This window comes from Massilia oculi (assembly GCF_017582745.1).
GTDB classification, from domain to species: Bacteria; Pseudomonadota; Gammaproteobacteria; order Burkholderiales; family Burkholderiaceae_D; genus Telluria; species Telluria oculi_A.
In genome coordinates this window covers 1-57,671 of the sequence record NZ_JAFVIM010000015.1, presented here as the reverse complement: position 1 = coordinate 57,671, position 57,671 = coordinate 1, and the positions used below count along the sequence as shown (strand labels likewise).

Sequence of the window (57,671 nt, the reverse complement as noted above, 5' to 3'; positions counted from 1 at the left end):
GCCGTCGACCGTCAACGTGCCGGGCAGCGGCAGCGCCGGCAACCCCTACCTGGAGCCGACCCGCTCGACCAATATCGACGCCACGCTCGAATACTACTTCCAGAAGAACGGCTTCGCCCAGGTCGCGCTGTTCCACCGCGACATCGACGGCTACGAGCAGAGCTTCACCCGCGACGAAGTCATCGACGGCCAGGTCTATCGCGTGACGCGTCCTCAGAACTCGGGCAAGGGCCGGCTGCGCGGGGCCGAGTTCGGGGTCCAGAAGTTCTTCGACTTCCTGCCCGGCCCATGGGCCAACTTCGGCGCCCAGGCCAACTACACCTGGATCGACGGCGAGAACCAGAGCCGCACCGCCTTCGACAGCGATACCTACACCACCACGCCGCTGACCGGCGTGGCCAAGAAGAGCTACAACTTCGCGCTCCTGTACGAGGGCAACGGCATCACCGGCCGCCTGGCAGCGACCCGCCGCGGCGACTACGTCGAGCAGATCGCCGAAGCGCCGTTCAACCAGGACCGCGTGGTCAAGGCGGCGACCTTCGTCGACCTGAGCATCGGCTACGAGATCAACGACAAGGTCTCGCTGCAGTTCGACGCGATCAACCTGACAAAGGCCAAGTTCGAGAGCTCGCTGGGCGAATACATGCCGCGCGACGTGCGCTACAACCCGACGACCTATGGCCTGAGCCTGCGGTTCCGGATGTAAGCGCGATGTAAAGGCCTATTCCGGCAGGGACAGGCCGGGTTCCCCGGCGTCGTCGCGTTCCAGCAGCGCCTGCATCACCTCGCGGCGGCGCTCGTCGCCGTGCAGCGCGGCGGCCAGTTCGCCGGCGTCTGGCCGCACGCCATGGCGCAGCAGCAGCGCGAGGACATCCACCCGCCAGTCGAAGAATTCGGTCTCCACCGAATACAGCTCCCAGGGCGAGCTGTCGAGGGCCGCGAGGAATGCGGGCAGCGCGCTGCCGTCCACGCCCGCACTCGCGGCCAGCGCCAGCTCGACCATCGTCTCGTCCAGCGTCGCCGCGGCCGCCGCCAGGACGGTCTTGTCGCGGGCGTCGGCGCCGTGTTCCAGCAGCCATTCGAAGGCCTCGATGGCGAGATGGCGCGCCGCCGCGGCCAGCGCAGCGCTGCCCGTGTCGGCCATGTCCACCCCTTGCGCCAGCAGGAAGGCCAGGGTGGCCGTGCCGTTCGCCACAGCCGCGGCGGGGAAGGCGATCTCCAGCACCGGCTGCCGTGCGTCGCCGGCGTGTTCGAGCAGGCAGGCCAGCACCGCGTCGACGTTGGCAGCCGCTGCCGAGGCGATGGAAGCGCCGCCATCGGCCAGCGGATCGGCGCCCTGTTCAAGGGCGCGCCGCACCGCCTCGACGTCGCCGTGGCGGCAGGCCATCTCGAGAAAGCGCTGCCAGAATGCGGCTTGCCAGGCGTCGGGACGCACGCCATCGTGGACGAAGGTTTCACGCAGCCCGGCCATGCGCCCTGCAATGAAGGCGCCGAGCCAGGGATCGGCCGTTTCCAGCAGCAGGGCCGCGCCGTTGTCGGACACCGAGGCGGCAACCGCATCGGGCCAGGGCTGGTCTGCCTCGAGGACCGCCTCGATCAGCGCGCCGAGCGCCAGCCGCAGGTCGACGTCGAAGGCCGAGCCCCAGGCGAGCAGGGCGCCCAGCTTGAGTCGTGGCGGCAGGCTGCTCATGCCGGCGAACTGCAGCATGGCGTCGGCGTAGCGCGGCTCGGGCCAGGTGGGGCCGGACCGGTCCGCCTCGAGCAGGTCGTGCCAGAGCGCGCCGATCTGGTCCAGCGTGCGGCAGCTTTCGAGGGGGAGGTACCAGGGGGTGTGCGACATTATTCTTCCTGTGTGGATGGAGCGGCGGCGCCGGGATTGGCCAGCACCTGGCGCAGGCGCCGCGCGTTGGCGGCCACCTGGTGGCAGATGAAATCGAGTTCTTCGTGGTTCAGGTGGCCCAGCGGATGCAGGGCCCGCACCGACAGGCCGGCATCGGCGTCGATGTGGAAATCGACCACGTCGAAGCGGCGGTTGCGTCCCACGGTATGGTCCAGCAGGTGCGCGGGGTGGTGGGCCAGCGCCAGGACCTGCCGCGGCGCCAATACCTGGGCTTGCACGAGCACGTAGCCGCCGTGCAGCTCCCAGAATATGCGTTGCCGGCCTTCTTCGAAGGGAAAGGCGTAGTCGAGCGCGTCGCCTTCGCCATGGATGACCTCGTAGACGCCATGGCGGCCGCACAGGCCGGCCAGGAGTGCCTGCACCCGGCTACGCGCCCCCGGGTCGGTCGTGCCGGCCGGTTTGCCGGGGCCCGCCAGGCGCGCAAGGAGGTCATCGACCTCGCATTCGCCGAGGATGCCGGCGCCGCCGGCATAGATCTCGGCGTTGGCGAGCAGCTCGCCCTTGCTCGTGTCCACGGACTGCAGGCGCAGCGCCGGATCGGCCTGCAGCGTGCGCAGGCGATCCAGCAACTGCGCCGGCGCGAGCGATCCGCCATCGACCGTCAACCGCGCCGCACGGCTGGCGCCAAGAATCAGTTGGCCATTGTCCTGGGCGCCGCGCAGCACGACCGTGGAGCCGCCGTCCAGCTCCCACCGGATTTCTCCCGCCGTTTCGATCGGCGCCAGGTGCATGCCGGCGTGCCTGCCCAGCCTGGCGCCGACCAGCTTGCGGCAATGGCAGCGGCGCGCGTCGAGCAGCTGCAGTCCGGCCTCCAGGTCCGGTCGCGCCGCGCCGGCGAGCAAGGCGGGCGGGATGGTGAATGGACTCTCGAGCGCGGTGGCGATGGCCGGCGGGATGCCGTCGGTGTCCAGCAGGCCTTGCGCCAGGTCGATGCTGGAGTCGCCCGCGGCCTGGCTACCCTCGACCCGCTGCAGCGACTGGTGGAACCCGTTCAGGTTGTGGGCGGCCGCGCGCACCTGCAGGAATTCGAGGCTCTGGCGGATGTGGGGGAAGCTGACCTGGATGAAGTGCTCGCGATAGCCGTCGCCGGCCGCCTGCATCGCGCGATGCGCCAGGGAGCCGATGCGGTCGACCCGGCCGACCTTCTGTTCCAGCGCGATCGGGCTGGCCGAGATGCCGTAGTGGATCACGTTGTCGCAGAAAGTGTGCAGGTCTTCGCCTTCCTGGAACACGTCGGTCGAGACCAGCATGCGCGGGTAGCCCGGCATGCGGAACTTGCGGGCGATCGCCGAGCGGCTGGCGGCGTTGGCGCCGGTCGCGCCGGCCACCGGCGCCAGCGGGTGCAGCTGCTTGGCGATATAGGTCGGCAGCTCGCCCGGCTGCTTGTCGTCGATCTCTTCGAAGTTCTGCTTGAGGATCAGGTCGAGCTGGGCGGTCAGGTCGCGCAGCACCGTGAACGAGCTGAAGCCGGGCTGCGTCGCCTGGCGCGCCAGCAGCGCGCAGAAGGCGGCCGTCATCTGCTCGTCGGCCGTCATGTCCCTGGCGCCGTCGCGACGCGCGCGCAGCGCATACAGGTCGATGAAAGGATGGTCCAGGCGGCACAGCGCCGCGAACAGGCTGGCGTGCACCAGATGGCGGCGCACCAGGCGCGTGGCCGCCTCCCCGGCTGCCTCGCCCTCGGCTGCGATGGCCGCGAAGGCGGCGCCGTCCCAGGCCGGCGCCAGACTCGCCAGCGCGGCCTGGGAGCGCAGCGTCGTCCAGATGCCGCGCCGGCCCAGCTCGTCCGCATGGTCGACCGGACCGGCCGCTGCCTGGGTAGTGGCGTGCCCGAAGACGACGCCGAGCACGCGCCGCGCGACCCGTTGCTGGGCCGGATCGCCGCCGGCGGCCACGCAGGACAGGTAGGCGTGCTGGGCGCGTGCGGCGAGCTGGCGCGGCTCGGGACTGGCCGGCAGGGCCAGCACCGTGTCCAGGCGGCGCCAGTCGAGACTGCGTGGCGCCGGCATGCCGGGCAGGGTGGACCAGTCGATCTCGAACATGGCGCCCACCAGCAGGGTGTGGCGCAGGTTGGGCGGGGTTGGGCTCAGGTTCATGCCCGGGACGTCGCCACGGTAGAACCAGGAAAAGAAGGTGTTCGGGTCGCCGTGCTCCTGGCCGTCGTCCAGCCGGTGGCGGTCGCGCAGCTTGGCTTCTTCGTTGTAGCGCGCCAGCCAGGCGTGGACCGCGGCGTCCGGCGCCAGGTAGCGCGCCAGCCAGGCGTTGTATGACTCTTCCAGCTTGGCCTTCAGCTCGCCGACGCTGGCCACGCGGCGCACGAACAGCAGCGATTTCTTGTTGCGTTCGACCGAGGCCTGGTGCGCCTGGCGCGCCACCTCGTCCATCTTGGGATGGGGCGGGAAGCGCTCGAAGGTCTTGCAGAAATCGGTCACCATGAAGTCGACGATGCCGCGGTCGGCCGCATCGCGTTCGCTGCCGGCGTCGTCGTCGTCGCCATCGAACCGGTCGCGCTCGTGGTACGCGTTGGGCCGGTAGCTCTCGAACGAGGCCAGCATCCCCAGCTCGAACTTGCCGTGGTGGCCATCGTTGACGACCTGGCCGACCTTCTTCTGCAGCACGGCGGAGAACAGCTGCTGCTCGATCCCGAGCCTGACCTCGGCCCGTTCGCCGCTGCGGTGCTCGACGCGGTACAGGTTGCGGGTGTGCCGCTTGCCGCCGAGGGTGAGCGAATTCAGGCGCCGAACGGTGAACGGGGCCAGCACCCGGTGGACGTCATGCCACTGGGGCCGTGCAGGCAGCGCGAGATCGGGCCGCTTGCCGAACAGCGCCATCTGGCGCTGCAGCTCGCCTACCTCGCGTTCGAACGGCGTGGCCGACAGCAGCAACAGGCGGTCCAGCTTGTCTTCCAGGATCATCGACAGCAGCTGGTTGCGGTCCGAGCTTTCCACGCCATGGCGGTAGTTGTGCGCTTCGTCGACCAGCACCAGGTTGAAACGCGGCAGCATGCGGTGCAGGGCCAGCGCCCATTGCTCCTTGAGCCGGCGCTTGAAATCGCGGATCGCGGCCGGTGTGTCGGGCAAGCGGGCCAACTCGGCGCGCATGACCTCCACCTGCGCGCCGTGCTGGGGCAGCCTGTGCGCGAACACGTCGAGCGCCGCGCCCAACTGATCGATGCTGTTGCTGAGCGCCAGGCTGAAGGCCGTGGTGCAGATGAAGTAGTCGCGCGCGCTGTCGGTCGCCACCGCCTGGAACAGGTCGGCCAGCGATTCGCAGTTGCGGTAGGGCGCGGCGGGCGCCTGGCCGAAGCCCTTCACGATGCCGTCGCGGTGGTGGTAATTGGTCTTGATGAAGCTGTGGTAGTCCTTGTGCCATTTGTCGCGCACATTATTCTTGGGCAGCAGGTAGAGCACGCGCAGGTCGGGCTTGAAGCGGCGCATCATGGCCACCACGCCCAGCCCGATATAGGTCTTGCCCATCCCGACTTCGTCGGCCAGGTAGGCCACGCCATGGTGCGCCAGCATATTGTGCAGGGCGACCGCGCCCTTCAGCTGCTGGCAGGCCAGGTCCTTGGAGACGTCGGCGCTGCCGCCGAAGTCGATCAGCTGCCGGGCAATCGACAGGTCAATGGTCTGCATGGGGCTCCTGGCTGGCCGGTACGGGAAGGATGAACATGCGCTTGATCCAGCCCAGGAATTTTTCCCGGTCTTCGATCGCGGCGAAGGCCGGTCCGTCTTCCTCGGCCCGGATGCGCTCGCGCACCGATGCGGCCAGCGCGCCGTCGCCGCGCGCGTGGAGGGCGAGCAGCTCGTCCATGCCGAGCAGGGTCAGGTAGCGCACCACCGGGTTGGACGCGGCATCCGGCGCCGGCTCGTCCAGCGCGCGCAGGATGCCGCGCAACGAGTCGGGCTGGTCGCCGTCGAGGTAATAGGCCAGCTCGCGCGGATGCGTCGCCAGGCGCCGCCCCAGGCGCCAGAAGGCCCCGTTCACCTGCGAGAACTCGGCGAAGAAGCTGTCTTCCACGGCCGCATCGGGCAGCGACGGCAGGAACTCGAGGCTGTCGTCCAGGGAGCCGATGCGGCGCTGCAGCCGGGCCATCAGGCCGGCGTAGGCGGCGGCGCGGCTGGCCGGGTGCATCTCTTGCAGGATGCGCAGCACTTCCTGCAGGCTCAGGGGCGGCAGGATGCTGGGGCGGCAGTACACGTGGCGCTGGGTGACCATGAGGTCGCGCTCCGCGCTGGACTTGCCCTCTGCCTGCCAGTGCGCGCGCACCAGCGAGGTGTGGCGCAGCTGCTCGCGCAAAAAGGGGGAGTCGAGCCAGGCGGTCTCGCCGTGCAGCACCACCTGCAAGGGCTCGCCACCCTCGCGGCGGTGCAGGAACAGGACGCCGCTGCGTGGGCAGCGCGCTTCCAGTCGTCCCGCGAGCCAGTCGTAGGCCAGGAATACGGGCGGGAAGCGCAGCTCACCCTCTTGCGGCGTCGGTGCTTCGAGCGCCATCGATTCGGCATAGCCTTGCGCGCCGGCTTCCTTGCCCAACAGGGCGCTGCGATCGAGGCCGGTGAGCAGGAAGCCCGCTTCGACGTTGGCGAACATCGCCTGGTGGCTGAAATTGACGGAACCGACGAACAGCCAGTCGTTGCCGCCATAGATCTTGGCATGCAGCTTGCGATAGCCGCGTTCCTCGGGGCTGGCGGCGTCCGGCAGCTTGAACGCCTTGCGGACCGCGGGATGCCAGTCGCACCAGCGCAGGTGACGTTGCATTGCGCTGTAAAAGTCTTCGGTGACCGTCGCCACCAGGTTGACGTCGCGCGGCAGCAGCAGCGTCACGCCGCGCGCGAAGCGCTGCAGGAAGGCGAGGATGCGTGCGTTGTCGTGGTCCTGGGCGAAATAGGGACTGACGATTTCCAGCGCGCCGTGCGCCACCGGCGCCAGGAAGTCGGGGAAGGCGCCGGCATGCGGCAGCGAGAAATACAGGCTGCAGCCCGGATGCGGCGCGGAGGGCGACCATTGCGCGAGCAGCGCGCGCAAGGCTTCCAGCACCGGCAGGGCGCCCTGCGCCAGGTACCAGTCGACGGCCGCGCGCAGGGGGCCGAGGATGTTGGAGGGAGCGGCGTCGGCGTTCAGTTCGACCCAGTGCCCCACCTCGATGTTCTCCCACCAGCCGGCCTTGGACAGGTTGAAGGACCCCGCGCAGACGACCAGCGCGGGCCGTCCGCCGTCGTCGACTTCGATCAGGGCCAGCTTGGCATGGTGGCAGGCGCCGTCGACCTGCAGCGGCAGGTAGTCGACTTCCAGGCGCGCGGCCTGGGTCGGCGTGAACACCGGCGCGTCGTAGGCGACCCCGAAGCGTCCGCCGCTGGCGCCCATCAGCGCCTGCAGCTGCTGGTAGCGCAGCGGCTCGGCGCTCGACAGTCCCGGACTGTCCAGCAGCAGCGGCAGCACTTCCAGCTCGAAGAAATCCGGTTCCAGGCAGTACGTGGAAAAGAAGGCGCGCGTCACCGGACGGCCCTTGATCGCCGCCTGGAAGCCTTCGCTGATGGTCATGTGCCTCATTGGCGGCCCTGGCTGGCGATGGTGAGGAAGGAGGCGAGGAAGTAGCTGTGATGCCAGCCGCCGTCGCCGACAGCGAATGCTTGCAGTCCCCGCGGGCTGTCGCTGCGCACGCGGACCACGAGCCGCTGGCCGGTGTCGATCTCGACCCAGGCCGCACCGCCGCGCAGGGCCATGACCCGCTTGTTCTGGGCCAGGACCGCGTGGATCACGTCCTTGGGGCGGCCGGCGACGCAGGCGTCATGGAAGTCCGCAAGAAAGTCGCGGTGCGGGAGCTCGGGCAGCTGGCGCCAACTGTCGCCTGGCGCGATGCCGACCAGGGCAGGGGCCAGCTCGCCGGCCAGCTTCTGCAACGGGGTGTCGGCGTGCGATTGCAGCCAGCTCATGGCCTGGTCGGCGCGCCTCAGTACGGGATCGAGCTCATGGATCTGGGTCATGACCGCAAGCATCTGCGGACTGGCGTCGCTCTCCCCGAGCAGCCAGGCGCGGAACAGGTCCAGGCTGTCCTCGCCGTTGGCGTCCAGGTAGGCGGTGGCCAGCGCATACAGCTCGCCCTGGAGCACGCAATCCTTTTGCCGCGCCAGCAGGGCCTCGACCGCGGCCGCGCGCAGCGCCGGGTCGCGCAGCATGGCGTCGAAGGCCGGCGCCAGCCGTACGATCTCCGCCTTGCCGACCTGCTCGCGCGAGGCCAGCAAGGCCAGCGTGTTCCAGTGGTCGTCGCCGAAGCTGGCGACGATCCGGCCCAGCAGGGCCTTGCCGGCGACCGTCGGCCGGCGCCGGTGACCCTCGATCAGGCCGACGCTTTCAAGCGCCGTCGAGTACAGGCCCCACAGGCCGTAGCCGGCCTGGTCGGCCAGCAACTGGGCGTCTTCACCCTTGCCGAGGCGGACGCTCCCGGTCGCGAAGTTGCTGCGTGCTCGGCTCACGCCCAGCAGGCCGTTGTTGACCTCGCGCTGGGCCAGCCGCAGGTAGGCGCCCATCTGCTCGCAGCGCAGATAGCGCTCCTGCACGTCGGCCTCCCTGGCCGGGAGGTTGGCGAACTCGCAGCACAGCAGGGCGACGATGAAGTTGTCGAGGCTGCTGGTCACGGTCGTCAGGTTGCCGACGAGCTTGCGGCCCATATGGCTCCAGGTGGCCTCGGCGCCCAGTGGGTCGCGCGAACCCTTGGGACGGGCGCGTTCGTCGAAGGCGGAAAAAATGGTGAGCATGAAAAGGATGGCGGCCGGAGGCCAGCGGGCTTGGTCGGGAAGAGGGCGCGGAGCGATACTGGAATTTCCAAATTGAAACTAAACTGTAGCATGTTCCAGTTCTTTTTGGACAGTCCTCGAGGTGGTTCAGCCGCGGCCGATGAGCGAGGCGATGAGGTTGCCGTAGCCCACGTTGCGCAGCCGTTCGTCCCTGGTAATGTTCGAGCGTGGATCGTAATGGGCGACGATGCGCAGGCGTTCGTCGCGGCCGGTCTGGCGGCCGTCGGGAGCGGTGTCGATGTAGCCGATGATGCGGTGGCGCGCATCCTTGAGGATCTGGCGGGACATGGCGGGTTCCTGTGCTGGGAAAGCCCATAGTGTCCATGTGGATGCGACGGATTGCGTCGCGCGGGGGAATTGCTTACACGGCGGCGGCCTGCTGCGGTCCGCCGCCGGTCGTAACGCAGGGCGGGTCAGGACACCTTGCGTGGTGGCGCGGCGTCGGCCACCATCTCCATCACCGAATTACGCTTGTCCAGCAAGTGCAGCGAGAGGATCGCCGCCAGGCGCTTGCCGTCGCGGGCCTCGAGCGCCTCCATCATCTGGCGGTGTTCTTCGATGGCCTGGTCCCATTTTTCGGGGACGATATTGGACTTGAGCCGCAAGGACTGCAGCCGCCGGTTCATGTTCAGGTAAGTGTGGTGGAGGACCGAGTTACGCGCGGCTTCGGAGATCTTGTTGTGGATCGCCTGGTTGCGGCTGTAGTAGCCGGGCAGGTCGCCCTGTTCGCGGCAGGTCAGCATCGCATCGTGCAGCGCCCGGATCTCGGCGACTTCCTCGGGCGTGATCCGTTCGCAGGCATGTTCGCCCGCGAGGGCTTCGAGGCCGCTGACGAATTCGAAGGTCTCCCAGACTTCTTGCTGCGACATCTTGTAGACCGACGCGCCGCGATTCGGCGAAATCTCTATCAGGCCCTCGGCGGCCAGCGCTTTCAACGCTTCGCGCAAGGGCGTGCGCGAAATGCCCATGGTTTCGCACAGTTCGCGCTCGTTGAGTTTCATTCCGGGAGGGAACACAGACTCGACGATCATCCGGCGCAGGTGGGAAACCACCGTGTCGTGCAGGTGCTGCCGGGCCAGCTTCGGGAGAGCGGGCGCTGCTACGCCGCGATCCGAAGCTGGATCACCTTTCGAGTCTTGCATCAGTGTCTCCACTTCCATAGTTTTGGAGGAATTTTATCATTCGGCCGTATTTGCATAGCTGAAAGCAGCCTTAACTTCTCGAAAATAATGATCTGTCATGCATAGGCGGGTGCTGCTGCATGTTTCATTTCTGCAACAAAGCTGGGTGCGCAACGAGGCCTGGCATCTGCCGCCATTCGATTTGACCAAGTGTCAAAGGCGTCGCTCGTGGCGCGCGCCCGCCACGTCGGGGCTCCGACACGCTATCGCATTTTTCTGCCATTCAAGCGAAGGGTGGGTCCGCATTTCCCAGCGACTATAAACATGGGGCCGATGCGAGCGACCCAGTCAAATCAAGGTATCCCGCCGCGCCCGTCTCGCAAATCAGAAGATTCTAAAGGTTCTGAAAGTTCGAAAGGACAATTCTAGCAGCTGGCGCAGCTGCCTGTGTTGTGACTCTTGGTATCTCCGTGATAGTTGCCGTGAGTGGCTTGGCGGACCGATGGCGCCGCCGGGAACGTCGGATGTCTGAAAAATTTCTCTATAGAAATTACCTATCTCGGGTATTGGGGATTGGCATACCCCCTTGGTTATTGGTACTATGTATCTTGCATTTTGCATACAAAATACATTCTTCACATTGAGAGAGAGACTTCATGTCCGACGATCAGCAATCCCCATCGCGGCGGCGCCTCATCAAGAGCCTGGTGTTCGTGCCCATGGGCGCGGGCGCGGCGGCAGCCATCCACCAGGGTCTGCCCAACGCCAATGCCACCGCCACCGCGCCTGCGGAAGGCAAGCCGAATCCCTACACGCCCAAGTTCTTCAACGCGAAGGAATGGAAATTCGTGATCGCCGCGGTCGATCGCCTGATTCCGCATGACGAACACGGCCCAGGCGCCGTCGAGCTCGGCGTGCCCGAGTTCATCGATCGCCACATGCAGTCGCCGTACGCGTCCGGCAGCATCTGGTACATGCAGGGCCCGTTCCTGGAAGCGACCGCCGAGTTCGGCTACCAGGGCAAGCTGGCGCTGAAGGACATCATCCGCGTCGGCATCGCCAACGTCGATGCGCATTGCGCCAAGACCTATTCGGGCAAGGCGTTCGCCGACCTCGACGTGCGCATGCAGGAAGCGGTCCTCAAGGACCTCGAAGGCGGCAAGATCAAGCTCGCCGATATTTCGTCGAAGACCTTCTTCGCCGACTTCCTGGCCGAGACCCGCGCCGGCTACTTCTCCGATCCTAGCCACGGCGGCAACAAGGACATGGGCGCCTGGAAGATGATCGGTTACCCCGGCATGCGGGGCGACTACCTGGAGTGGGTGAAGATTCGCGACAAACCGTATCCGCTGGGACCGGTGGACCTGGCAGGACGGAGGGGATAAGAGAATATGGCAATCGTAAAAGAGAAAAAAGACGTCGTCATCGTCGGCGCCGGCTGGGTCGGCGCCATCATGGCCAAGGAATTGACGGACGCAGGCCTGAACGTGGTCATCCTGGAACGCGGCCCTGATCGCGACACGCAGACCGACTTCGCGTATCCGCGCGTGATCGACGAACTCGAAGGCTCGGTGCACCGCAAATACCTGCAGTCGCTGGCGCAAGAGACCGTGACCATCCGCCACAACCTGAACACCGTGGCGGTGCCGAAGCGCCGCATGGGTTCGTTCAAGCCGGGCACCGGCGTGGGCGGCGCGGGTTCGCACTGGTCGGGCGTGCACTTCCGCGCGCTGCCGGAGGACTTCAACCTGCGCAGCACGATGGAGCAGCGCTACGGCAAGAAGATCATGCCGGAAGGTATGTCGATCCAGGACTTCCCGGTCACCTATGAAGAGCTGGAACCGCATTTCTCGCACTTCGAATACGTGTGCGGCACCTCGGGCAAGGCTGGCGTGTTGAACGGCAAGGTCGTCGAAGGCGGCAACCCGTTCGAAGGCTCGCGTTCGCGCGAATACCCGCTGGGACCGAATCCGGACTACCTGGGCGGCGAGATGTTCTACAAGGCGGCGCGCGAAATGGGTTACCACCCGTTCCCGATCCCGGCCTCGAACACCTCGGCCAGCTACGTCAATCCGTACGGCTGCCAGATGGGCCCATGTAACTTCTGCGGCTTCTGCTCGGACTATGGCTGCCTGAACTACTCGAAGGCCAGCCCGAACATCAACATCTTCCCGGTGCTGCGCGGCCGCAAGAATTTCGAGATGCGCACGCTCGCCCAGGTGCTGAAGGTGAACCTGACGGCGGACGGCAAGATGGCCACCGGCGTGAACTACCTCGACGCCGGCGGCCAGGAATGCGAACAGCCGGCGGACATCGTCATCCTGGGCGCGTTCTCGCTGTATAACGTGCACCTGATGCTGATCTCGAAGATCGGCCCGGCCTACGACCCGGTCACCAAGACCGGCACCGTCGGCAAGAACTACTCGTACCAGAACCTGAACCGCGTCTCGCTGTTCTTCGACAAGAACGTGCACGCCAACCAGTTCATGGGCATCGGCGGCGGCGGCACGACCTTCGACGACCTGAACGGCAACCGCAACGATCCGACCAAGTCGGGCTTCGTCGGCGGCGGCGTCATCTGGGCGCGCCAGCCGGGCGGCGGTCCGGTGCGCGGCATCGCGACCGCGCCGGGCGTGCCGAACTGGGGCAGCGACTGGAAGAAGGGCGCCAAGGACGCGATGCGTCACTCGTTCTACTACGAAGTGCAGGGCTCCTGCATGGCGTACGACGACGCCTACCTCGACCTCGATCCGAACTACAAGGATGCCTTCGGCCGTCCGCTCTTGCGCATGACCTTCGACTGGCACGACAACGAGATCGCGGTGTCGGCCTACCTGGTCGACAAGGCGCAGGAGATGTGCAAGGTCCTGAACCCGCTGGCGACCAAGGGCGATGCCAAGAAGCCGGGCACGCACTACAACATCAACCAGTACCAGAGTACCCACACGGTCGGCGGCGCCATCATGGGCGACAACCCCAAGACCTCTGCGCTGAACAAGTACCTGCAGTCGTGGGACGTGCCGAACGTGTTCGCGCCCGGCGCCAACGCCTTCCCGCAGAACAACGGCTACAACCCTACCGGCATGGTGGGCGCGCTGGCTTACTGGTGCGCGAAAGCGATCCGGGAGCAGTACATCAAGAACCCGGGCCCGCTGGTGCAGGCATAAGAGGACGAACACATGACCAAACAAAAACCTGTCAAGAAAATCGTCCTCGGTCTCGCCATCGCCGGCGCGGTGGTCTTTGCCGGCGCCTACGGCTATGCCGTGGCGCCGACCGAGACCCGCAAGATCGAACCGGGTCCGCAGCTGGCGAACCTGGCGCCCGGCGTCAAGCCGGATGCAGGCCTGATCGAGAAGGGCCGCTATGTCGCCACCGCCTCCGACTGTATCGCCTGCCACACGGCGCCGGGCGGCAAGGAGTTCGCCGGCGGCCGCGTGATCCAGTCGCCGATCGGTAATATGTACGCGACCAACGTCACGCCGGACAAGGAAACCGGCATCGGCAACTACTCGCTGGACGATTTCGATCGCGCGGTCCGCCACGGCATCGTGCCGAGCGGCGGCACCCTGTACCCGGCGATGCCGTTCCCGTCGTATGCCCGCATGAGCGACGACGACATGCGTGCGCTGTACGCCTACTTCATGCACGGCGTCGAGCCGGTCAAGCAGGCCAACCGCGACAACGAGATCAGCTGGCCGCTGTCGACCCGCTGGCCGCTGGGCATCTGGCGCAAGACCTTCGTGCCGGTGCAGGGCCCGATGGACCTGACGAAGTATTCGGACCAGAAGATCGCCCGCGGCGCCTACCTGGTGCAGAGCCTGGGCCACTGCGGCAGCTGCCACACTCCGCGTGCGGCGACGCTCAACGAGCTGGCGCTGGACGAATCCGGTCCGGAATACCTGGCCGGCGGCCCGCTGATCGATGGCTGGCTGGCGGTCAACCTGCGCGGCGACAAAGTCGACGGCATGGGTAACTGGACTGCGCAGGACATCGTCGACACGCTCAAGACCGCCCGTAACAAGCACTCGGGCGTGCTGGGCGAGCCGATGCAGGACGTCGTCAAGCACAGCACCCAGAACATGACCGACGATGACCTGATGGCGATGGCGCTCTACATCAAGAGCCTGCCGGAGAGCGGCAACAAGAAGGCCTCCTTCGCCGCCAGCGACGCCACCGTGCAGAAGATCATGCAGGGCAACGACAGCGAACGCGGCGTCCAGCTCTACCTGGACAACTGCGCGGCCTGCCACCGCGTGGACGGCAAGGCGGCCGGCGACGTGTTCCCTGCGCTGCCGGGCAACCCGACCGTGCTGCAGGAAGACGCCACCTCGCTGATCCGCGTGATCCTGGCCGGCGCCCGCCTGCCGTCGACCCACACGGCGCCGTCTGACCTGGGCATGCCGGGCTTCGCATGGCGGTTGTCGGACGAAGAGACCGCGCAGCTGGTGACTTTTGTCCGTAACAGCTGGGGCAACCAGGCTTCGCCGGTCGGCGCGGCCGAAGTCGCCAAGGTGCGCAAGCTGGTCAAGGAGCACGAGTTGCATACGGCGGACAAGGGCGATACCAAGCACTGATCCGTAGGTGACGGCGGCGCCGTCGGTACCCGTCACATTGACGGGGGCCGGCGGCGCCGTTTTTTTTTAGTGGACGTAGGCCGAGGCCTTGATGGGGGAGTGGATTGCCGTAGCCGGTGCCGCTTGCCCGGCGAACAGCTTCGCTTCCGACAATGGCGCCGGATCGATCCAGTCATCGATATTGAAATCGCGCCGTATATACCCCCAGTCGAGCAGGAATTCCTTCTGCGAGGCCAGTCCCGCCAGCCGGATCGGATCGAGGGCCGGCGTCAGGCTGCGGTGCAGGGCGGGGCCGAGCGCGCCGGTGACGTCGAGCGCGGTGTAGCCCGGGTTCTCGAGGGCCGCCAGCCGGGCCACTTCATCCGGATGCTCGCGCGCCCAGGCGCCCGCGCGTAGCAGCACGCCCAGGTAGCGGCGCACGATGCCGGGATGGCGCGCCAAAAAATCGCGGTCGACCGTGATCGGCCGCGGCGTGCCGTTATTGACCCGCTGCAGCGGGTCTTCCAGCCGGTTCAGGTCGGCGACCACGCGCAAGGACGGGTCGCGGGCCGCGGCATGGCCCTGGGCGCCGCGCAGGAATACCGCATCCACATAGCCCGACTTCAGCGCATCGAGTTCGATGTCGCGGCCCGGATCGCGTTGCGGGAACTCGAAATCGGGCGACTCGATATGCGTCCAGCGTGCGCGGCGCGGATCGAGTCCGGCAGCGCTCAATGCGGTGGCGAAGCCCCGTTGGGCGCTCGCGCGGTGGATGTCGATCAGGGCGCGCCGGCGCAGCGGCAGTCCGAGACGCTTCGTTTTCAGGTCGGCCAGGGTCTGGATGCCGCTGCCCTCCTGTACCAGGATGCCCTGGTATTCGTCGACCCAGGTGATGCCGATCACCACCGCGCCCTGGCCCTCGGAGCGGGCCCACAGCGCCGGCACATTGCCGCCTTCTCGGAACAGGCCGGTCTGGCCATGATGGTAATAGGACAGGCGGATGTCGCGGCTGGCCGCGTCTTCCAGCGAGCGCAGCGAGGTGGCGCCGCCGTCGAATTCGGCGTGCAGCCAGCCCTTGCCGACAGCCAGGCCGGTGGCGGTGGCGCCGCCCCGGTGGCTGTACCAGAGCTGGATCGGGGAGTGCAATGGTGATGTCATGTGTTGTATCCAGGTTGTCGTATCCACAGTCAGAGCAAGCGCCGGGCCAGCGCAAATTGAGTGCCGATTGCTGCTTTTTGCGCAGCTTTTGCTGGCTGGCGCGCAGTTTCGGCGCAGTTTCGAATGCGTCGGGCGTGGATATGCGTAATCCGGATAAGCTTGCGTCGGACAATTCGTTCGCAGCGCGGCCGCGCACGACTATAGTCGGGACATGAACCTGACCGCCCCCTACGTACCACCCGAATTCGCGCGCAACGCCCAGCTCGCGCGCGGCGGCCCGGACGCCGAGCCGCTGGTGGCGTTCACCGACGCGCCCAAGACCAGCCTGCTGGTGCGGGCCACCGCCTTCGTGTTCGCCGACCCGCGCTCGCGCGCGCTGCAAGAGATGATCGAGCGCGTGGCGCCCAGCGAGGCCACCATCCTCGTCACCGGCGAAACCGGCACCGGCAAGGAGCTGATCGCGCGCCACGTGCACGCGCTGAGCCGCCGCAGCGGCGGCAAATTCGTGGCAATCAACTGCGGCGCGTTTTCCGAGACCCTGATCGAGAGCGAATTGTTCGGCTACGAAAAGGGGGCCTACACCGGCGCCGCGCAGGGCAAGGCCGGCTGGTTCGAGACCGCCAACGGCGGCACGCTGTTCCTCGACGAGATCGGCGACCTGCCGCTGCCGATGCAGGTCAAGCTGCTGCGCGTGCTGCAGGAGCGCGAAGTGGTGCGCCTCGGTTCACGCCAGACGGTGCCGATCGACGTGCGCCTGATCGCCGCCACCAACGTCGACTTGGCCGAGGCCGTGCGCGCTGGGCGCTTTCGCGAAGACCTGTATTACCGCCTGCAGGTGATCGCGCTGCCGCTGCTGCCGCTGCGCGAACGGCCCGGCGACGTGATGCCGCTCACGCGCCACTTCGTCCAGGTCTATGCCGAGCGCCTGCACCTGGGCGAGGTGAGCCTGTCGCCAGACGCCGAACTGGCCCTGCGCCAGTATCCGTGGCCCGGCAATATCCGCGAACTGGAAAACGTGGTGCACCGCGCGCTGCTGGTGTGCCGCAATGGGCGGGTTACTCCTGCCGACCTGAGCCTGTCGCCGTTGATGCAGGCGCCTGTGAGTGCGCCGGCTCCACCGGTGTACTTCGCGCCGCCCGCGCCTGTATCTGCTCCAACGCCAGAACCCGAGCCACCTACCGCCGTCGCCTGCGAATCCGAGCGCTTCCAGGCCGCCTGGCAGGCGCTGCTCGACTCGGGCGAGCAGATCACCTTCGAGGCCCTGCAACTGCAGCTGGTGGTGGCTGCCTGGGAGAGCAGCGACCGCAACCAGCTGCGCACGGCGCGCTACCTGAACATCAGCCGCAACGTGCTGCGTACCTATCTGAAGAAGGCCGGCGTCCTGGCCTGACGCCGGCCGGGCTTTCTCAAGCCGCCAACTGCTCCCGGCTGTCCAGCAGCGCGCGCGCCGCCGCCAGCGGCCGGGCGTCGGCCCAGGCGCGCACGTCGACGTCGCGGTCGAGGAAGCCGTGGACCAGCTGGAAGTTCTTCTGCTGTTCGAACAGAGCCAGGCGTTCTTCGGCCAGGTCGGGCGCCAGGGCGGTATGGAAGCCGTCGCGGTAGGCGGCGGCCACGGCGTCGCCGCTGGCCTGGGTCTCGAGCTGCAGGATCGCCAGCACATCGTCCCGGTGCTGGGCCGCCCAGTCGGCGGCGCGCAGCGTCTGCGCCAGGAAGCGGGTCAGCAGGTCGAAATGGCGCTCCAGGAATTCGCGGTGCACGGTGATCGGCCGTGGCGTGCCGTTGTTGACGCGGTGGCGGCGCTGGGGCAGGGCGTCGAGATCGATGCCGACTTCGACGCCGGCCGCGCGCGCCGCCTCCACCGCCGCCGCGCCTTTGACGTAGACCGCATCGACGTCGCCGCGCACCAGGGCCGCGATGCCTTGCCACAGGCTGGCGCCGGGGGCGGCGCCCGGCGGCGTCGCCTCGGGGCTGCCCACTTCTTCCAGGATAACGTCGGCCAGCCCCAGGCCGACGCTGGCCAGTGCCCCATGGTAGCCCGCCAGGCTCATGCCGCGCGCAATGCTCCGTCCGCGCCGGTTCCATGCGAGATCGTCGCGGCGAAACACCGGCAGCGCCAGGCGCTTGCCTTTCAGGTCGCGCGGGCTGCGGATGCCGGAGCCGGGCCGCACCAGGATGGTTTGCCATTCGTCGATCCAGGTCAGGCCGACCAGGCGGGTGTCGGCGCCTTGCGCGCGCGCCGGCAGGGCCAGCAGGTTGCCGCCTTCGCGGATCAGCGTGCTCAAGCCGTGGTCGTAGTGGTGGCGCGCCAGCTCGCCGCCGGTCTCCTGCAAGGTCTTGATGGCGATACCGTCGGCGGCGAATTCCTCGTCCAGCCATCCCAGCTTGTAGGCCAGGCCGGTGGCGGTGGGGACGGGACATCGGGTAAACCAGATCGTATCAATGCTCATGCGCGTCAGCTCCTTCGGTGGGCAGGCCAGACGGCCCGGTGCAGGTCTGGAATGCAGGAAGCGTGCCGGAGCCAGGCCGCGCCGGATTGCTGTTTTCGGCGCAGCGCTGATGTTGCGGCAGCACCGGTTGCTCGATCGGCAGTCGTCAAGCGGTGAAAGAAGGTGGCACGTGTCTTGCGCAGTAGAAGCCGACGTCGTCCCATTCCATCATCGAGGAGAGAAGATGAGTACCCAAGCAAATAGCCTGAACCAGCTCGACACCCTGTGGTACACCCGCTGCCCGGTGCCGACCGCACTCGGCATCGCGGTGCAGCAGGGCTGGCTCGAAGAAACGCTGGCCGCCCGCGGCACCGCGGTCAAGTCGCTGCGCGAGTCGGACCAGCGCGCCGTGCGCGAGTCGCATTTCGACCATACCCTGCAGAACTCCGTGCGCCACGGCGGTAATATTCCGGCGCTGTGGGCGCGCGCCGCGGGCAGCGCGACGCGGCTGATCGGCCTGTCCTGGGCCGACGAGACCCAGCGCATCCTGACCTTGCCGACCAGCGGCATCCGCACCCCGCGCGACCTCAAAGGCCGACGCTTCGGCCTGCCCAAGTGGATCAACGCCCAGATCGACTTCGCCCGCGCGCAAGCGATCCGCGGGCTGGAAAACGCCTTGCGCCTGGATGGGCTCGAGGTCAGCGACGTGGAGCTGGTCGACTTCGTGATCGAACAGGGCCAGAGCGAGGCGCCGGCCGAGCGGGTGGCCGGCACCAATGTCTTCGGTGGCCAGCGCCGTAGTGGCGGCCAGGCGGCCGAGCTGGTGGGCCTGCTGCGTGGCGAGGTCGATGCGATCTTCCTGAAGGGCGCCATCGCGGCCCAGCTGGCGCAGCTGTTCGGCCTGCACACGGTGATCGATACCGGCGTGCATCCGGAGCCGCTGGTGCGCTCGAACAACGGCACGCCGCGTGCGCTGACGGTCGACAGCCACCTGGTCGAGCAGCATTTCGACGTGGCGGTGGACATCGTCGACCAGGTGCTGCGCGCCCAGGAGTGGGCGCGCGCCAACCCGGGCGATACGCGCCGCTTCCTGGCGCGCGAATCGAATACCAGCGAGTACTGGGTGACGGCGGCCTATGGGCAGGATGCGCACCAGCGGCTGGATACTTCGCTGTCGGAAGCGAACATCGCCGGCCTGGAGGACTTCGCCGACTTTCTGCTGCGCTGGGAATTCCTGCCGGCTGCGGTCGACGTGCGCGGCTGGATCGATGCGCGGCCGTTCGGCGCGGCGCTGGCGCGCCGCCTGCGGGCGGCCTAGAGCGCTCTTAGAGTACCGTGACGGCCTGCGCGAAGTCCAGGCGCGGGCCGCGCGGACGCAGCGATTCCGGGTCGCCGTAGCCGAGGTTGACGAGGAAGTTGGCGCGATGGCGTCCGTCCGCGAAGAACTCGCGATTGACGGCATCCGCGTCGAATCCCGACATCGGACCGGTGTCCAGGCCCAGGGCCCGCGCGGCAAGGATCAGGTAGGCGCCCTGCAGCGCGGCATTGCGCTGCGCCGTCGATTCGAGTAGCGCCGGGTTGGCGTCGAACAGCGCCTTGGCGTCGTAGACGGGGAATTGCTCGGGCAAGTGCTCGTGAAAGCGCAGGTCCTGGGCCACGATCACGACCGCCGGCGCCGCCAGGGTCTTGTCGCGGTTGCCCGATGACAGTGCTGGAGCCAGGCGCTCCTTCGCCTGCGGCGACTGCAGGATGACGTAGCGCGCCGGTTGGGCGTTGAAGGCGGTCGGGCCCCATTTCAGCAGGTCGTACAGTGCCGCGATGGTTTCGCGCTCGACCGCGCGCGGCAGGAAGCGGCTGTAGGTGCGGGCGCTGCGAAACAGCTGGTCGAGGGCAGCGTCGTTCAGTGGTGAGGACAAGGTCGTTACTTCCGGGTTGGGTGAAGGGAACGTCACTCGCACGCAAGAAGCGCTCCAGCCGCGTCTCGCGCTTGCCGCTGCGCGGGATGCAGCATGCTGTCGTTTTGTGGCCAGTGCGTGCGCGCCAGGTGCTGCGTGCGCAGCAGCCTGGCCGTCGGCCGCATGGCATGCATCCTGCTCGACTGGAGCTTACCACTTCACGAGGATCTCTTATGACCACCGAATTCATCTGGCAACTGCCCACCAGCGGCGACGGCCGCTACTCGCAGGGGCAGCGCAGCCGCCGCGGAGAGCGCTCCGCGTCGGGCCACATTCCCTTCACGGAAGGCGTGAGCGATCCGCGCGGCGACCGCTTCAATTACTTCGACTACCTGCACCAGGTCGCGCGCGCCGCCGACATCACCGGCTTCGACGGCGTTCTGGTCCCGCATGACCTGGACGGCGACGAGTCATGGATCGTGGCCGGCTACCTGGCGCGTGGCACCCGGCACCTGCGGCTGATCGCCGGCTTCGATGCGGGCTGGGGTTCGGCAGTCTACGCCGCCAAGAACGCGGTCAGCTTCCAGCGCGCGACGGATGGCCGCTTCGGCTGGCAGATCGTCGGTGGCGCCGACGAGGCGACGCGGCGGCGCCATGCCGACAATGTGCCGCAGCAGGATGTGCTTGCGCGGATCGATGAATTCGTGACCGTCGCGCGTGGCGTGCAGACGAGCGCCCCCTACGACTTCAAGGGGCGTTTCTTCGAGGTGCAGGGCGGGGGCTTCCGTGGTCCTCTGGGCGGGAACCCCTTGCCGCCGGTGTACCTGGAAGGCACATCGGAAGAGGCGCTCGCGCTGTCGGCGCGCCAGGCCGACGTCCACGTATTCGAAGCTGCCCCGGTCGGGGAGCTGCGTGGGCACGTCGCGCGCCTGCGTGAACTGGCCAAGGACCGGCCGCTCGCGATCGGACTGCGCATCGACGTGCTGGCGCGCGAAGACGCCGCGGAAGCGGAGCGCGAGGCCGCGCTCTACCTGGCGCAGAGCGGAGATGAGCGTGCCGAATTCGAGCGCCGCACCCTGGTCGGCAGCTACGCCGAAGTCGAGCAGCGCCTGGCCGAGTATGCCGAGGCCGGCGTCACCAGCTTCGTGCTGGGCGCCACGCCGCATCTCGAAGAAGCATGGCGTTTCGGCGAGCACGTGCTGCCGCGCCTGCGCGCCCGCCTGGGCACCAACCAGGGCGCGAAGCGCCAGGCCGCCTGACACCTACCGCATTCAAGGACATCCATCATGACCATCGATATCTTCTGGCGTATCCCAACCCACGGCGAACCGAGCTCGCACCGCAGCCGCGCGCCGCACCGCGGTGACTGGTTCCCCGGCAACGACTACCTGCGCAATCCCAGCGTCGGCGGCGGCAGCGGCGGTTTCAGCTACATCGACTACATCGCCGAGATCGCCCATGCGGCCGAGATCTCCGGCTTCCAGGGCGGCCTCATCCCGTCCTTTCCGATGACCGACGAGCCGTGGGTGATCTCGAGCCTGCTGGCGCGCGAGACGTCGACCTTCCGGTTCATGATCCCGTTCCAGCCGGGCTTCCTGAACCCGGTGGTGGCGGCGCGCATGACCGCCAGCCTGCAACGCGCCACCGGAGGGCGGGCGCTGTACAACGTGATCACCGGCGGCGGCGGACCGGCGCAGCTGTGGTGGGGCGATTCGGCCGGCCACGACGACCGCTACACCCGCACGACCGAATTCCTCGACATCGTGCGCGGTGTCTGGCGCGGCGGCTCCTTCTCTTACCAGGGCAAGTTCTACCAGGTCGAGGATGCGGGCCTGGCGCATCCGCTGTCCAGCCAGGACTTCCCCGAGATTTACTTCTCCGGCTCGTCCGATGCGGCGCTGGCCTCGGCCTCGAAGCATGCCGACTACTACCTGACCTGGCTCGAACCCTTCGATCAACTGCGCGAGAAATTCGCCAAGGTCAAGGAAAAGACCGACAAGCTGGGACGCAAGATCAAGTGCGCGGTGCGGGTCGACATCGTGGCGCGCGCCACCGAAGAAGAAGCCTGGGCCGAGGTGGCGAAAGGGTTCGCCAATACCGACAAGGCCACACTCGATGCCTTCCTCGGCGTGGATGGCAGCGACTCGGTGGGCGCGGCGCGGCAGCGCGGCAACCGGCCGACCACGGTCAACAGCTACAAGGACTTGATCGTCGAGCCGAATATCTGGTCGGGCTTCAACCTGCTGCGCGGCGGCCAGACCCAGGGCATCGTCGGCAGCTACGAGCAGGTGGCGCAGCGGCTGGACGACCTGGTGCAACTGGGCGCCGACGCCTTCATCCTGGCCAGCACGCCGCATCTGGAAGAAGCCTACAGGGTGGGTGAGGAAGTGTTGCCGCTGGTGCGCGGGCGCGCCGGCCAGCAACTGCTGCGCGCGGTCGGATAGAACCCGTTCATATGACAGGCAAGAAGGCCGGGGCGACCCGGCCTTTTTTTGCTCCTTGCGCGGCACCGCTTCGCGCTGCACTGCACCAATCCCAACACTCGCGCGCGAACTGCTAGCTAATCAACATAAAAATGCCGCGTACCGGCGATTTTCAGCGGGCACGGTGCTTGCGAATAGAACAGCGTCCAACGACTTTTTCTAATAAAGGATGCATATGCGCAGTTCGATCTCTCCTGCCGCCCCGGGGCACACCACCAATCTGAATCCAACCCTGCTGGTACGCGCCATGCGCGCCGCCTTCGCCGTGACGCTCGGCGGCTGCGCCTTCGCCGGCATGGCGCACGCCGCGCTGGAAGACGCTGTCGAAGCGCCAGTGGAGGCAGCTCCTGAGCCCGCGCTGGCGCCAGTGACCCTGCAGACCGTGACCGTGACAGCGCAGAAACGCGAGGGCCGCGCCCAGGACGTGCCCAGCGCGATCACGGTATTGGGCGGAAACGAACTGCTGTCCGAAGGCGTCGGCCGCTCGGCCAGCGAGATCCTGAACTATGTGCCGAACGCCTCGGCCGGCACCCAGCAGCACAGCCGTCCGCGCTGGTGGATCCGCGGCGTCGGCGCCGGCCAGCAGCAGATCGACTTCCCGAACCCGGTCGGTTTCTACCGCGACGACGTCTATATCAGCAATTCGAGCGCGACCGGCTTCCCGCTGTTCGACCTCGAACGCGTGGAAGTGCTGCGCGGTCCGCAAGGCAGCTTGTGGGGCAAGAACACCACGGGCGGCGCCATCAACGTGGTGTCGCGCAAGCCGAGCGCCCAGACCGACGGCTACTTCAAGGCCGACTACAGCAGCCATGATACGGTGCTGCTGCAGGGCGCGATCGGCGGCAGCATCAAGGACGACGTGCTCACCGGCCGCATTTCCTTCCATTCGGAGGAGCAGCACGAGGGCAACTTCAACAACGTGTTCAAGGGCACGAAGGACGGAGAGCTGAAGGACAACGCCCTGCGCGCCCAGCTGCGCGCAAAGATCAACCGCGACTTCACCGCCAACCTGTCACTGCATTACCGCGACTACCAGGTCGACGGCGCGACCACCACGGTGGCCAGCTACGCGGCCAACGGCGTGTACCGCAACGGCTACGTCCCGTCGCGCGACCCGGAGGACGTCAGCAGCAATGCGCCGTCGATCCAGAACATCGAGCAGAAGGGCGCCAACCTGACGCTCGAACATGCGTTCGGCGACTACGCGCTGACCTCGATCACGGGGTATGAAGACTTCGAATCGGACAGCCTGACCGATTCGGACAACTCGCCGCTCGAGATCAGCCGCGGCCGCACCGAGGCGCGCAGTCGCCAGTTCTCGCAAGAGCTGCGCCTGGCCTCGCCCAAGGGCGACCGCATCAACTGGGTCGGTGGCCTGCATTATTTCAGGGAGACGATCGATTCGGATTCCTCGGTGGCGCGCCTGCCGGAACCGATTGCCGGAGCATTCCTGCCAAGCACCCAGCCGGTGGGCTTCAACAACACCGTCTACGAGCACAAGACGCGCAGCTTCGCCGCCTTCGGCAGCGCCACCGTCGACTTCACCGAGCGCCTGCTGGCCACCATCGGCCTGCGCTGGACCACCGAAACCAAGGACCTCGACCTGCGCCGCATCCAGGCGGCGTCGAACACGATCAACTTCGGCAGCGCTGACAACTGGTGGAACACCCTCGTCGGCGGCAATTTCGGGGCGCCGGCGGTGGCCCGCAATAACTTCACGTCGAACCCGTCGACCACCTGGCGCGCCTGGACCTACGACTTCACGCCGCAGTACAAGATCGACGAGAACAAGCGCGTCTATTTCAAGTACGCGCACGGCATCAAGTCGGGCGGCTACAACACCAGCGCCGCCGACGTGCGCGCGCTGAACACGGTGGAGCCGGAAGAACTCGATTCGTACGAGGTCGGCTTGAAATCCGAATGGCTGGGCCGGCGCCTGAACCTGAACGTCAACCTGTTCTACTACGATTATCAAAAGGTCCAGGTCAACATCACCGGCATCTACAACGGCGACCCGACCCAGACCGTGAACTACCTGCAGAACGTCGACCGCGCCCACGTGTATGGCGCCGAGTTCGAGCTTGAGGCGCGACCTACCGAAGCGCTGCACCTGCAGGCCAGCGTCGGCCTGCTGCGCACCCAGTTCGACCGCTTCGAGATCCAGAACGGCGGCGGCAGCCGCAATGGCAACGAGTTCGTGCGCTCGCCGCACGTGACGGCGCTGCTGGCGGCAGACTACAAGGTCCCGCTGGCCAATGGCGGGCGGATCGTGTTCGGCGTCGACAGCCACTACACCGGCAAGCAGTTCTACTTCGTCGATCCACAGCTCGACTCTCGCTACCTGCTGAACCAGAGCGGCTACACGCTGACCAATGCCCGCGCCATCTATACCGCGCCGGGCGGCCAGCACGAGTTCCGCGTCTATGCCGACAACATCACCGACAAGGTCTATAAAAACCACTCGCTGACAGCGTTCGTGCCGGGCACCACCAACGGCGATGTCGTGTACTGGGCGCCGGGCCGGCGGGTTGGCGGATCGTACACCTACCACTTCTGATCAGCACACCCTTGTTGGCGCAGCAGCAGTGCGGCAGGCCGCCGCTGCTGCGCAGCCAACAGTTGCCGCTCCCAGGAGCTGGCACACGTCTTGCAAACCTTTGACTATCGAACCACCAGACACCGGAGAACAACCATGAGCGACATCCTCGAAGCAGTCAAACCCGACACCACCAGCCGCCTGAGCGAGAAGGTCCTGGCCTTCGTCGAACAAACCCGCAAGGACGCCCAGCGGGCGTTTTCCGCCCTGCGCGAGACCGGCAGCCTGACGGCCTTCGGCACCGTCGGCTTCGTCGAACGGGTGCCGGGCGAAGACCTGGTGGTCATCGTCAACGACCCGGGCCCGTTCCGCAAGGGCGAGCCGCTGGTGGCCACCGTCGCCGGGCTGGATGGCACGGTCCACGCCGGCGACAACAAGGGCGGCGGCGGGGCGGGGCGCTACCTGAAGCTGTTCAATACCCACCCCGACGTGACCACCATCTCGCACGTGCATTCGCCGGCGCTCGGCGCCTGGGCCCAGACCCACCGCACGCTGCCGATCCGTTACGTGCCGGTGCAGCGCTTCCAGCTGATCCGCGAGATCCCGATCTACATCGACCGCCGCCAGCCAGAGGTCGACTTCATCCTCGATGAAATCGCGAAGAACCCGTATGCGACCGCGATCCTGGAAGCCAATGGCGGCTCCACCGTATGGGGTAAGGGGGGCTTGCTCAAGACGGCAGAGTTCATCCTGCTGCTGGAAGAAGGGGCCAAGATCCAGATCGCGGCCGAGGCGGTGGGCGGCTCGCGCGATTTCGGCCCCGGCGTCCTGCTGCAGCAGTGGAAGATGAGCAAGCTGATCGACCAGGCGCGTTCGCTGTCGCTGCTGCCCGCGACCGACCTGTAAGGAGCCGACCATGCCTGTTCCACCATTCTCGCAGCGGCGCCGCCTGGTCGGACTGTCGGCCGCGCTGATGCCGGTGCTGTTGTCCGCCAACGGCGCCCGCGCCGCCGAACCCTTGCCGCCCGCGGTGCGGATCGCCGCCGTCTCGCGCACCGGGACATCGGGCAAGACCCTGTTTGCCGGCTCCTCGGCGCTGGTACAGGAGCAGGGCTGGCTGGCGGCCGAACTGGGCAAGCTCGGGGTCAAGCTGCAGTGGGTGCCGGTCACCACCAATTCCGTGGCGGTGCAGGTCAACGAAGCCTTCGCCAACAAGTCGATCGACTTCGCCCAGTATGGCGACCTGCCGTCGATCATCGCCAACGCCTCGGGCCTGCGCACCCAGCTGGTGGTCCCGGGCGGCAGCATGAACAACACCTATCTGGTGGTGCCGGCCGACTCCAACGCGCGCTCGATCAAGGATTTGAAGGGCAAGAAGATTGCGCTGCACCGCGGGCGGCCTTGGGAATTCCCGTTCTCGCGCCTGCTGGCCGCCAACGGCATGACGCAGAAGGACGTGCGCATCCTGAACCTGAATCCGCAGGCCGGCGCCTCGGCGGTGGCGAGCGGCAGCGCCGACGCCTTCTTCACCCTGAGCGACGCCTTCCTGCTGGAGGATAAGAAGGTCGGCAAGATCATCTGGTCGAGCAAGCAGGCGCCCCAGGACTGGAAGATGCGCGCCGAGCTGTGGGGTGACAGCGCCTTCCTGCAGAAGCATCCGCGGCTGGCGCAGCTGGTGGCCACCGCCTACGTCAAGGCGCACCAAAGCGTGATCGGCCCGGACGGCCGCGAGAACTACATCCGCCACGAGGTCGCGGCCGGCCACGCGCGCAGCCTGGTCGAACGCGAGTGGGAGGGCGACAACACGGACTGGAACACGCGCTGGGCGCCGCTGTTCACGCCCGAACTGCGCGCGCACTACGCCGCCGGCGCCGCCTATGCCCAGCAGGCGCGCCTGATCGGGCAGCCGCTGGACACCAGCAACCTGTATGCGCCGCAGTTCGTCGAGCAGGCGCTGGCTGATCTCAAGCTGCAAAACCTGTGGGCGAGCCGATGAATCCGGGCGTGCTGTCGGCCGGCGCGCGCGGCCTGGGACTGGCCGAGCATGCGCGCAAGGTGGTGCAGCCCGGGAGACCGGAATCTCCGAGGCCTGCGCTGGCCGCGCGGCCACGCCCCGCGCGCTCCCTGGTCGAACGCTGGCTGGACTGGCGCTGGTCGGCCTGGACCTCCCCGTTGCTGGCGCTGGCCCTGTGGGTGGCGGCCACCGAACTTGCGCTGGCGCCGGAGCAGATTCTCGTCCCTCCCTGGCAGGTACTGGTGAGCGGCTGGGAGCTGGCCGAGAGTGGAGAACTGGGAGAACACGTCTGGATCAGCCTCTCCCGGCTGCTGTCGGGCTTCGGCTTCGGCAGCGTGCTGGGCATCGCCTTCGGCCTGGCCGTCGGCCTGTCGCGGTGGCTGGATGCGTACACGGCGCCAACCTTCCAGGTGCTGCGCCAGATTCCGTCGGTGGCCCTGATCCCGCTGTTCATCCTGGTGTTCGGCATTGGCGAGACCTTCAAGGTCGTCATCGTGGCCAAGGCCAGCTTCTTCATCGTGGCGCTGGCGGTGCACGACGCCGTCAAGAGCCTGCCGGTGCGCTACCTCGAGGTCGCGGCGATGCTGCGCTTTTCGCGGCTGCAGGTGATCCGCCGGGTGGTGCTGCCGGCCATCGTGCCGGCCACCCTGACCGGGGTGCGGATCGCGCTCGGCCGCTCGTGGATGGTGCTGGTCGGCGCCGAGCTGCTGGCGGCCGAGAATGGCCTGGGGCAGATGATGGAGATGGCGCGCCAGATGTTCCGGCTCGACGTGGTGATGGTCGGCGTCGTGCTGACCGGCCTGGTCGGCCTGGTGCTGGACCGGGGCTTCCGCCTGCTCGAGGCTTGGCTGATGCGCTGGCAGCGCCGTTGAAGGGAATGTGACGATGAAACCGATATGGCAAACCGCCGGCGCCGCGCTGCGGCCCCTCGTGCTGCCGGCAGTCCTGCTGCTGGCCTGGCAGTGGGCGTCCGGCCGCGGCGCCAGCGCCGCCTATGTGTTCGTGCCGCTCGAACAGCTGTGGACTGGATTGCAGGAGCTGCTGGCCGACGGCACGCTGGCGCTGCATGTGGCGGCCAGCCTGGAGCGCGCCTTGACGGGGCTGGTGTGCGGTGCGCTGCTCGGCATCGCGACCGGCACCCTGATGGCGCAGTCGCGCGTCGCCGAGCGCCTGGTCGGGCCGCTGTACCACACCATCCGCCAGGTGCCGCTGCTGGGCCTCGTGCCGCTGATCGCCCTGTGGGCCGGCAGCGGCGAATTCGCCAAGCTCTTGATCATCGGGATCGCGGCCTTCTACCCGACGGTGCTCAATACCTTCGAGGGCATGCGCCAGGTGGACGTGCGCTACCGCGAGGTCGGCGCCATCCTGACGCTCACCCGCGCCCAGACCTTTCGGCGCGTGCTGCTGCCGGCCGCGCTGCCGGCCATCATCACCGGGGTGACCCACGCCCAGGTATTCGCCTGGCTGGCCTGCCTGGGCGGCGAGCTGCTGTTCGCCGCGGCGCCGGGCATCGGCGCGCTGCTGCTCACCAGCGAGCAAAACGGCCGCATGGACGTGGTGCTGCTGTCGGTGCTGGTGATCTCTCTGCTGGCGCTGGTGCTGAACCTGCTGTTTACGCGAGCGGCGCGCTTGCTGGTGCGCGGAAGGTCCGCCTGATGAGCGGCGTGGGGCCGGCCAGCGCGCCGCTGTTCGCGCCGCAGGAGCTGCGGCGCTTCCTGGTCGGCTTCATCGGCCTGACCATGCTGTCCGGGATGACGATCGGGATGAACAAGGTGCTGTCCACGATGTTCGGCCTGCACCTGGGCGTCACCAACTTCCAGCTGGCCCTGATCAGCAGCGCCGAGACGGCCGCCATGGCGATCGGCACCTTGCCGGCCGGGCGCATCCTCGCGCGCGGCAATCCGAAATTCCTGTACGCCGGCATCAGCCTGACCTTGTCCGGCCTGTTCTGCATCCTGCCCTGGCTGCCCGGCTGGCAGTGGGTGGCCGTGCTGATGTTCCTGGTTGGCCTCTGCATCGCGCTGCGCATCGTCGCGATGAGCACCGTGTTCCTGGTGCGCCTGCCGGAACTGGGACAGGGCAAGGCCGGCTGGTACAAGGGGACCCTCATGCTCGGCATCCAGTTCGCCGGGCCGCTCACGGGTAATTACGTCATCGCCCACCTGGGGCTGACGGGCGGCTTCCATGTGTCGGCGGCGATGTTCGCCATCCTGGCGCTGCTCGGCTGGCAGGTGCTGCCGGACCATACCGGCCATCGCGCCCAGGGCAAGGGAGTGGATGCATCGGGCTGGCGCGAGCTGCTGCGTCTGCCGGTCGTGCGCACCACCTATCTGTTCGAGGTGCTGGCCAGCTTTACCGCTTCCAGCGTGGGTGTGTTCTCGATCCTGCTTGCGATCCAGGTGCTGCACTGGCCGCAAGACCATGCGGTGTGGCTGATGGCGGTGCAGGGCATCAGCTTCGTCGCGGTGCTGCTCGGCCTGGGCAACGTGGTGCTGGGCAGTCCCCACCGCGACCGCATCTATGGCGCCGCGCACCTGGTCATCATGGCGGCCTTGCTGCTGCTCGGATTGCATCCGACCACGCCGAGCTACCTGATTGCATCGGTCCTGCTCGGACTCGGGCTGGGCGTGAACGCCCTGGTCAATACCAGCCGCATCGCGCACGCGCCGGTCGACAAGGCGCGGGTGTCGGCCCACCTGACCTTGTTCGGCATGGCCGCCGGCACGATTGGCGCGCTGGCTGCCGGCCACCTGGGTGACCTGGTCGGCCTGCGCAATGTGTTCCTGCTGTGGACCCTGCCATGGCTCGCGGCCTGGCTGTTCTATCAATTGAGACAAGGAGAAAGACCATGACGCTTGCCACCTCGCTTGCTACCCACCGTCCGCCGGCGCAAGGGCCGCGGCGCGGCGCCGGCCTGCGCATCGACCACGTCAGCAAATCGTTCCCCTTGAAGGGCGAATCGCTGCTGGTGCTGGACGATATCTCGCTGACGGTCGAACCGGGCGAATTCGTCGCCATCGTCGGCGGTTCCGGCTGCGGCAAGTCGACGCTGCTGCACCTGTTGGCCGGGCTCGATCCAGACTACGAGGGCGCGCTGCTGCACGACGATGCGCCGATCGAGGGGCCGACGCTGGAACGGGGGCTGATCTTCCAGGATCACCGCCTGTTCCCGTGGCTGACGGTGGAGCAGAACGTGGCGATGGCCTTCACCAACACCGACGTTCCCGCCGCCGAGCGTCGCAGCCGGGTGGCGGCCGAGATCGCGCGGGTCGGCCTGGACGGCTTTGCCGGCGCCTATCCGCACCAGCTCTCGGGCGGCATGTCGCAGCGCGCCGCGATCGCCCGCGCCCTGGTGGGGCGGCCCGACGTACTGCTGCTCGACGAACCCCTCGGCGCGCTCGACGCCCTGACGCGCCTGCACATGCAGAAGGAGCTGCGCCGCCTGTGGCAGGAAGAGGGCATCACGATGCTGATGGTGACCCACGATATCGAAGAGGCGGTGTATCTCGCCGACCGCGTCGTGGTGCTCGAGGCGCGGCCGGGCCGGGGGCGCCGCATCCAGGACGTGCCGCTCGCGCATCCGCGTCAGCGCCGTGACGCCGAATTCGTCGCGCTGCGCGATGGTTTGCTGGCCGATTTCGGCGAGCGCGAAGAAGAGGGCACCGAGCGCAGTCCTGTGTAAAGAAGTGTAAGCCCCGCTGCCTTATCCTTGTTCGCGATTCCTTTTAAATCAATGGCTTGCGAAATCCAGGGCCGCTCGGCGCAAGCCATTGCCGCTCGGTGTTTCCGCGTGTTACGGTCAGAGCCGTTACGTCACACGGAAACCCGAGATGCCACCTTCTAGCTCTTCCCGCAATCTTTCAATCGACGTGCTGCGCGGCCTGACCCTGGCCCTGATGATCGTCGTGAACACGCCCGGCAGCTGGGGCGCGCAGTATGCGCCGCTGGTGCACGCGTCGTGGCACGGCTACACGCTGACCGACCTCGTATTCCCTTCCTTCCTGTTCGTGGTGGGCTGCGCGCTGTGCCTGAGCATGAAGAAGCTGGCGGCGATGGACGATGCGCGCTTCCTGCGAACGGTGTTCAAACGCGGGGCCCTGATCTTCCTGTGCGGCTTCCTGCTGTACTGGTTCCCGTTCTTCACGCCCGACGGCGCCTTCATCCCCTTCGACGAGGTACGCATCATGGGCGTCCTGCAGCGCATCGGCCTGTGCTACCTGGTCGCGACCCTGGTCGTGCGCTACGGCGGCGTGCGCGGCGCGCTGGCGGCCGGCGCGGTCCTGCTGCTCGGCTACTGGTGGGTGCTGTGGCAGTTCGGCGACTACAGCCTGGACGGCAATGCCGTGCGCACGCTCGACCTGGCCGTGATGGGCCCCTCGCACATGTACACGGGCGACGGCATTCCCTTCGACCCGGAAGGCATCCTGAGCACCTTGCCGGCCGTCGTCAACGTCCTGGGCGGTTACCTCGCCGTGGCCTGGATCGAGGCCAGGGGTCGCAGCCTGCGGACGGTCGCGCTCCTGCTCGCGGCGGGCGCCGCCTGCATCCTGTTGGCGCACAGTTGGGACGCCATCCTCCCGATCAACAAGAAGCTGTGGACCAGCTCCTACGTCGTCGTCAGCATCGGCTGGAACATGGCGCTGCTGGCCGCACTGGTGTGGGCGATCGACATGCGAGGGCTGCGCACCGGGACGTACTTCTTCGACGTCTTCGGCAAGAACACGCTGTTCATCTACATGCTGTCGACGCTGGGTGTGGTGGCGCTGGTGCGCCTGCGGGTGGGCGGCATGTCGCTATACCAGTGGCTGTACCAGGAGGCGATCCTGCCCTGGACCGAGCCTGTCCTGGCGTCCTTCCTGTTCGCGCTGGGGTACATGCTGGCCTGCTGGGTCGGGGCCTGGGTGATGGACAGGCGCGGCATCTACGTCAAGCTCTGAGCCACTTGTTGCAAATGCGGCACAGCGCTCTGTAATGAATTGTAAGGATTTGAATACTTGTCTCGCCTGAAATCCCTTGCGCCAGGGATTTCCCCGCGAAAAATCCGGCTCAACGTAAAGAAGTGTAAGCGCCGCGACGTCGCTTGAGGTGAAAACATATATAAATCAAATGCTTATGAGTATTCCGGCGCGTCCGGTGGCCTCGTTTGGCCCGCCCTGGTAACGGTGCTACTGTCAAAACATGCAACGAAGAAAGTGGAAACGACAGCAGCGCGCAGGCAGGTGGGATCAATCGAGATGACGGCATCACCGTCACGCTATCAAAAGGAAAAGAGCATGCTTGAATCGAACCGCAGGAAGACCTTGATCAGTTCGGCCGTCGCAGGCGCCCTGGCGCTGGTGGCGGGATCCGCTTCCACTTCCGTTTCGGCACAGGAGGCGGTGGCGGAAGCGCCGCCAGCCCCGGACACCATCCAGGAAGTGATGGTCACCGCCACCCGCTACAGCACTTCTCTGCTGAAGACCCCGGTCGCAGTGTCCGCCGTGACCCAGGAAGAGCTGACCCGCAAGGGTGTGGTCAACATCAAGGCGCTGACCGGTGACATCCCGAACCTGCAGCTGGGCGGCGCGGTCGACGGCAGCTCGGGCGTGCAGATCGCGATTCGCGGCGTATCCAATTCGGACTTCACCGAGATCGGCAACCCGGCCGTCGGCCTGCACATCGCCGGCATCTATTCGCCGCGGCCGCAAGGCGCGCTGGCCCTGCTGTTCGACCTCGATCGCCTGGAAGTGCTGCGCGGCCCGCAGGGCACGCTGTTCGGCCGCAATTCCACGGGCGGCAGCATCAACATCATCCCGAACAAGCCAGTCATTGGCAGCAGCGAAGGCAATCTGATGCTGGACGTCGGCAACTACAACCAGCGCCAGCTTTCGGTGGTCCAGAACCTGCCGGTCAACGACCGCTTCGCGCTGCGCCTGACCGCCAGCGGCGTCAAGCGCGACGGCTGGATCGACCAGCGGCGCGACGACTACGACGTCAACATGCCCTCGAAAGGCTTCTACGCCGAGGGTATTCCCGACACCGACCAGCGCCTGAACCGCGACGTCGGCAAAAGCGACTATTACACCAACCGCGACCAGTGGGCGGCGCGCATCTCGGGCCTGTGGAAGGTGACAAACAACCTGCAATGGCTGCTGGCGTTCGAGAATTACCAGAACAACGATGCCGGCGACATCGCCATGAAGGATTGCGACCAGGCGGCCGGCACGCCGTATGCCTGCACTGGTGGCAAGTACAGCGTGGCGATCAACATCCCGGGCATCACCGACATGTCGATCCGCACCGCGCGCTCGAACCTGGTGTGGAGCGTCAATGCGCAAACGGACGTGGAGTACAGCTATGCACATGCGATCCAGCGCCGCTTCCAGCAGCAGGACAGCGACGGCGGCTACCATCCGATCGAGGCCGACGTGGACGCCACCGCCACCAGCATCGGCGACCGCTGGCCGGTGTATGACAACGGTACGTACACGCTGAACTCGAAATTCGCGTCCGATGTGCACGAGCTGCAGATGCGCCAGAACTTCGGCAAGCTGCGCTACGTGGCCGGCCTGTTCTACATGAAGGAAAAGAACACCCTCGATTACGGCCAGGACTTCCGCGGCAGCGGCCCCAATGGCTATCCGACCGCAAACTTCTACCACCAGCCGCACCGCATCTCGGAATCGAAAGCCGTCTTCGCCCAGGCCGACTGGGAATTCATCCCCAAATGGACCTTCACCGCCGGCGTGCGCACCAGCCGCGACGAGCGCGAGGACGCCAACGGCCAGTTCTGGGAAGCCTATGGCACGGACTACTTCAATGGTCTGTACACGCCGGGCGCCCCGGGCACGCCGGGCTGGCAGGGCATCGATTCGAGCATGCTGTTGCCGGGCATGGGCGCCTATTACGGCAGCGGCGCCTTCCCGGCCGCAGCCTCGATCAGCAACCACAAGGACGCCTGGCGCAAGACCACCGGCCGGCTGGGCCTGACCTGGCAGGTCGATGCGCGCAATATGTTCTACACCTCGCTGTCGACCGGCTACAAGGCTGGCGGCTTCAATGACCGTTTCAACCTGTGCGGCAACATGCTGGACCCGAATGGCGTGCCGTATGACTGCGCCACCGGCCCGAGCGGCCCGCAGTATTCCTTCCTGCCGTACAGCCCCGAGACCGTCACCAACCTGGAATTCGGCTACAAGGGCAAGATGCTGGACGACCGCCTGACCCTGTCGGCCACCCTGTTCTACAGCCGCTACAAGGACATGCAGATGACGGGCCAGCACACGGTCGGTCAGAACAAGCGTCCTTGCGCCGCGGACGAGCCGGGCTGCAATGCGGTGATCAGCTGGTGGTCGACCCGCAATATCGGCCGCGCCAACATCAAGGGGCTCGAACTCGAAGGCCAGTACCGTCCATGGCGTGACGCGCGGCTCACCTATTCGGCCTCGCTCCTTTCCGCCAAGGTCGCCGACTACCATACCTTCAGCGACGACCTGGGTTGCGGATCGCGCCTGGCCCAAGGCGTCACGCCGTGCCCGGATTACTACTCGGGCCCCGACACCTCGTTGTCGCAGCTGCGTCCCTACAACGTCGTCGGCAACCGCCTGCCGTACTCGCCACCACGCACGATGAACCTGAGCTTCTCGCAGGACTTCCACTTCAGTAATGGCTGGATGCTGACGCCGTGGGTCCAGGCGCGCTGGCAGGACAAGATGTTCTTCAACCTGCGCAACCTGGACGAAGCCCACCTGTCGAGCGTGCAGGGCGCCTATGCCCAGGTGGACGGCTCGCTGCGCCTGAACGGACCGGACGGCGACCGCTACCCATGGTATGCGGAGCTGTACGTGCGTAACGCCTTCGACAAGCGAGCCAAGACCTGGGCCGGCATCGGCGGCCCGGACGAGCGCTTCCTGCTCGCGTCCTACAACGATCCGCGCATGTTTGGACTGCGGGTCGGCACGAGCTGGTAATCTCTGGTAGTAGACGGTAGGACGCAGCCGCGCGCCGGAGACCGCGCGGCTGCGGTCCTGAAACACGAAGCATCGATCAAGGCAAAGGCAAGGAATGGCCAACGAAAACAAGCAACGCATGCACCTGTTCTTCCTGACGGCGATCTGCGGCCTTGGCGGGCTGCTGTACGGCGTCGACATCGGCATCATCGACCCCGCCTTGCCCTATCTGCACCGGGCCACCAGCCTGACCGAGGGCCAGCTGTCGCTGGTGGTGGCGGCCGTGATGGCCGGCTCGATCCTCGGCTCGGTGGTGGCCGGCATGCTGGCCGACTGGCTCGGCCGCAAACCCATGCTGGTGGTGAGCGCGTTGCTGTTCGTCGGCAGCGTCACCGTGATCTACCTGTCGCAATCCTTCGTGCCGCTGCTGCTGGGGCGCCTGCTGCAGGGCCTGTCCGGCGGCGTGATCGCGGTCGTGGTGCCGCTATACCTGGCCGAATGCCTGCCGGCCGACCGGCGCGGCCGCGGACTCGCCTTGTTCCAGTTTGCCCTCACGGCCGGCATCGTGCTGGCCGCCTTCATCGGCAACCACTACCTGGGCAATGCCGAACTGGCGATCCAGGCCGCCGGCAGCGACGCCATTGCCGCGACCGCGGCAGCCGACCATGCCTGGCGCAGCATGTTCATGGCGGTCGTCTATCCGGGCGCGCTGTTCCTGCTCGGCTGCCTGTTCGTGTCCGAGTCGCCGCGCTGGCTGATGCGCAAGGGACGCACCGAACAGGCGAGCACCGTGCTGGGGCGCCTGCGTCCGGCCAGCGCCTGCGCGGCGGAAGTCGACGAGATCCAGGCCTCGCTCGCCGAGGAGCGCGCGCGTCCGAAGCTGTCGCGCGGCGCCGCCCTGACCGAGATGCTGACCGAGCGGCGCTATGTGCTGCCGTTCGTGCTGGCCTGCGTGATCCTCGGTTGCAACCAGGCGACCGGCATCAATTCGCTGCTGCAGTTCATGTCGACCATCCTGCAGCACGCCGGCCTCGATCCGGTAAGCGCCGCCAGCCACGGCACGGCGATCAAGATCCTGAACATGGTGATGACGGTCGGCGCCATCGTGCTGGTCGAGCGCAAGGGGCGCGTCTTTTTGCTCAAGATCGGCACCGCGGGCATCATGGTGTCCTTGTGCCTGCTTGCGCTGCTGTTCCACCGCTTCGAGTCGGAGCGGGTAAACGTGCACGCTGAGGTGGCGGCGCTGGTACGTAATAATGCGCTCGACCTCAACCTGGTCGATGCGAAGCTGGGCAATGCCGATGGTCCGGCACAACTGACGATCCTGTACCAGTACGGGGATGCGCAGCAGGTGGCTGAAGCGTACACGCCGACCGCCGAAGCCCAGGCCGTGCTGGCGCGCGAGGCGGCGCTGGCGGCGACCTTGCCGCCAGCCCAGCGCACCTTGCTCGACCGCGCCCGCGCCGCATGGAGCGGCCGCGGCGACCCGGCGGGCCTGGACGCTGCCCAGCAGATGATCGCGGGCCTGCCGGCCGAGGCGCGCGCCACGCTCGACGCCGCGCGTCGCGTGTACATGGCCCAGCGGGTGTCGGTGCAGCCGCCGAAGGGGCTGCCTTCCGGCGTACCGCTCGAGATCGTGCGCCCCACCGTGGGCCCCACGCCGGACGAGCGTAGCGGCCAGCTGGCGGCCCTGTTCATCGCCTTCTTCATCGCCTCGTTCTCGATCGGCCCTGGCGTGTGCGTGTGGCTGGCCCTGTCCGAATTGATGCCGACCCGGATACGATCGGTGGGCATGGGCGTGGCGTTGCTGATCAACCAGGGCACGGGCACGCTGATCGCCGGCGCCTTCCTGCCGATCGTCGGCCACTTCGGCTACCACATGATGTTCCTGTTCTGGGGCGCCTGCACCGCCATCTACTTCATTACCGCCACCTTCTTCCTGCCCGAAACCCGCGGCAAGTCGCTGGAAGAGATCGAGCGGCTGTTCGCGGCGCCCAAGGCCAAGCGCGGTGCGGCAGGACAACACGGGTGAGGGGGATCCTGAAAGGCATGCTCGGCGCGCTGCTGGCGGCGGCTGCATTGCCGGCCACTGCCGGCACCCTCGTGATCGAGAGCTGGCGCGTGGACGACAAGGCCTTGTGGGAAAACGTCTTGCTGCCGGCCTTCGCGCGCCACCATCCCGATGTCACGGTGAAGTTCGCCCCGACCGCGCCGACCGGCTACGACGCCGCGCTGGGCAGGCGCCTGGCCAGTGGCACGGCTGGCGACCTGATCGCATGCCGGCCGTTCGACGTGTCGCTGGCCCTGTACCAGGGCGGCCACCTCGAGCGCCTGGACGGCAAGCCGGGCCTGCAGAATTTCGACCAATCGAGCCTGGTGGCCTGGCAGACCGACGACGGCAAGGACACCTTCTGCATGCCGGTGGCCTCCGTCATCCACGGCTTCTTCTACAACAAGGACATCTTCCGGCGCCACGACCTGCAGCCGCCGCGCACCGTGGACGATTTCTTCCGCGTACTCGATGTCCTGAAAAAGGCGGGGGTGACGCCGCTGGCGCTGGGTACGGCCGAACAGTGGGAATCGAGCCAGATCGTCTACACGAATATCGGCCCGAATTTCTGGCGCGGCGAGGAGGGGCGCAAGGCCCTGATCGGGGGGCGCGCGAAGCTCACCGACCAGCCCTTCGTCGATGCCCTCGATTTCACTGCGCGCCTGGGCCGTTACCTGCCGGCGGGTGCGGCAAAACAGAACTATGCGGCCAGCCAGGCCCGGTTCGCGTCCGGCGGCGCGGCGATTTATCCGGCCGGTTCGTGGGACATCGCGCACTTCAGCCGCACACCGGGCCTGGCGCTGGGCGTGTTCCCGCCGCCGCTGCCCAGGGAGGGCCATGCCTGCCACATCTCGGACCATATGGACCTGGGGCTGGGCGTGAACCGTAATTCAAAGAACAAGGAAGACGCCTACAAATTCATGGCCTGGGTGGGGTCGCAGGAATTCGCCGACCTGTACACCAACCGGCTGACCGGCTTCTTCACCCTGTCGCACCATCTGATCGCGGTGCGCGACCCAGTGGCCAAGCAGATGGCCGAATGGCGCAAGCGCTGCGCGTCGACGATCCGGGTCAACGCCCAGGTGCTCAATCGCGGCCAGCCGAGCATGGAAGCCGAACTGTGGGCCGTGACTTCGCAGGTGTTGAATGGCAGTCTGGCGCCGAGTGATGGCGCCGTGAGGCTGCAGAACAGGGTCGAGCAAGGCCGACCAGGGCAAAAGTGATATGGACGAGCGCGCATCTGCGCAATAAGGAGACACTCTTGGGTAAGAAAAAGATTGTTGGCGGCGCCGTGGCGTCGACCCTGATGGCGGCCATGATGGCCTTCGCGCTGCCGGCGACGGCGCAAGAAGCGCAGAACCCGGCGACATCCGCCGGCGCCGTGGCGAACGGCGCGAAGCTGCACCTGCAATGGGAGCTGCAGCGGCCCGTGGCGGGCGCGCAGCTGCCAAAGGGGACATCGCCGGCGCGCTTCACGCTGACCAACCGCGACACCCAGGCCTTGCCGGCGCAAGGCTGGTCGCTGTACTTCAATGCGATCGACCGCATGCCCAAGGGCGTGCAGTCGAGCGGCCTCCTGCTCGAGCAGATCGCCGGCGGCCTGTTCCGCCTGTATCCTGGCCCCGGTTTCAAAGGGCTGGCGCCGGGCCAGACCATCGCCTTCGATTACCAGCACTCGGATTCGGTCTACACATCGTCGAAGGCGCCGTCAGGCCCCTACCTGGTGTACGACGCCGCGCCGGATAGCGGCGTCGCGCTCGCCTACAGCGTCGTGCCGCTGGCCCAGCCGCCGCAGGCCGGCGTCAAGGACAGCCCGCACTCGCTGGTCACTCCGCAAGATACCTATGAGCGTAACGCGCGCGCCGCGCTGCTACCCGCGTCCGCCGTGCCGAAGGTACTGCCGACGCCATTGCAGCTGGATGCCGGGAAGGGGACGCTGGCGCTCAAGGGCAAGCCGAGGGTGGAGGCGTCATCGAACCTGGCCAACGAGGCTGCGCTGGCGCGTTCCTTGTTCCCGGCCGACCTGCCGGCCAGCGGCGGTCCTGTGCTGCGTCTCTCCGTCGGCAGCGTGCCCGGCCAGAGTTCGCCCGAAGCCTACCGCCTGACGATCGCGGCCAATGGCGGCATCGCCATCGTCGGCAACAGCGCGGCCGGCGTGGCCCACGGCCTGCAGTCGCTGCGCGACCTGATGCCGCTGCCGGGAATCAGGTCGCCGGAGCTGCCCGAACTGACCATCGTCGACGCTCCGCGCTTCGGCTACCGCGGCTTCATGCTGGACGTATCGCGCAACTTTCATGGCAAGGAAACGGTGTTCAAGTGGCTCGACCTGATGGCGCGCTTCAAGCTGAACAAATTCCACTTCCACCTGACCGACGACGAAGGCTGGCGCCTTGAGATCGCCGGCCTGCCCGAGCTGACCGACATCGGCGCCGTGCGCGGCCATGCCGCCAAGCCCGGCGTGCGCCTGCAGCCGGCATACGGTTCCGGACCCGACCCGAAAAACGCCAGCGGCAGTGGCTATTTCACCCGCGACGACTACAAGGAAATCCTGCGCTATGCACAGGCGCGTCACATCGAGGTGATCCCCGAGATCGAAATGCCGGGCCACGCGCGCGCCGCCGTGCAGGCGATGGAATCGCGCTATCACCGCCTGAAGGCGGCCGGCGATCCGGACTACGCGAAGTACCTGCTCAATGACCTCGAAGACCGCTCGGTGTACAACTCGCCGCAGCTGTTCGGCGACAACGTGATCAATCCGGGCCATGAGTCGAGCTACACCTTCATCGAACACGTTGTGGCCGAGGTGGTCAAGCTGCACCGCGAGGCCGGCGTGCCGCTGTCGACCATCCACATGGGCGGCGACGAATTGGCCCACGGCGCATGGGAAAAATCGCCCGTCAGCGCCGCCATGATGAAGAAGCACAATCTGGAAACCGTGGTCGACCTGTGGGACTATTTTTATGACCGCGTCGATGGCATCCTGCGCAAACATGGCGTCTTCATGTCGGGCTGGGAAGAGCTGGCCGCGCGCCAGACGATGCTCGATGGCCGTCCCAAGCTGATCCCCAATCCGCGCTTCCCGGAACGCGGCTTCTCGGCCTATGTGTGGAACAACACCACGGGCAACGAAGACCTGGCCTACCGCCTGGCCAATGCCGGCTACGACATCGTGCTGACGCCGGTGACGCGCATGTATATGGACATGGCCCACAACGCCAATCCGGACGAACATGGCGTGAACTGGGGCGCCTACGTGGAACTGGACACCGTCCACGACTTCATCCCGCTCGACATCAACAAGAACGCGCCAGAAAGCGCGCGCATCGGCAAGGACCGCCTGACCGACTACGGCAAGCGGCGTGTGCGCGGCCTGCAGGCCAATCTGTTCGTCGAGACCGTGCTCGAGCCAAGCCGCATCGACTACCTGGTCATGCCGCGCCTGGTGGCGGTGGCCGAGCGGGGCTGGGCGGCTGATCCGGCCTGGGCCCGCGAGAACGATCCGGCGAAAGCGCAAGTGCTGCACCGCGCCGCCTGGACCGGCTTCGTCAACGCTCTCGGCCAGCGCGTGCTGCCGCGCCTCGACCTGGACGGCTCGAAGGTGGCCTACCGCAGCGCGCCGCCGGGGATGATCGAGGAGGGCGGGCAGGTGAAGGTGAACCACGTCCTGCCCGGGATGGTCCTGCGCTATACGGTCGACGGCAGCATGCCCAATGCGAGCAGTCCGGTGGTGAACGGCCCGATCGCCGCGCGAGGCACGATCCGCGCCGCCGCCTTCGATCGCAATGGCAGGATGGGCCACGTCGCCACTATCGAACGGCGCTAAGGGCCTTGTTATAATCGGTGCTTTCAGCGGGATCGTGGGTGATGGCGTCGATGAAGAAAGTGGCCTGGCCTGGTGTCATGAGATGGGCGTTGGCCCTGGCTTGCACCTGCGCTGCCGCGCCTTCTGTCGCCACCCCTGGCCCTGGCCCTGGCCTGCAAGTGCTGCACTGGTGGACTTCGACCAGCGAGCGCAAGGCCGCCGACATGCTGGCGACCCGGCTCGCCGACGAGGGCATCGCCTGGCAGGACGCCGCCATCCCCGGCGGCGCCGGCCTTGGCGCCGGCAAGGTCCTCAAGGGCAGGGTGCTGGCCGGCGACGCCCCCGAAGTGACCCAGTTGATTGGCCCGTCGATCGCCGAATGGGCCGACCTGGGCCTGTTGCTCGAACTCGACAAGGTCGCCGATTCTGGCGATTGGGCCGGCTTCCTGTTCCCGACCATCCAGCAGCTCGTCGTCCACCGCCGCCACGTGGTGGCCGCGCCGCTCGGCATCCATCGCGTCAATACGCTGTACTACAATCGCCCGCTGTTCGCCCGTCTCGGACTGACGCCGCCCGTCACCTGGCGCCAGTTCGAGGACGTGGCGCGGCACCTGCGCGCGGCCGGCGTGGCGCCGCTGGCCCAGAGCAGCGAGGCCTGGCAGGTTGCGGCCCTGTTCGAGAACCTGGTGCTGGCCGAGAGCGGGCCGGCCTTCTACCGCGAACTGTTCGTGCAGCGTAGCCCGGCCGCCGCGGCTGACCGCCGCACCCACGAGGCCTTGCTGCGCCTGCGCACTATCAAGGGCTGGCTGCAGGGCGAGATCGACGAGCGTCCCTGGCCCGAGGTGGTGCGCCGCTTCGCGCGCGGCCAGGCCGGCATGATGATCATGGGCGACTGGGCCAAGGCCGAACTGGCGGAGTTCAAGGCGCTGCCGGACCGCGATTTCGGCTGCGCCGCGGCGCCGGACACGGCGGGCTACCACCTGTACAGCGTCGACACGCTGGCCATGTTCGCGGGTGACTATCGCCAGATGGCAGCCCAGGAAAAGATGGCGCGGCTGATGGTGACCCCAAGCGTGCAAGCCGGCTTCAATGGGATCAAGGGCGGGGTGCCGGTGCGGCGCGATGCCGACCCCGCAGCCATGGACAGCTGCGCGCGGCAGTCGTGGACCGTGTTCGCGCGCGGCGCCGCGGTGCAGGCGCCCAGCCTGGTGCACCGCATGGCCCTGGACGAAGCGAGCCGCGACGCCATCATCGCCGAGGTGCACCGCTTCTTCCTGGACGACCGGGTGCCGCCGTCCCAGGCCCAGCGCCGCCTCGGCGCGCTGTTCCGGCTATTCAATCTCAAACCTCTTGGAGTGGCAGGTGCGCAAGATACTGATCGTGGACGATGACCAGAAGACCCGGGAACTGCTCAAGACCTATCTGGAAAAGAACCAGTACGAAGTGATCCTGTCGCACGACGGCGAGAGCTTCCTGGCCGCGCTGCAGGCCCAGGGCGACGGCCTGTGCCTGGTGATCCTGGACGTGATGCTGCCCGACACCGACGGCTTCATGCTGTGCCGCCAGGTGCGCCAGCGCTCCAACGTGCCGATCATCATGCTCACCGCCAGCTCGGACGAGACCGACCGCATCGTCGGCCTGGAACTGGGCGCCGACGACTACATCGCCAAGCCCTACAGCCCGCGCGAGCTGCTGGCCCGCATCAAGGCGATCCTGCGCCGTTCGGCGGTGGAAGCGCCGGCCGCGCGCTACTACCGCTTCGTGGGCTTCACGCTCGACCTCACGGAGCGCAAGGTGCTCGATCCCGACGGCGCCCAGGTGGCGCTGACCGGTCTCGATTTCCAGCTGCTGAAGTATTTCGTCGAGCACCCCGGCATCGTCCTCGACCGCGGCCTGCTGTGCGAAGAGACGCGCGGGCGCGACGTCGGGCCGACCGACCGTTCGCTCGACGTCCAGGTCAGCCGCCTGCGGCTGCGGCTGAACGACGACGGCAAGCAGCCGGCGCTGATCAAGACGGTGCGCGGCGCCGGCTACGTGTTCTCGGCCGACGTCAGCGTGTCCAGTGTCTGACGCGCTGCAACGGCGCCTGCGGCGCTTGGTGCCAGCCTCGCTGCTGGGACGCCTGATGCTGGTGATGGCGGCGGGCCTGCTCGTCACGCAGATCGCGGCCAGCGCGATCTGGGCCAGCCAGCTGCGCTACAAGTCGCAGGTCGAGACGCAGTCGGCCGCCAGATACGTCGCGCACAGCGCGGCGGGCGCGATCCGCTTCTTTCGCAGCCTGCCGCCGGCCTATCGCGCGCTGATCATCCAGCAGCTGCGCGAGATGGGAGGCACGCGCTTCTTCGTCAACCTGAATCACGCCTACGTGCCGGTCGAGCGGATCGCGCCGCATCCGCTGGCCGACAAGGCGCTCGACGTGGTTGCCGCCACGCTGAAATCCGACCTGCCGAATTCGCCGGGCTTCCGGCTCGCCTTCGCCTGGCCCGACCGGCTGGTGGTGGCCGAGCACGACGTGCGCCTGGAAGACCTGCCCAACGCCTGGGTCCAGCACGTGCTGCTGCTGCAGCCCGATCCCGCGCCGATCCTGGTGATCCAGACCGAGATCGAACCGGGCAACTGGCTGTACATGGCGGCGCTGATGCCCAATCCTTACTTCCTGAGCGGCAGCGATCCGTTCAGCTGGGACCGGTTGATGCCGCAGGCGCTGTCGCTGGCCGTGGTGCTGCTGCTTTGCCTGCTGGTGGTGCGCTCGATCACGCGGCCACTGGCGGCGCTGTCCGATGCCGCGGCCGCCGTGGGCCAGGGCCACGACGACGCCAGTCCGCCCTTGCCCGAGACCGGCAGCCGCGAGTTCGTCAACACGGCGCGCGCCTTCGGCGCCATGCGCGAGCGCATCGCCCGCTACATCGAGGATCGCGAGCGCCTGTTCATCTCGATCTCGCACGACCTGCGCACCCCGATCACGCGCCTGAAGCTGCGCGCCGAACTGCTCGAGGACGACGCCTTGCGCAACGATTTCGAGGAAGACCTGGACGAACTGGACATGATGGTCAAGGGCGCGCTGCAGTGCGTGAAGGACAGCGACATCCACGAGAATCCGGCCGACATCCGCCTCGACGCGCTGCTGGGGCGATTGGTGAAAAGCGCGCGCCTGGCCGGCCACGAGGTAAGCTACCAGCCGTCCGGTGTCAGCGTGCGCGGCAAGCCGCTGGCGCTCAAGCGGGCATTGGGCAACCTGCTCGACAATGCGTTGTACTATGGCGCCCGCGCCGAGATCGCGGTGCGCGAGGAAGCGGGCAGCGTCGTGGTCGAGGTGCGCGACCACGGCCCCGGGGTGCCGGAGGACGCGCTGGCCAGCCTGTTCGATCCCTATGTGCGGCTGGCCCATGGGCGCGACAGCAATGACGGTGGCATGGGACTGGGACTGGGCATCGCGCGCGGCATCGTCGAGGCCCATGGCGGGCGGCTCGAGTTGTCGAACCATCCGCAAGGCGGGCTCGTGGCGCTGGTGCGCTTGCCGGAAGGCCGGTATTGCGGCGAAGCGTAGGCGCCACATATACTCTGGCGATATGTTCAACGATCGTCCAATGCCGCCATGTCCCTGACCAAGCTCCTACTTCGCCCCGCCGGCCCCGCCGACGAGGCCTTCTTCGCCGCCCTGTACCGAAGCACCCGCGACGACCTGCTGGCGCTGCCGCTCGATCCAGCCATGCTCGACGGACTGATCGCCATGCAGCAGCGGATGCAGGTGGCCGGCTACCGCAACGACTATCCGGACGCGCAATACCAGGTGCTGGAGCTGGACGGCACGGCGGTGGGACGGCTGGTGACGGCCGTCGTCGACGGCGCCGTGCGGGTGGTCGACATCGCAGTGCTGCCGGAGGCTCGCGGCCAGGGCGTGGCGGGGGAGGCCTTGCGCCGCCTGCAGGCGCAGGCAGCGGGCGAAGGGCGCGCCGTCGCGCTGTCGGTGCGCAAGGATAACCCGGCTGCCCGCCGCCTGTATGCGGCGCTGGGATTCGCTGCGGACGGCGAAGACGAGATGAGCCTGGAACTGCGCTGGCGCGTTTAGGCCGGGAGCACGGTGTAGTCGAGGTCCGGGTCGGCGCCCAGGCGGTAATGGAAGCGCACCGCCTGGCCGGCGGCGAACAAGGGCTTGCCCGGCAGGTAGCGCGGCGTGTTCAGGCTGCAGTCGCCCTGGGTCAGTTCGACGCCGTCGTACGTCGTGATGTCGGTCAGCAGGCGCAGCGTGGCATGCGGCGCGACGTCGGCCGGCAGGGTGACCGTGGCCGCCGGCAGCACGCCGTCCGGCGCGGCATCCCAGCGCGCGACCGCCGCCGCGTCCAGCGCGAACACCTGCCCCAGGCGGGTGGTGTCGCGCCACGGTGAGGTCTCGTCCGCACGTTCGCTGAGCACGCAATCGATCCGTACCGAGGCCGGCACCATCAGCGCGTCCGGCGCCTGGCCGAGCAGGTTGCGGGTGATCGCCACCTGCGGCTCGCGTTTCAAGGCCGCGCTCATGGTCTCGCTGACGATCACGTCCGGCAGGGTGGCCGGGTCGAGCCGCAGCGTCGCGGCGTCGGCCTGGGTCCAGGCCGTAACGCCCGCATCCAGCCCGAGCGCCGTCACCAGCCTGCGTGCCGGGTCGAGCGCATCGGCGTGGACGTCGACCATGGTGAACTGCGCGCGCTCCGCCGGCCACAGCGCCAACAACGGCAGCAACAGAAAGGCGTACGGTCCGCAGCCGGCGTACAGCACCCGCACCGGACGCTCTTCGCAACGCTTTGCGGCCTGCTCGATGGCCCGAGCCGCACCCTGGATGAAAGCGGCGCCGCGCAGGAACTCGTTCGCGCACAGGGCTGCGTTGACCGGGGATACCGCCAGTCCGGAAGGCAGCCAGCTCTGGCCGTCGCCAATATTGAGTTGCACCGACATGTCCATCGCCGACAGGCGCTCGGCCAGCAGGCGCAGCTCCTGGATCGGCAGGATGGCCTGGTGCAGGTCGGGGAACGCGGCCAGGATGGCGCGGGCGAGTTCGCGCAGCCGCGCCAGGTCGCCGGCCGTCGCGGCCGCGCTGTCGTCGTTCAAGGTCAGATCCATTCCGATTGATGTTCGATGGTGTCGGGCAGATAGGTCAGGTATTGCACCATGCGCGGCAACGCTCCGCGGTTGGGCGTGGCGCAATGGGGCAGGGCCTGGTGCCACAGGATGAAGTCGCCGGCCTGGCCCGGCACCGGCGCCGGCTCCAGGTCGCGCAGCGCCCAGTCGCGCGGATGGACGCCGTCCGGCACTCCGGCCAGCCAGTCCGGCAGGCGCCGGTGAAAGCCGGGGACGCAGTGGAAGGCGCCGTCGAGCGGGCCGCAATCGCCGAGGTAGAGCAAACCTTGCAGCCGGAACGGCATCGGCAGGCTCAGGCTCGCATCCCAGTGCAGGGGGCTGCCCTGGAAGCGCGCGCTGCCGTCCTCGGGCGGATTGAAGCTGACCTTGTCGATGGAGGGATAGATCGCCGTGCTGCCATACAGCTGTTCGCAGACGCGGCGCACCAGCGGCGCGGCGCGGTTGGCCGCCAGCGCCGGATGGTCGTAGAAGTCGAGCATCATGCCGCGCTTGCCGGGATGCTCGCGATACCAGGAGCCGGGATCGCCGGCGCTGGCGCCGAGGAAGTCCCAGATCGCCTGGCACGCCGCCTCGCACTGCGCGCGCGGGACGACGCCCGGCAGCACGAGGTAGCCATGGCGGTCCCAGAACTCCCGCTGGGCCGCCGACAGTGCGCCATCCTCGACGCCAGCCGCCGGTTCCGGGACGGCAGGCAGCGGCCGGCCGGTTTCCACCAGCCAGGCTTCGAACACCTGCCGGTTCGGGCGTTCACGATACAGGAATTGCAGCGCGGTCTCGATCGAGATGCCGCGCCGGTACAGGGCCCTGACCTGGCGCTGCCAGTCCGGGCCGCTGGCCGGGCCACGCATGCCGGCGCAGCGCCCGCGCAGCGCTTCGAGCGCGGCCCCGTCGTCGTCCAGCGTCAACCCCGTTCTCAGACCACCCACAGGCCGGCACCCGTGAACTGGGCGTCGACCACGCCGTCCTGGGTCACCCAGTTGGCGATCAGCTCGGCCCGGGTGTGGTTCGCCAGATAGCTCTCCCAGCTTGCCTTGCCGCCAACCGCGCCGGCGTCCAGGCCCGAGTTGTCGTACAGCGCCTGGACGAAGGCGGCGTCGCTGGTGCCGTCGTAGCGCGCCCTGAACTCGGCGGTCGCGATGAAGTCCTGCACCAGGCGGGCGCCGTCGACGTCGCGCTCGATCCACCACTGGAAGCCGCCGAGGTCGCCGGCGCGTCCCAGCACCGTCTGGTACAGCAGGCCCAGTTGCTTGACCGTCGCCACATCGCCCTGCAGGAAGCCGAGGTCCAGCGTGCCGTCGCTGAATTCGCCCAGGTCGATGCCGACCAGTTGGTCGAGATCGCCGCTGGCCTTGTGCTCGACCTTCAGACGGCCGTCGCCATCGACGATGAACTTGTAGTCGTCGGTTTTGCCGGCGTAGACCGCGGTATCGATGCCGTCGTCCACGATCCAGTCGGTTTCGAGGTTCAAGTCTGCTTCGCCGATCAGGTAGCCGTCGGCCGTATTCCAGGCGGTCTGGTGCTCGGCGCTGCGCGCGATCTCCAGCAGCACCTCGGCGCGGCTCATGGCTGGCGCATCCGCGCTGCCGGTCATCCGCGCGATCCAGTAATCCAGGCCGGCGTTGTCGGGTGCGCGCCCGAAGGCGTTGTCGTACACGGCTTCGATGAAGGCGGTGTCGGACAGCGCCGCGCCGCCCGCGGCTTGCCATTCCGCCGAGGCCAGGAACTGCGTGGCGGCGGTCTCGAGGGTGGCGCCGCCCAGCGCCCACCAGGCCAGGCCGCCCAGGTCCGGCGCGCGTCCGAAGGCGGCGTGGTACAGCAGCGACAGCGAGGACAGCATCGGCTTGTCGGCGCCGAGGAAGGCGAGTTCGCGCGCCGATGCGTTCAGTTCGTCGAAGGCCAGGCGTTCATGCTGGCCAGGTTCGAACAGCGCGGTCTCGTGGCGCGCCATCAGGGTGCCGTCGGCGGCGAGGTAGAACTCCCACGCGCCCTGGGTGCTGCGCCCACTCTGCAGCACATTGTTGCCGGTGCCGCCGATGAGGCGGTCGTTGCCGATGCCGCCGACGAGGATGTCGTCGCCGGAACCGCCATCGAGCAGGTCGTCGCCGCCGGCGCTGCCGATGATGTCGTTGCCGCCGCCGCCCATGAGTACGTCGTCGTCGGCGCCCAGGAAGATGTTCTGGCTGGAGTCGTCGCCGGTGACGAAGTTGCGGCCCTCGCCGCCGCGCACGGTGGCGGCGCCGACGATGGCGGCGAAATCGACGTTATTCAGTTGCAGCGTGCTGCCGGCCGGCAGAGCGGTGGTGTCGATGACCAGGCCGATCGCGGTGGCGTTCTGGCCGCCGCCCACCGGGGTGGTCGAGCTGCCGTTGATCAGGATGGTCTGCGGAGCGCTCAGGCCGGGCGCCGAGGTCAGCACCAGCGTCTGGCTCTGCAGGAGCGTGCTCGGGGCCAGGCTGCCGAGGAAGCCGGTGCCGTTGCCGGTCATGCCGAGCTGGGCGCTGGAGCCGTTTTCGGTCTGGTTCTCGATGCGGCGGATCAGGTCGAGCAGGGCTTGCTGGTTGGTGAGCAGGGTCGACGGACCTTCGGCCCGCATGCCGGTGCCGACCGGCAGGCTGACCAGCAATTCGGTGCGCGGTCCATTGCCTGAACCAAGGCCCAGCGGGATGTCGGCCAGGTTGCCGTTCGGGGTGCTCGGATCGTCGGGGCGCGACGGGGTGATGATCGGCACCGAGATCACCGTGCCGGCCAGGCCGGTGGCCGGATCGACCGGCAGCGTTTCACGCACGAGAGGCACGCCGTCGATCGTGCCCGGGGCGGGCGGATTGGTCGGCGGCGTGACCGGTGGGGTGACCGGCACAGTGGTCTGCACCGCGTAGTTCGGGGACGAGGCGCTGCCCGCGCCCGGATTGCCGGCCAGGTCGCTCACGCCGGCCAGGCTGACCGAGATCATGTTGGACGCCGCATTCGTGTTGGCGGTCGGCGTGAAGGTCGCGCTCCAGGTCATGCCGCCATCGAGGGTGGTGAACTCGCCCAGGGTGCCGTTTGGCGCGGTGACCGCGGACTTGTCGAAGCCGTTGACGATCTCGTTGAACGAGATGGTCAACAGCGCCGTTTCGCCCACGCGCAGGTCGACGTCGCTCAACGTGACGGTCGCCGTCGGCGCGCGCGTGTCGACCGCGTAGTTACCGCTGGTCACGATGCCGCTGTTGGCGTTGCCGGCGCCGTTGACGATGCCGGCATAGTTCAGGGTCAGCACGTTGCTGGCCGCGGTGGCGCCCGGGTTCGGGGTCAGGGTCGCGATCCAGGTGATGCCGTCGTCCGAGGTCGGCGCCGACAGCGTCCCGTTCGGCACGGTCACATTGGCGGCGGTGAAGCCCGTCACCGACTGGTCGAAGACGAAGGTGACGGTGGCGGTTTCTCCGATCCTGAGTGCGGTGTCGTCGATGTCGATCGGCTCGGCCAGCGCCGGCGCCGTGGTGTCGACCGCGTAGTTGCCGCTGTGGACGCTGCCGGCGCCGGCGTTGCCCGCCAGGTCTCTGATGCAGGTGTAGTCGAGGGTGAGCACATTGGTGGCGTCGACGGTGCGGCTGGCCGGGGTCAGGGTCGCGGTCCAGGTGATGCCGCCGTCGAGCGATTCCAGGCTCGACAGCGTCCCGTTGGGCACCGTGACGTCGGCTTCGCTGAAGCCGGTCACCGCCTCGTTGAAGGTGAAGGTGACGGTGGCCGTCTCGCCAGCCGCGAGGACGGTATCGGAGATCTCGATGTCCGCCACCACGGTCGGGCGCACCGTATCGACCGCATAGTTGGGGCTTTCGGCGCTGCCGACGCCGGCATTGCCGGACTCGTTGCGGATCCCGGTGTAGTTCAGCGTGAGCACATTACTGGCGTCGCTGGCATCGGAATTCGGGGTCAGGATCGCGGTCCAGGTGGTGCCGCCGTCCGCGCTTCCGAGTTGCGTCAGTTTGCCGTTGGGGACGTTGACGTCGGCTTCGGTGAAGTCGACGACCGGGCCGTTGAACGTGAACGTGACGGTGGCCTCGTCGCCGATCTTGAGCGCGGTGTCGGAGATCTCGATCGGCTTGGCCAGCGCCGGCGCCGTGGTGTCGATCGTGTAGTTGCCGCTCGGCACGGTGCCGACGCCGGGGTTGCCGGCCACGTCGGCGATGGTGCTGAAGTCCACGGTCAGGTAGTTGCTGGTGTCGACCACGCCGGTATCGGGCGTCAGGGTAGCGGTCCAGGTGATGCCGTCCTCGCTTTCGAGGTCGCTCAGCGTGCCGTTGGGGACGGTGACGCTGGCGATGGTAAAGCCGGTGACCTTCTCGGTGAAGGTGAAGGTGACGGTGGCGGTCTCGCCGCTGGTCAGGTTGGCATCGGAGAACCCGATCGGCAGGGCCAGCGCCGGACGTACGGTGTCGACCACGTAGCTGGCGCTGTCGACCGGCGTGCCGCCGCCGTTGCCGGCTGCGTCGGTGATGCCCGTGTAGTTCAGGGTGATCGCATTGCCCGCCGCGGTGGTGTTGGCGGCAGGGGTCAGCGTGGCGGTCCAGGTGATGTTGTCGCTGGTCGTGAGGTTGGACAGGGTGCCGTTGTCCGCCTGCAGATTGTCCAGGTCGAAACCGGTGACGGCTTCGTTGAACACGAAGGTCACGGTGGCGCTGTCGCCGATCCTGAGCACGTCGTCCGAAATCGAGATGCCCCCGACCAGGTGCGGGCGCACGGTGTCGACCTCGTAGTTGGCGCTCTGCCGGGTGCCGACGCCAGCATTGCCGGTCAGGTCGGTGAGGCCCGCCATGTCCAGCGTCAGGACATTGGTGGCGTCAACGGCGTCGTCGTCCGGAGTCAGCGTCGCGGTCCAGGTGATGCCGTCGACCGAAGACAGGTTCGTCAGCGTCCCGTTGGGAACGGTCACATCGCTTTCGGTCAAGCCTTTCACGGCCTCGCTGAAGGTGAAGGTCACCGTGGCCTGGGCGCCGACGTTGAACGCGGTGCGGCTGATCGTGATGTCGGTCGTCAGGGTCGGCGGCGTGCGGTCGAAGTGGTAGACCTCGCCGTTGGTGTAGCCGCCGAGGATGGCCTGGCCGTGGCTGTCTTCGATGCCGGTGCCGCTGGATTTGAGGTCGAGCCGCAGCGTGCCGTCGCCGCTCACGTTGATGACGGTAATGACGTAGGTGTCGCCATCGCCGTCGATGCCGCCAATCGTGCCGCTCGCGCCGTTCGCGGCCAGGGTGAAGTCGCCGCTGTCGACGCCGGTGACGTCGTCCGAGAAGGTGACGGTGAACTGGACCGTGGTCGCATTCGTGTATTCGTCGCCGACGCGCTCGATGGAGACGACGCCGGCCGCCAGCGCATCGACCAGTACGTCGCTGGTGGAGGCGCGGTTGTTGAGCGTGAGGACGATATTGTTGCCGGCGAGGTCACGGATGGCGCCGTTGTTCAGCGCGATGCTGCCCGCCAGCGTCACGCCGTTGGCGTCGGCGTTGCCGGCCACCACGGTATAGCTGAAGACCAGGGCGTTCGTGCCCGAGCCGCTCTTGTACGTGGCCTGCACCGTGCCGCCGGTGTCGAGCGTGAGGGCGATCGAGGGCGTGCCGTTGGTACTGTCGACAGTGACCGCTTCATCGAAGTTGACGGTGAATTCGAGCGGCTGGCCGGTGCGGTAGGTGCCTGCCATCGGTGCGCCGACCGAGGTGACGGTGGGCGCGACGCGGTCGATGTCGTAGGTTTCACCGGCGGTGTAGCCAGGCGCCGCGTTGCCGGCGCCGTCGACGATGTTGGTCCCGGTGCTCTTGAGGTCCAGGCGCAGCGAGCCGTCGCCGCTGATGTTGTTGACGGTGACCGTATAGGTGGTGCCGCTGCCGATGACGCCGGCGACCGTGCCGGTCGCGCCGTTGGTGCCGGTCACCTGGAAATCGGCGAGGTCGACGCCGCTGACGCTGCTGTCGAAAGTGACCGTGTACTGGACGCTGGCGGCATTGCTCGTCTCGGCGCTGACGCGGGTGATCGAGGTGACGCTTGGGGCCAGGGTGTCGAAGGTGAGCGACGGGGTGTTGCCGGCCCCACCGTTGTTGCCGGCCAGGTCGGTATAGGAGCCGGCGGCCACGGTGATGCTGGCCGTGCCGTTGTTCGTGTTAAGGGTCGGCGTGAAGGTGGCGGTGCGGGTCGCGCCGGTGCCGGAGAGTGCGCTGAGCGTGCCGCCTTCGACCGTGACGCTGCCGGCGCTACCGTTCCAGTTGAAGGTCGAGCCGGGGTCTTCGCTGAAGGTGAAGGTGATGGTGGCCGTCTCACCTGCCTTGAGCGTGGAGCGGTTGCTGGTGATCGCCAGCGTGGGCGCGGTGCGGTCGATCGTGACCGCAAGCGCGTCGCTGCGTACGCTGGTCAGATTGCCCGTGCTCGACGTGACCTGGGAGTAGACGTTGAAACCGCCCTCGATGCCCGAGACGTCGATGCCGCTGACGGTCCAGGCGCCGTTGTTGACCGTTGCCGTGCTGCTTATGTCACCCGCGTCATAGACACCGTTGGCGTTCTTGTCAACGAACACCCGCACCGTGCTGCTGCTGTCGCCGGCGGCGCTGGTGCCGCTGAAGCTCAGCGTGCCGGCGTTGGTGATGTTGTCGTTTTGCGAGACGCCGGTGTCGACGATGGGGCTGTTGGAGAGGTCGGGTGCGCCCGGCTTGGACGGCGCGACGTTGACGGTGATGGTGCGGTCAACGGTGTTGATGCCGTCGCCGACCCGCACGGTAAAGGTATCGGTGCCGGTGAAACCGGGATCTGGTGTATAGGTGATCGTTCCGCCCGGCGTGATGTTGCCGCCACCACTACTGTGCGTGGCGGAGTTGAATGACAGGGTGCCGTGGTCGGGAGCGTCGGACTGGCTCCAGGTGAGCGTCTGCCCAGGATCGACGTCGCTGGCGTGCAGCACGCTCTTGATGTCGATCGCGAGCCCATTCTGGGTGGCGTTCAGGGGCGAGTTCGTGCCGACGAAGATCGGACTGTCGTTGATCGAGGTCGAGATGACGGTCGTGGTGCTGTTGGTGGTCGCCGTGGTCTCGATGCCATCGCTGATGCTGATCGTGAAGGTCGTCGTTTCGGTCGATCCCGGCGCCCCCCGGTTTTCGGCGGGCTGGAAGACCAGGGCCCGAATGGCTGCCTGGATGGCGGCGGGCGACCCGCCCGCATGGGTATAGCTCAGGCCGCCGTTGATCATCGAGAAGCCGGATGCCGTCAGGGATGCGGCCGTGAACGATCCCTTGGCCGCCGAATCGAGGGTAATCGTGGCGCTGACCGAGGCGCCCGCATCCGGATCGGTGACGACGATGCTTCCGAACGGCGTGATGGTATCGGTGTCGTCCACCGGTTGGTTGGCGAGGGCGCCATCGATGGTCGGGGCAGTGTTGGTCGGCTCAGCAGGGACGGGCGAAGTCGACGCTCCATTAATGGTGAAGCTTGCGAGGTTAAAATAGCTTGGCCAGTCGTTCGCGTCGCCGGTGAAGTAGATGATAAATTTGTCGATCAGCTTGCTGGTGTTGGCTCCCAAGGCAAAATCGTATTCCAGGTCAAGTCCAGGACTGTTGAATCCTCCGTCAGGTGCACTGAATTCGAGCTTGTCGTTCGAGTAGCCTTCCACGCGGATGTTTGTAAACTCGTGGTCCCTGTTGGGAACTCCTTCGACGTCACCAGCCGAAATTCCTGTCAACCTAAAGCTACCGCTACCGGCTACGGATATCTCAATCGACGAAGTGAAGGGGGCACCAGCGACACTGTAGGAGGGGTTGTTGAAAAAGAGGCCGTATTCGTCACCTTCGAGAAGAAAGTTCTTACCGGTTCCATCGGTTCCCATCACCTTAAAAAAACCACCTGCAAAGAGGCCAGTGGCCTTGTCGTAATCGATGAATGTCTTAGAACCGTCGGTGGGCGCTGCAAGCAGGGCGTCATATTCAGCTGCACGCGCTTCGGTAATCAGCGGCGCCGCCTCAATCGCTCCCGAATGCCGTTCCAGACTCCAGTCGCCTCCCAGCCTGGCGGACCCGGTCGTATTGGTCGAGGCTGCCACATCGGCGCCGGTGACCGTTGCCAGTGCTTCGATGAACATGGCGCCGTTCGTGCCCGCCCCCACGTTGCAACCGTACAGCAAGATATCCGCGCCCGGGTTGAGCGCGGCGCTGATCGTCGCAAGGTCGTCGGCATGGGATGGGAGGTTTTCGCTTGTCAGCGATAGCGATCCCAGGGACACCGCCCCCTCCCGGCCGTGTGAAATGAGGTGCAGCGCATCAATGCCTCCGCGTCCTTCCAGGATGTGCGCCATCCGGGCCAAGCCATCCACTCCGGCGTCGAGCACGTGGACTTCGGTACCTGGCGGGAGTTCGGCCAGCAAAGCGTGGTAGTCGGGAACGTCCGCTTCGACGAATACGATCGCTTGAGCGGCGGGGAGCGTTGGCAGGGAAGCCGGCGCGGATGGGATTTGGGGGAAAGACATGGGCGTGTTCATGGCGAGGACCGGGATGGATGGGGTGTGAGGTTCGGGCAGCAATCCTGTCGCCCGAACCTGGTCAGATCACCGATTATGGTTTCGGCGGAAATATGCCTTGGAGCGCAATAATGAAGCGTAGCGGCAGATAAGGCTGCATATTATCGTGTGGCAAGGTGGGGCTGGTGCCAAACGTCCCGAGCGCCAGCGCGCTCATATCGGTGTTGGGCGTTGGCCCGTAAGCCGGCGTATCCTTTTTCGTACGGCCATTCTTAGGTGGCTTTGCCCATACCGCTTTCGTGGGAGACGTCAGGTCGCCATAGTCATCCAGCGCATTTACCTGGTGAGTGTGGGCTGGCATCTGGTTCGTGGTCAGCGTCACAGTGGCGGCGCCGCCCGTTTGAGCCACCGTGCGCTGCGTCAGTCCCGTGCCTGTGCCCTGGTGCACCGGCACGCGGTCATTCAGATTGGGCAATGCGAAGGTTTGATTCACTACGCCACCGTAGGTGTAACCGATGACCGCGAACAGTCCCTGAGCCTGAGTGATCGGCAATAATTGACCATTGCAATCCGCCCAGTCAGCAGGTGGGAACTGCCCACAAAAGATACGTATTTCTCCGATGTATGGATCCATGGGGCCTTCCTTATGGTCGTGGCGGGTAAATGCCGGTGGTAGCAATGCACAGGCTGAGGGTCAAATACGGCTGCATATTGCTGTGCGCCTGGCTGGTGAATCGCCCCGGGTTTTGTAGAGGCTCCAATGTTTGAGAGAATGGAGCCCATGAAGAAGCAACCGAAGTATTCCCCCGAAGTCATCGAGCGCGCCGTGCGCATGGTTAGCGAAGCCGGCAGCGAGTATCCGTCGCAGTGGGCGGCCATCACATCCATTGCAGCCAAGATCGGCTGCACGCCTGAAACGCTGCGCCGCTGGGTGCGCCAGCAAGAAGCCGATACGGGCCAGCGTCCGGGCGTAACGACCGCCGAGCAGGAACGCATGAAGGCGCTGGAACGGGAAAATCGCGAGCTGCGCAAGGCCAACGAGATTCTGCGTCTTGCGAGTGCTTTTTTCGCTCAGGCGGAGCTCGACCGCCGCTTCAAGTCGTAAGAGCGTTCATCGATGAGCATCGCCATGACTACGGCGTCGAGCCGATCTGCCGCGTCATGCAGATCGCGCCGTCGGGCTACTGGCGTCACGCGGCACGCACGCGCAACCCGACGTTGCAGTGCGCGAGGGTGCAGCGCGATGAGGTACTCAGCGTCGAGATCGAGCGTGTCTGGCAGGCGAACTTGCAGGTCTATGGCGCCGACAAGGTGTGGCGGCAGTTGCGCCGTGAGGGTACTGACGTTGCACGCTGCACCGTGGAGCGACTTATGCGGCGCGCTGGCCTGCGTGGCGTCATGCGTGGCAAGGTCGCGCGCACCACTGTTGCTGACGTGAAGGCGCCGTGTCCGCTCGACCGGGTCAACCGTCAATTCAAGGCCCAGCGGCCCAATCAGCTGTGGGTGAGCGATTTCACGTACGTCTCCACATGGCAGGGCTTCGTCTACGTTGCCTTCGTGATCGACGTCTTCGCCCGCCGCATCGTGGGCTGGCGCGTGAGCAGCTCGATGCGCACAGACTTCGTGCTCGATGCCTTGGAACAGGCGCTGTACGACCGTCAGCCCGAGCGCAGCGACGAGCTGATCCACCATTCGGACAGGGGCTCGCAATACGTCAGCATCAGGTACAGCGAGCGTCTGGCAGAGGCCGGCGTAGAGCCGTCTGTGGGCAGTAAGGGCGACAGCTATGATAATGCCCTGGCCGAGACCATCAACGGGCTGTACAAGGCTGAACTGATCCATCGCCGCGCCCCTTGGAAAACACGCGAAGCCGTCGAACTGGCGACCTTGGAATGGGTGTCCTGGTTTAACCACCACCGCTTGCTGGAACCGCTCGGCTATATACCTCCAGCCGAAGCTGAGGCAAACTATTACGCGCAATTGAGCAGTCAGGCTATCCCGGCCTGACTCACACCAACCGGCCTCCACGAAAACCGGGGCGATTCATGGCGCCGGCAGCGGAAAGCGCCTGTGGGTTCATCTGCGAATCAGGTGTCGATCCGTATGCGTCTTCGAAGCCTGCCCAGGTCTCATTCGCGGGGGAGGTCTCGGTAGGCGGCGTCGCCGACGAGGCGCACGGAACGTGCGTGTGCACCGGTATTTGCGTAGAATTCAGGGTGACCGTGGTCGCACCGCCAGCCACGCCCAATCGGTGGTTTGGTCCAATGCACATCGGCACGCGCCCACGCAAGTCGGGCAGCATGAAGGTAGTTTTGCCATCGCCGCCATAGATCGTTCCAATCAAGGACGCCAATGCTTGATATTGCATGATCGGCAGGATTTGGCCCTCGCAGGGCAAATAGCCCTTAGGAATTTTGCCAAATGGGAAGATTCTGATCTCTGCTACAAAGGGTTCGGACATGGAAGATTCTCCTCTGGTGGCCGCTCACTGGGAAGATGGATATTCGCCGTTCATCGCGATGATGAAACTTACCGTGATGAACGGCATCATGTTCTCGTGCGGTTGACTGCCGCCGGCGATGCCGATGGCTTGTGCGTTCATCGCTTTCAGCGTCTTGTTCTGCGTATCCGAGTAGGCCGTCACTTCAGTACCGGCCCAGACCAGATTCTTAGGGGCCGTCGAGTTGCCCGCCGTTGACTGCGCATTGACCGTGTGAGTGTGCAGCGGCATCTGGCTCGTCATCAGTGTGACTGTTTCGGTGCCAGCAGACTGGCCAATCACAAAATTCGTGCCGTCCTGCATGGCGCCTTTGTGGACAGGTACCCGGCCGCGCAAGTCGGGCAGCGCGAACGTCGTTCTGCCGTCGCCGCCATAGGTTGTGCCGATCAGCGAATATAGACCTTCATTACCGCTAATTGGGAGAATTTGGCCATTGCACAGCTCCCATCCTTGCGGCGCGTAAGCTCCCGCGAACATACGGATTTCACCTAAAAAGTTATCTGCCATACATTTCCTCTCTCTACCTAAAGAGTCAGACCCACACACATTTTGAAGCAGGCTTATTAAGAAGCCATGGATTCGGTGCCGATTTTCAGATCGGACAGGAATCAACGAACGGTGTTTTCCCCGTCGACCGTCGTAATAATGCTCTAAAGAAATCGCTTAGTGGCTACATTAATGTCAATAAATTGAACTATATTGATTGGTAGTTGGGTATTCGCGACACTTCAGCACGACCGGGTAAAGACAATTAAACGGGAATGTGCTGAAGGGTGAATGATGTGACATGGACTCACGATCGCTCGGATGGGCTTTGTTGCACAAATCGGCCCATCAGCGGCCGAGGCGCAGCACGGGTAAACTGACGGCATGATTGCTCCCGTAAAGCTGAAGTACCGAACGACCAACTGGAAAGACTACAACGCGGCATT

Annotated in this window: 40 protein-coding genes, 1 pseudogene and 1 other annotated feature (1 of these 42 running past the window's edge); of the genes and pseudogenes, 25 read left to right on the top strand and 16 right to left on the bottom strand. The window is 66.7% G+C overall.

Annotated elements, in window-relative coordinates:
• Positions 1-706, top strand: partial view of a TonB-dependent receptor gene (locus J3U95_RS17470; protein ID WP_208279940.1) — the final stretch only. The gene continues 2,141 nt to the left of window position 1, outside the view; the window shows 706 of its 2,847 coding nt (coding positions 2,142-2,847); its start codon lies off the left edge, out of view; it ends in the stop codon at positions 704-706.
• A gap of 15 nt (positions 707-721) precedes the next feature.
• Here the strand turns inward: J3U95_RS17470 and J3U95_RS17465 are convergent, their stop codons facing one another.
• The 6 genes from J3U95_RS17465 to J3U95_RS17440 all read right to left on the bottom strand — a co-directional run bounded on the left by J3U95_RS17465 (position 722) and on the right by J3U95_RS17440 (position 9,833).
• Positions 722-1,840 carry a hypothetical protein gene (locus tag J3U95_RS17465; RefSeq protein WP_208279939.1) on the bottom strand — a complete coding sequence of 373 codons (1,119 nt, stop codon included), beginning with the start codon at positions 1,838-1,840 and terminating at the stop codon, positions 722-724.
• Positions 1,840-5,532: a DEAD/DEAH box helicase family protein gene (locus tag J3U95_RS17460; RefSeq protein WP_208279938.1), complete on the bottom strand. Its 3,693-nt coding sequence runs from the start codon at positions 5,530-5,532 to the stop codon at positions 1,840-1,842. Before J3U95_RS17460 ends, J3U95_RS17465 begins: the two co-directional genes overlap by 1 nt.
• The gene (locus J3U95_RS17455) at positions 5,519-7,438 is read right to left on the bottom strand and encodes a phospholipase D-like domain-containing protein (protein ID WP_208279937.1); all 1,920 of its coding nucleotides are present in this window, start codon (positions 7,436-7,438) and stop codon (positions 5,519-5,521) included. The genes J3U95_RS17460 and J3U95_RS17455 overlap by 14 nt, the downstream gene beginning before the upstream one ends.
• Positions 7,439-7,443: 5 nt before the next feature.
• Positions 7,444-8,652, bottom strand: coding sequence for a hypothetical protein (locus tag J3U95_RS17450; protein WP_208279936.1), 1,209 nt, complete (start codon positions 8,650-8,652; stop codon positions 7,444-7,446).
• 126 nt (positions 8,653-8,778) lie between these two features.
• Complete coding sequence (locus tag J3U95_RS17445) at positions 8,779-8,979, bottom strand: hypothetical protein (RefSeq protein ID WP_208279935.1); 201 nt, start codon at positions 8,977-8,979, stop codon at positions 8,779-8,781.
• A gap of 125 nt (positions 8,980-9,104) precedes the next feature.
• Positions 9,105-9,833 (bottom strand): GntR family transcriptional regulator, encoded by a 729-nt coding sequence (locus tag J3U95_RS17440; protein ID WP_208279934.1) that lies wholly within the window; start codon positions 9,831-9,833, stop codon positions 9,105-9,107.
• A gap of 635 nt (positions 9,834-10,468) precedes the next feature.
• Here J3U95_RS17440 and J3U95_RS17435 point away from each other — a divergent pair.
• The 3 genes from J3U95_RS17435 to J3U95_RS17425 are packed head-to-tail and all read left to right on the top strand — an operon-like array spanning position 10,469 to position 14,389.
• Entirely contained in the window at positions 10,469-11,197 is a 729-nt protein-coding gene (locus tag J3U95_RS17435) for a gluconate 2-dehydrogenase subunit 3 family protein (RefSeq protein ID WP_208279933.1), read from the top strand.
• Between the two features lie 6 nt (positions 11,198-11,203).
• Positions 11,204-12,979, top strand: coding sequence for a GMC family oxidoreductase (locus J3U95_RS17430; protein ID WP_208279932.1), 1,776 nt, complete (start codon positions 11,204-11,206; stop codon positions 12,977-12,979).
• 12 nt (positions 12,980-12,991) lie between these two features.
• Positions 12,992-14,389 carry a cytochrome c gene (locus J3U95_RS17425; protein ID WP_208279931.1) on the top strand — a complete coding sequence of 466 codons (1,398 nt, stop codon included), beginning with the start codon at positions 12,992-12,994 and terminating at the stop codon, positions 14,387-14,389.
• Positions 14,390-14,455: 66 nt separating this feature from the next.
• Here J3U95_RS17425 and J3U95_RS17420 read toward each other — a convergent pair whose 3' ends face one another.
• Entirely contained in the window at positions 14,456-15,526 is a 1,071-nt protein-coding gene (locus J3U95_RS17420; RefSeq protein WP_208279930.1) for an ABC transporter substrate-binding protein, read from the bottom strand.
• Between the two features lie 211 nt (positions 15,527-15,737).
• Here J3U95_RS17420 and J3U95_RS17415 point away from each other — a divergent pair, with 211 nt between their 5' ends.
• Positions 15,738-16,916, top strand: a complete 1,179-nt coding sequence (locus J3U95_RS17415; RefSeq protein ID WP_208279929.1) for a sigma-54 interaction domain-containing protein — start codon at positions 15,738-15,740, stop codon at positions 16,914-16,916.
• Between the two features lie 16 nt (positions 16,917-16,932).
• On the opposite strand, the gene J3U95_RS17410 is transcribed toward J3U95_RS17415, so the two are convergent.
• Entirely contained in the window at positions 16,933-17,973 is a 1,041-nt protein-coding gene (locus J3U95_RS17410; protein WP_208279928.1) for an ABC transporter substrate-binding protein, read from the bottom strand.
• A gap of 223 nt (positions 17,974-18,196) precedes the next feature.
• On the opposite strand from J3U95_RS17410, the gene J3U95_RS17405 reads away from it, so the two are divergent.
• On the top strand, positions 18,197-19,270 hold the full coding sequence (locus tag J3U95_RS17405; RefSeq protein ID WP_208279927.1) for an ABC transporter substrate-binding protein: 1,074 nt from the start codon (positions 18,197-18,199) through the stop codon (positions 19,268-19,270).
• 7 nt (positions 19,271-19,277) lie between these two features.
• Here J3U95_RS17405 and J3U95_RS17400 read toward each other — a convergent pair whose 3' ends face one another.
• Positions 19,278-19,868, bottom strand: coding sequence for a malonic semialdehyde reductase (locus J3U95_RS17400; protein WP_208279926.1), 591 nt, complete (start codon positions 19,866-19,868; stop codon positions 19,278-19,280).
• 212 nt (positions 19,869-20,080) lie between these two features.
• Between J3U95_RS17400 and J3U95_RS17395 the strand changes: the two genes are divergently transcribed.
• The 18 genes from J3U95_RS17395 (at position 20,081) to J3U95_RS17310 (ending at position 44,729) form a co-directional block, all read left to right on the top strand.
• Positions 20,081-21,106, top strand: coding sequence for an LLM class flavin-dependent oxidoreductase (locus tag J3U95_RS17395; RefSeq protein ID WP_208279925.1), 1,026 nt, complete (start codon positions 20,081-20,083; stop codon positions 21,104-21,106).
• A gap of 27 nt (positions 21,107-21,133) precedes the next feature.
• Positions 21,134-22,291 (top strand): LLM class flavin-dependent oxidoreductase, encoded by a 1,158-nt coding sequence (locus tag J3U95_RS17390; RefSeq protein ID WP_208279924.1) that lies wholly within the window; start codon positions 21,134-21,136, stop codon positions 22,289-22,291.
• A 214-nt stretch (positions 22,292-22,505) separates the two neighbouring features.
• The gene (locus J3U95_RS17385) at positions 22,506-24,887 is read left to right on the top strand and encodes a TonB-dependent receptor (protein ID WP_208279923.1); all 2,382 of its coding nucleotides are present in this window, start codon (positions 22,506-22,508) and stop codon (positions 24,885-24,887) included.
• A gap of 135 nt (positions 24,888-25,022) precedes the next feature.
• The gene (locus J3U95_RS17380) at positions 25,023-25,772 is read left to right on the top strand and encodes a class II aldolase/adducin family protein (protein WP_208279922.1); all 750 of its coding nucleotides are present in this window, start codon (positions 25,023-25,025) and stop codon (positions 25,770-25,772) included.
• 10 nt (positions 25,773-25,782) lie between these two features.
• On the top strand, positions 25,783-26,862 hold the full coding sequence (locus tag J3U95_RS17375) for an ABC transporter substrate-binding protein (RefSeq protein WP_208279921.1): 1,080 nt from the start codon (positions 25,783-25,785) through the stop codon (positions 26,860-26,862).
• Complete coding sequence (locus J3U95_RS17370; RefSeq protein WP_370662080.1) at positions 26,847-27,752, top strand: ABC transporter permease; 906 nt, start codon at positions 26,847-26,849, stop codon at positions 27,750-27,752. Before J3U95_RS17375 ends, J3U95_RS17370 begins: the two co-directional genes overlap by 16 nt.
• Before the next feature lie 13 nt (positions 27,753-27,765).
• Positions 27,766-28,536, top strand: coding sequence for an ABC transporter permease (locus J3U95_RS17365; RefSeq protein ID WP_208279920.1), 771 nt, complete (start codon positions 27,766-27,768; stop codon positions 28,534-28,536).
• Complete coding sequence (locus tag J3U95_RS17360) at positions 28,536-29,732, top strand: MFS transporter (RefSeq protein ID WP_208279919.1); 1,197 nt, start codon at positions 28,536-28,538, stop codon at positions 29,730-29,732. Before J3U95_RS17365 ends, J3U95_RS17360 begins: the two co-directional genes overlap by 1 nt.
• On the top strand, positions 29,729-30,562 hold the full coding sequence (locus J3U95_RS17355; RefSeq protein WP_229519907.1) for an ABC transporter ATP-binding protein: 834 nt from the start codon (positions 29,729-29,731) through the stop codon (positions 30,560-30,562). Before J3U95_RS17360 ends, J3U95_RS17355 begins: the two co-directional genes overlap by 4 nt.
• Positions 30,563-30,710: 148 nt before the next feature.
• Complete coding sequence (locus tag J3U95_RS17350) at positions 30,711-31,817, top strand: acyltransferase family protein (RefSeq protein WP_208279918.1); 1,107 nt, start codon at positions 30,711-30,713, stop codon at positions 31,815-31,817.
• A gap of 336 nt (positions 31,818-32,153) precedes the next feature.
• On the top strand, positions 32,154-34,829 hold the full coding sequence (locus J3U95_RS17345; RefSeq protein ID WP_229519906.1) for a TonB-dependent receptor: 2,676 nt from the start codon (positions 32,154-32,156) through the stop codon (positions 34,827-34,829).
• A 94-nt stretch (positions 34,830-34,923) separates the two neighbouring features.
• Entirely contained in the window at positions 34,924-36,840 is a 1,917-nt protein-coding gene (locus tag J3U95_RS28390) for an MFS transporter (protein ID WP_229519905.1), read from the top strand.
• Between the two features lie 17 nt (positions 36,841-36,857).
• Positions 36,858-38,081, top strand: coding sequence for an ABC transporter substrate-binding protein (locus tag J3U95_RS17335; RefSeq protein WP_208279990.1), 1,224 nt, complete (start codon positions 36,858-36,860; stop codon positions 38,079-38,081).
• Positions 38,082-38,119: 38 nt separating this feature from the next.
• Positions 38,120-40,681, top strand: coding sequence for a family 20 glycosylhydrolase (locus J3U95_RS17330; protein WP_229519904.1), 2,562 nt, complete (start codon positions 38,120-38,122; stop codon positions 40,679-40,681).
• 77 nt (positions 40,682-40,758) lie between these two features.
• Positions 40,759-42,051 carry an ABC transporter substrate-binding protein gene (locus tag J3U95_RS17325; protein ID WP_229519903.1) on the top strand — a complete coding sequence of 431 codons (1,293 nt, stop codon included), beginning with the start codon at positions 40,759-40,761 and terminating at the stop codon, positions 42,049-42,051.
• On the top strand, positions 42,023-42,730 hold the full coding sequence (locus J3U95_RS17320) for a response regulator (protein WP_208279916.1): 708 nt from the start codon (positions 42,023-42,025) through the stop codon (positions 42,728-42,730). The genes J3U95_RS17325 and J3U95_RS17320 overlap by 29 nt, the downstream gene beginning before the upstream one ends.
• A 55-nt stretch (positions 42,731-42,785) precedes the next feature.
• On the top strand, positions 42,786-44,207 hold the full coding sequence (locus tag J3U95_RS17315; protein WP_208279988.1) for an ATP-binding protein: 1,422 nt from the start codon (positions 42,786-42,788) through the stop codon (positions 44,205-44,207).
• Positions 44,208-44,255: 48 nt separating this feature from the next.
• Entirely contained in the window at positions 44,256-44,729 is a 474-nt protein-coding gene (locus J3U95_RS17310; protein WP_208279915.1) for a GNAT family N-acetyltransferase, read from the top strand.
• Here J3U95_RS17310 and J3U95_RS17305 read toward each other — a convergent pair.
• From J3U95_RS17305 to J3U95_RS17290, 5 genes and pseudogenes are all read right to left on the bottom strand, one after another.
• A complete protein-coding gene (locus J3U95_RS17305) occupies positions 44,726-45,745 on the bottom strand; it encodes an SAM-dependent methyltransferase (protein WP_208279914.1) in 1,020 nt (339 codons plus the stop codon). The two genes, J3U95_RS17310 and J3U95_RS17305, sit on opposite strands and share 4 nt — an antisense overlap.
• Before the next feature lie 2 nt (positions 45,746-45,747).
• A complete protein-coding gene (locus tag J3U95_RS17300; RefSeq protein ID WP_208279913.1) occupies positions 45,748-46,680 on the bottom strand; it encodes a phytanoyl-CoA dioxygenase family protein in 933 nt (310 codons plus the stop codon).
• A gap of 8 nt (positions 46,681-46,688) precedes the next feature.
• Positions 46,689-53,309 carry an Ig-like domain-containing protein gene (locus J3U95_RS17295; protein ID WP_229519902.1) on the bottom strand — a complete coding sequence of 2,207 codons (6,621 nt, stop codon included), beginning with the start codon at positions 53,307-53,309 and terminating at the stop codon, positions 46,689-46,691.
• Between the two features lie 396 nt (positions 53,310-53,705).
• Positions 53,706-54,248: pseudogene (locus tag J3U95_RS28760) on the bottom strand (DUF4347 domain-containing protein); the annotation flags it as partial.
• Between the two features lie 85 nt (positions 54,249-54,333).
• Positions 54,334-54,873 (bottom strand): phage tail protein, encoded by a 540-nt coding sequence (locus J3U95_RS17290; protein ID WP_208279911.1) that lies wholly within the window; start codon positions 54,871-54,873, stop codon positions 54,334-54,336.
• A gap of 147 nt (positions 54,874-55,020) precedes the next feature.
• Between J3U95_RS17290 and J3U95_RS17285 the strand changes: the two genes are divergently transcribed.
• A protein-coding gene (locus J3U95_RS17285) for an IS3 family transposase (protein ID WP_208279910.1) occupies positions 55,021-56,246 on the top strand; the annotation gives its coding sequence in 2 pieces (ribosomal slippage) (positions 55,021-55,300 and positions 55,300-56,246; 1,227 coding nt in all).
• Positions 55,299-55,415 (top strand) — a sequence feature (AL1L pseudoknot). (Overlaps the previous gene by 117 nt.)
• A 1-nt stretch (position 56,247) precedes the next feature.
• On the opposite strand, the gene J3U95_RS17280 is transcribed toward J3U95_RS17285, so the two are convergent.
• Both J3U95_RS17280 and J3U95_RS17275 read right to left on the bottom strand, forming a co-directional pair.
• The gene (locus tag J3U95_RS17280) at positions 56,248-56,700 is read right to left on the bottom strand and encodes a phage tail protein (RefSeq protein ID WP_208279909.1); all 453 of its coding nucleotides are present in this window, start codon (positions 56,698-56,700) and stop codon (positions 56,248-56,250) included.
• A gap of 24 nt (positions 56,701-56,724) precedes the next feature.
• Entirely contained in the window at positions 56,725-57,246 is a 522-nt protein-coding gene (locus J3U95_RS17275) for a phage tail protein (RefSeq protein WP_208279908.1), read from the bottom strand.
• Positions 57,247-57,671: the final 425 nt, after the last annotated feature.

Bases quoted from the DNA above. Each gene is read 5' to 3' on its own strand.
- J3U95_RS17390 (WP_208279924.1), top strand. From the start codon at position 21,134: ATGACCATCGATATCTTCTGGCGTATCCCAACCCACGGCGAACCGAGC.
- J3U95_RS17310 (WP_208279915.1), top strand. From the start codon at position 44,256: ATGTCCCTGACCAAGCTCCTACTTCGCCCCGCCGGCCCCGCCGACGAG.
- J3U95_RS17360 (WP_208279919.1), top strand. From the start codon at position 28,536: ATGAGCGGCGTGGGGCCGGCCAGCGCGCCGCTGTTCGCGCCGCAGGAG.
- J3U95_RS17335 (WP_208279990.1), top strand. From the start codon at position 36,858: ATGCTCGGCGCGCTGCTGGCGGCGGCTGCATTGCCGGCCACTGCCGGC.
- J3U95_RS17445 (WP_208279935.1), bottom strand. From the start codon at position 8,979: ATGTCCCGCCAGATCCTCAAGGATGCGCGCCACCGCATCATCGGCTAC.
- J3U95_RS17440 (WP_208279934.1), bottom strand. From the start codon at position 9,833: ATGCAAGACTCGAAAGGTGATCCAGCTTCGGATCGCGGCGTAGCAGCG.
- J3U95_RS17375 (WP_208279921.1), top strand. From the start codon at position 25,783: ATGCCTGTTCCACCATTCTCGCAGCGGCGCCGCCTGGTCGGACTGTCG.
- J3U95_RS17290 (WP_208279911.1), bottom strand. From the start codon at position 54,873: ATGGATCCATACATCGGAGAAATACGTATCTTTTGTGGGCAGTTCCCA.
- J3U95_RS17425 (WP_208279931.1), top strand. From the start codon at position 12,992: ATGACCAAACAAAAACCTGTCAAGAAAATCGTCCTCGGTCTCGCCATC.
- J3U95_RS17275 (WP_208279908.1), bottom strand. From the start codon at position 57,246: ATGGCAGATAACTTTTTAGGTGAAATCCGTATGTTCGCGGGAGCTTAC.
- J3U95_RS17405 (WP_208279927.1), top strand. From the start codon at position 18,197: ATGAGTACCCAAGCAAATAGCCTGAACCAGCTCGACACCCTGTGGTAC.
- J3U95_RS17460 (WP_208279938.1), bottom strand. From the start codon at position 5,532: ATGCAGACCATTGACCTGTCGATTGCCCGGCAGCTGATCGACTTCGGC.
- J3U95_RS17465 (WP_208279939.1), bottom strand. From the start codon at position 1,840: ATGTCGCACACCCCCTGGTACCTCCCCCTCGAAAGCTGCCGCACGCTG.
- J3U95_RS17450 (WP_208279936.1), bottom strand. From the start codon at position 8,652: ATGCTCACCATTTTTTCCGCCTTCGACGAACGCGCCCGTCCCAAGGGT.
- J3U95_RS17455 (WP_208279937.1), bottom strand. From the start codon at position 7,438: ATGACCATCAGCGAAGGCTTCCAGGCGGCGATCAAGGGCCGTCCGGTG.
- J3U95_RS17355 (WP_229519907.1), top strand. From the start codon at position 29,729: ATGACGCTTGCCACCTCGCTTGCTACCCACCGTCCGCCGGCGCAAGGG.
- J3U95_RS17385 (WP_208279923.1), top strand. From the start codon at position 22,506: ATGCGCAGTTCGATCTCTCCTGCCGCCCCGGGGCACACCACCAATCTG.
- J3U95_RS17380 (WP_208279922.1), top strand. From the start codon at position 25,023: ATGAGCGACATCCTCGAAGCAGTCAAACCCGACACCACCAGCCGCCTG.
- J3U95_RS17435 (WP_208279933.1), top strand. From the start codon at position 10,469: ATGTCCGACGATCAGCAATCCCCATCGCGGCGGCGCCTCATCAAGAGC.
- J3U95_RS17345 (WP_229519906.1), top strand. From the start codon at position 32,154: ATGCTTGAATCGAACCGCAGGAAGACCTTGATCAGTTCGGCCGTCGCA.
- J3U95_RS17420 (WP_208279930.1), bottom strand. From the start codon at position 15,526: ATGACATCACCATTGCACTCCCCGATCCAGCTCTGGTACAGCCACCGG.
- J3U95_RS17315 (WP_208279988.1), top strand. From the start codon at position 42,786: ATGCTGGTGATGGCGGCGGGCCTGCTCGTCACGCAGATCGCGGCCAGC.
- J3U95_RS28390 (WP_229519905.1), top strand. From the start codon at position 34,924: ATGGCCAACGAAAACAAGCAACGCATGCACCTGTTCTTCCTGACGGCG.
- J3U95_RS17350 (WP_208279918.1), top strand. From the start codon at position 30,711: ATGCCACCTTCTAGCTCTTCCCGCAATCTTTCAATCGACGTGCTGCGC.
- J3U95_RS17430 (WP_208279932.1), top strand. From the start codon at position 11,204: ATGGCAATCGTAAAAGAGAAAAAAGACGTCGTCATCGTCGGCGCCGGC.
- J3U95_RS17410 (WP_208279928.1), bottom strand. From the start codon at position 17,973: ATGAGCATTGATACGATCTGGTTTACCCGATGTCCCGTCCCCACCGCC.
- J3U95_RS17365 (WP_208279920.1), top strand. From the start codon at position 27,766: ATGAAACCGATATGGCAAACCGCCGGCGCCGCGCTGCGGCCCCTCGTG.
- J3U95_RS17415 (WP_208279929.1), top strand. From the start codon at position 15,738: ATGAACCTGACCGCCCCCTACGTACCACCCGAATTCGCGCGCAACGCC.
- J3U95_RS17280 (WP_208279909.1), bottom strand. From the start codon at position 56,700: ATGTCCGAACCCTTTGTAGCAGAGATCAGAATCTTCCCATTTGGCAAA.
- J3U95_RS17325 (WP_229519903.1), top strand. From the start codon at position 40,759: ATGAGATGGGCGTTGGCCCTGGCTTGCACCTGCGCTGCCGCGCCTTCT.
- J3U95_RS17395 (WP_208279925.1), top strand. From the start codon at position 20,081: ATGACCACCGAATTCATCTGGCAACTGCCCACCAGCGGCGACGGCCGC.